At 37.7% G+C, this 57,671-nt stretch carries 56 protein-coding genes, 7 tRNA genes, 1 riboswitch and 1 other annotated feature (1 of these 65 running past the window's edge); of the genes, 51 read left to right on the forward strand and 12 right to left on the reverse strand.

Going from position 1 to position 57,671, the window contains the following annotated elements:
* The first annotated feature begins 54 nt into the window (after positions 1–54).
* From AC3EA5_RS03270 to AC3EA5_RS03300, 7 genes are all read left to right on the forward strand, one after another.
* A tRNA-Asp gene (locus AC3EA5_RS03270) sits at positions 55–130 on the forward strand.
* A 74-nt stretch (positions 131–204) separates the two neighbouring features.
* Positions 205–280 (forward strand) — tRNA-Phe (locus tag AC3EA5_RS03275).
* Between the two features lie 5 nt (positions 281–285).
* A tRNA-Gly gene (locus AC3EA5_RS03280) sits at positions 286–359 on the forward strand.
* A 10-nt stretch (positions 360–369) separates the two neighbouring features.
* Positions 370–446: transfer RNA gene (locus tag AC3EA5_RS03285), tRNA-Ile, on the forward strand.
* Between the two features lies 1 nt (position 447).
* A tRNA-Asn gene (locus AC3EA5_RS03290) sits at positions 448–522 on the forward strand.
* Between the two features lie 5 nt (positions 523–527).
* Positions 528–618: transfer RNA gene (locus AC3EA5_RS03295), tRNA-Ser, on the forward strand.
* A 7-nt stretch (positions 619–625) separates the two neighbouring features.
* Positions 626–697, forward strand: a tRNA-Glu gene (locus tag AC3EA5_RS03300).
* Positions 698–833: 136 nt separating this feature from the next.
* Here the strand turns inward: AC3EA5_RS03300 and AC3EA5_RS03305 are convergent.
* Positions 834–1,745 carry a 1,4-dihydroxy-2-naphthoate polyprenyltransferase gene (locus tag AC3EA5_RS03305; protein WP_488607052.1) on the reverse strand — a complete coding sequence of 304 codons (912 nt, stop codon included), beginning with the start codon at positions 1,743–1,745 and terminating at the stop codon, positions 834–836.
* A gap of 174 nt (positions 1,746–1,919) precedes the next feature.
* Between AC3EA5_RS03305 and AC3EA5_RS03310 the strand changes: the two genes are divergently transcribed.
* From AC3EA5_RS03310 to menC, 6 genes are read left to right on the forward strand one after another with little or no spacing between them, the layout of a single operon-like run.
* Positions 1,920–3,302 (forward strand): isochorismate synthase, encoded by a 1,383-nt coding sequence (locus AC3EA5_RS03310; protein ID WP_488607053.1) that lies wholly within the window; start codon positions 1,920–1,922, stop codon positions 3,300–3,302.
* Positions 3,295–5,016: a 2-succinyl-5-enolpyruvyl-6-hydroxy-3-cyclohexene-1-carboxylic-acid synthase gene (menD, locus tag AC3EA5_RS03315; RefSeq protein ID WP_488607054.1), complete on the forward strand. Its 1,722-nt coding sequence runs from the start codon at positions 3,295–3,297 to the stop codon at positions 5,014–5,016. The genes AC3EA5_RS03310 and menD overlap by 8 nt, the downstream gene beginning before the upstream one ends.
* The gene (gene menH, locus AC3EA5_RS03320) at positions 5,004–5,831 is read left to right on the forward strand and encodes a 2-succinyl-6-hydroxy-2,4-cyclohexadiene-1-carboxylate synthase (protein WP_488607055.1); all 828 of its coding nucleotides are present in this window, start codon (positions 5,004–5,006) and stop codon (positions 5,829–5,831) included. Before menD ends, menH begins: the two co-directional genes overlap by 13 nt.
* A gap of 12 nt (positions 5,832–5,843) precedes the next feature.
* On the forward strand, positions 5,844–6,662 hold the full coding sequence (menB, locus tag AC3EA5_RS03325; RefSeq protein ID WP_394188326.1) for a 1,4-dihydroxy-2-naphthoyl-CoA synthase: 819 nt from the start codon (positions 5,844–5,846) through the stop codon (positions 6,660–6,662).
* Positions 6,663–6,717: 55 nt separating this feature from the next.
* Positions 6,718–8,157 carry an o-succinylbenzoate--CoA ligase gene (locus tag AC3EA5_RS03330; RefSeq protein ID WP_488607056.1) on the forward strand — a complete coding sequence of 480 codons (1,440 nt, stop codon included), beginning with the start codon at positions 6,718–6,720 and terminating at the stop codon, positions 8,155–8,157.
* Positions 8,139–9,272: an o-succinylbenzoate synthase gene (gene menC, locus AC3EA5_RS03335; RefSeq protein WP_488607057.1), complete on the forward strand. Its 1,134-nt coding sequence runs from the start codon at positions 8,139–8,141 to the stop codon at positions 9,270–9,272. The genes AC3EA5_RS03330 and menC overlap by 19 nt, the downstream gene beginning before the upstream one ends.
* A 13-nt stretch (positions 9,273–9,285) precedes the next feature.
* On the opposite strand, the gene AC3EA5_RS03340 is transcribed toward menC, so the two are convergent.
* The 3 genes from AC3EA5_RS03340 to ytzI form a co-directional block, all read right to left on the reverse strand.
* Positions 9,286–10,296, reverse strand: coding sequence for a metal ABC transporter solute-binding protein, Zn/Mn family (locus tag AC3EA5_RS03340; RefSeq protein ID WP_488607058.1), 1,011 nt, complete (start codon positions 10,294–10,296; stop codon positions 9,286–9,288).
* Positions 10,297–10,401: 105 nt separating this feature from the next.
* On the reverse strand, positions 10,402–10,632 hold the full coding sequence (gene yidD / locus AC3EA5_RS03345; RefSeq protein WP_488607059.1) for a membrane protein insertion efficiency factor YidD: 231 nt from the start codon (positions 10,630–10,632) through the stop codon (positions 10,402–10,404).
* Entirely contained in the window at positions 10,629–10,778 is a 150-nt protein-coding gene (ytzI, locus tag AC3EA5_RS03350) for a YtzI protein (protein WP_488607060.1), read from the reverse strand. Before ytzI ends, yidD begins: the two co-directional genes overlap by 4 nt.
* A 99-nt stretch (positions 10,779–10,877) precedes the next feature.
* Here ytzI and AC3EA5_RS03355 point away from each other — a divergent pair, with 99 nt between their 5' ends.
* From AC3EA5_RS03355 to AC3EA5_RS03380, 6 genes are all read left to right on the forward strand, one after another.
* Complete coding sequence (locus tag AC3EA5_RS03355; RefSeq protein ID WP_394188332.1) at positions 10,878–11,327, forward strand: Dps family protein; 450 nt, start codon at positions 10,878–10,880, stop codon at positions 11,325–11,327.
* A 91-nt stretch (positions 11,328–11,418) separates the two neighbouring features.
* Complete coding sequence (locus tag AC3EA5_RS03360; RefSeq protein ID WP_394188333.1) at positions 11,419–11,601, forward strand: putative motility protein; 183 nt, start codon at positions 11,419–11,421, stop codon at positions 11,599–11,601.
* An 84-nt stretch (positions 11,602–11,685) separates the two neighbouring features.
* Entirely contained in the window at positions 11,686–12,018 is a 333-nt protein-coding gene (locus tag AC3EA5_RS03365; RefSeq protein ID WP_488607061.1) for a transposase, read from the forward strand.
* Positions 12,019–12,073: 55 nt separating this feature from the next.
* Positions 12,074–12,541, forward strand: a complete 468-nt coding sequence (locus tag AC3EA5_RS03370; protein WP_488607062.1) for an NUDIX domain-containing protein — start codon at positions 12,074–12,076, stop codon at positions 12,539–12,541.
* The gene (locus AC3EA5_RS03375; protein WP_488607063.1) at positions 12,525–13,319 is read left to right on the forward strand and encodes an alpha/beta hydrolase family protein; all 795 of its coding nucleotides are present in this window, start codon (positions 12,525–12,527) and stop codon (positions 13,317–13,319) included. Before AC3EA5_RS03370 ends, AC3EA5_RS03375 begins: the two co-directional genes overlap by 17 nt.
* Positions 13,316–13,765 carry a hypothetical protein gene (locus AC3EA5_RS03380; protein WP_488607064.1) on the forward strand — a complete coding sequence of 150 codons (450 nt, stop codon included), beginning with the start codon at positions 13,316–13,318 and terminating at the stop codon, positions 13,763–13,765. Before AC3EA5_RS03375 ends, AC3EA5_RS03380 begins: the two co-directional genes overlap by 4 nt.
* Before the next feature lie 163 nt (positions 13,766–13,928).
* Here AC3EA5_RS03380 and pckA read toward each other — a convergent pair whose 3' ends face one another.
* Positions 13,929–15,515: a phosphoenolpyruvate carboxykinase (ATP) gene (gene pckA / locus AC3EA5_RS03385; RefSeq protein ID WP_488607065.1), complete on the reverse strand. Its 1,587-nt coding sequence runs from the start codon at positions 15,513–15,515 to the stop codon at positions 13,929–13,931.
* Positions 15,516–15,710: 195 nt separating this feature from the next.
* Positions 15,711–15,834, forward strand: a riboswitch (SAM riboswitch).
* A 240-nt stretch (positions 15,835–16,074) separates the two neighbouring features.
* Here pckA and metK point away from each other — a divergent pair.
* On the forward strand, positions 16,075–17,271 hold the full coding sequence (gene metK, locus AC3EA5_RS03390; protein ID WP_488607066.1) for a methionine adenosyltransferase: 1,197 nt from the start codon (positions 16,075–16,077) through the stop codon (positions 17,269–17,271).
* Positions 17,272–17,318: 47 nt separating this feature from the next.
* Here the strand turns inward: metK and AC3EA5_RS03395 are convergent, their stop codons facing one another.
* Positions 17,319–17,834 carry a gamma carbonic anhydrase gene (locus AC3EA5_RS03395; RefSeq protein ID WP_488607067.1) on the reverse strand — a complete coding sequence of 172 codons (516 nt, stop codon included), beginning with the start codon at positions 17,832–17,834 and terminating at the stop codon, positions 17,319–17,321.
* Positions 17,835–17,994: 160 nt separating this feature from the next.
* On the opposite strand from AC3EA5_RS03395, the gene AC3EA5_RS03400 reads away from it, so the two are divergent.
* From AC3EA5_RS03400 to AC3EA5_RS03435, 8 genes are all read left to right on the forward strand, one after another.
* Positions 17,995–18,795 (forward strand): alpha/beta hydrolase, encoded by an 801-nt coding sequence (locus AC3EA5_RS03400; RefSeq protein WP_488607068.1) that lies wholly within the window; start codon positions 17,995–17,997, stop codon positions 18,793–18,795.
* A gap of 181 nt (positions 18,796–18,976) precedes the next feature.
* Positions 18,977–20,434, forward strand: coding sequence for an alanine/glycine:cation symporter family protein (locus AC3EA5_RS03405; protein WP_488607069.1), 1,458 nt, complete (start codon positions 18,977–18,979; stop codon positions 20,432–20,434).
* A 77-nt stretch (positions 20,435–20,511) separates the two neighbouring features.
* Positions 20,512–20,757: a hypothetical protein gene (locus AC3EA5_RS03410; protein WP_488607526.1), complete on the forward strand. Its 246-nt coding sequence runs from the start codon at positions 20,512–20,514 to the stop codon at positions 20,755–20,757.
* An 819-nt stretch (positions 20,758–21,576) separates the two neighbouring features.
* On the forward strand, positions 21,577–22,011 hold the full coding sequence (locus tag AC3EA5_RS03415) for a hypothetical protein (RefSeq protein WP_488607070.1): 435 nt from the start codon (positions 21,577–21,579) through the stop codon (positions 22,009–22,011).
* A 56-nt stretch (positions 22,012–22,067) separates the two neighbouring features.
* Positions 22,068–22,835, forward strand: a complete 768-nt coding sequence (locus AC3EA5_RS03420) for a hypothetical protein (protein ID WP_488607071.1) — start codon at positions 22,068–22,070, stop codon at positions 22,833–22,835.
* 71 nt (positions 22,836–22,906) lie between these two features.
* Positions 22,907–23,668, forward strand: a complete 762-nt coding sequence (locus AC3EA5_RS03425) for a hypothetical protein (protein ID WP_488607072.1) — start codon at positions 22,907–22,909, stop codon at positions 23,666–23,668.
* Positions 23,669–23,831: 163 nt separating this feature from the next.
* Entirely contained in the window at positions 23,832–25,148 is a 1,317-nt protein-coding gene (locus AC3EA5_RS03430; RefSeq protein WP_488607073.1) for an NAD-dependent malic enzyme, read from the forward strand.
* A gap of 83 nt (positions 25,149–25,231) precedes the next feature.
* Positions 25,232–26,806 (forward strand): amidohydrolase, encoded by a 1,575-nt coding sequence (locus tag AC3EA5_RS03435; RefSeq protein ID WP_488607074.1) that lies wholly within the window; start codon positions 25,232–25,234, stop codon positions 26,804–26,806.
* A 282-nt stretch (positions 26,807–27,088) separates the two neighbouring features.
* Here AC3EA5_RS03435 and AC3EA5_RS03440 read toward each other — a convergent pair whose 3' ends face one another.
* Both AC3EA5_RS03440 and AC3EA5_RS03445 read right to left on the reverse strand, forming a co-directional pair.
* Complete coding sequence (locus AC3EA5_RS03440; RefSeq protein WP_488607075.1) at positions 27,089–27,625, reverse strand: isoprenylcysteine carboxyl methyltransferase family protein; 537 nt, start codon at positions 27,623–27,625, stop codon at positions 27,089–27,091.
* The gene (locus AC3EA5_RS03445; RefSeq protein WP_488607076.1) at positions 27,616–28,695 is read right to left on the reverse strand and encodes a type III polyketide synthase; all 1,080 of its coding nucleotides are present in this window, start codon (positions 28,693–28,695) and stop codon (positions 27,616–27,618) included. The genes AC3EA5_RS03440 and AC3EA5_RS03445 overlap by 10 nt, the downstream gene beginning before the upstream one ends.
* Positions 28,696–28,971: 276 nt before the next feature.
* Here AC3EA5_RS03445 and hpaB point away from each other — a divergent pair, with 276 nt between their 5' ends.
* Positions 28,972–30,420, forward strand: coding sequence for a 4-hydroxyphenylacetate 3-monooxygenase, oxygenase component (gene hpaB, locus AC3EA5_RS03450; protein ID WP_488607077.1), 1,449 nt, complete (start codon positions 28,972–28,974; stop codon positions 30,418–30,420).
* A gap of 197 nt (positions 30,421–30,617) precedes the next feature.
* On the opposite strand, the gene mnmM is transcribed toward hpaB, so the two are convergent.
* A complete protein-coding gene (gene mnmM / locus AC3EA5_RS03455) occupies positions 30,618–31,181 on the reverse strand; it encodes a tRNA 5-(aminomethyl)-2-thiouridylate-methyltransferase MnmM (RefSeq protein ID WP_488607078.1) in 564 nt (187 codons plus the stop codon).
* Between the two features lie 155 nt (positions 31,182–31,336).
* On the opposite strand from mnmM, the gene AC3EA5_RS03460 reads away from it, so the two are divergent.
* The 7 genes from AC3EA5_RS03460 (at position 31,337) to leuS (ending at position 40,791) form a co-directional block, all read left to right on the forward strand.
* Positions 31,337–32,512: an MDR family MFS transporter gene (locus AC3EA5_RS03460; protein WP_488607079.1), complete on the forward strand. Its 1,176-nt coding sequence runs from the start codon at positions 31,337–31,339 to the stop codon at positions 32,510–32,512.
* A gap of 418 nt (positions 32,513–32,930) precedes the next feature.
* Entirely contained in the window at positions 32,931–34,274 is a 1,344-nt protein-coding gene (locus AC3EA5_RS03465) for a sigma-54 interaction domain-containing protein (protein WP_488607080.1), read from the forward strand.
* Positions 34,275–34,509: 235 nt separating this feature from the next.
* Positions 34,510–35,199: a CoA transferase subunit A gene (locus AC3EA5_RS03470; protein WP_394188354.1), complete on the forward strand. Its 690-nt coding sequence runs from the start codon at positions 34,510–34,512 to the stop codon at positions 35,197–35,199.
* Between the two features lie 18 nt (positions 35,200–35,217).
* Positions 35,218–35,874: a 3-oxoacid CoA-transferase subunit B gene (locus AC3EA5_RS03475; protein WP_394188355.1), complete on the forward strand. Its 657-nt coding sequence runs from the start codon at positions 35,218–35,220 to the stop codon at positions 35,872–35,874.
* Positions 35,875–35,898: 24 nt separating this feature from the next.
* Complete coding sequence (locus AC3EA5_RS03480; RefSeq protein ID WP_488607081.1) at positions 35,899–37,236, forward strand: GntP family permease; 1,338 nt, start codon at positions 35,899–35,901, stop codon at positions 37,234–37,236.
* A 51-nt stretch (positions 37,237–37,287) separates the two neighbouring features.
* Positions 37,288–38,055 (forward strand): 3-hydroxybutyrate dehydrogenase, encoded by a 768-nt coding sequence (locus AC3EA5_RS03485; protein ID WP_488607082.1) that lies wholly within the window; start codon positions 37,288–37,290, stop codon positions 38,053–38,055.
* 46 nt (positions 38,056–38,101) lie between these two features.
* Positions 38,102–38,322, forward strand: a binding site (T-box leader).
* A 54-nt stretch (positions 38,323–38,376) separates the two neighbouring features.
* The gene (gene leuS, locus AC3EA5_RS03490) at positions 38,377–40,791 is read left to right on the forward strand and encodes a leucine--tRNA ligase (protein WP_488607083.1); all 2,415 of its coding nucleotides are present in this window, start codon (positions 38,377–38,379) and stop codon (positions 40,789–40,791) included.
* Between the two features lie 735 nt (positions 40,792–41,526).
* On the opposite strand, the gene AC3EA5_RS03495 is transcribed toward leuS, so the two are convergent.
* Positions 41,527–42,813 carry a BaiN/RdsA family NAD(P)/FAD-dependent oxidoreductase gene (locus AC3EA5_RS03495; protein WP_488607084.1) on the reverse strand — a complete coding sequence of 429 codons (1,287 nt, stop codon included), beginning with the start codon at positions 42,811–42,813 and terminating at the stop codon, positions 41,527–41,529.
* Positions 42,814–42,924: 111 nt separating this feature from the next.
* Between AC3EA5_RS03495 and AC3EA5_RS03500 the strand changes: the two genes are divergently transcribed.
* Both AC3EA5_RS03500 and AC3EA5_RS03505 read left to right on the forward strand, forming a co-directional pair.
* Positions 42,925–44,523, forward strand: a complete 1,599-nt coding sequence (locus tag AC3EA5_RS03500; protein ID WP_488607085.1) for a putative polysaccharide biosynthesis protein — start codon at positions 42,925–42,927, stop codon at positions 44,521–44,523.
* Positions 44,524–44,535: 12 nt separating this feature from the next.
* On the forward strand, positions 44,536–45,249 hold the full coding sequence (locus tag AC3EA5_RS03505; protein ID WP_488607086.1) for a pseudouridine synthase: 714 nt from the start codon (positions 44,536–44,538) through the stop codon (positions 45,247–45,249).
* Positions 45,250–45,315: 66 nt separating this feature from the next.
* Here the strand turns inward: AC3EA5_RS03505 and AC3EA5_RS03510 are convergent, their stop codons facing one another.
* The gene (locus AC3EA5_RS03510; protein ID WP_394188363.1) at positions 45,316–45,537 is read right to left on the reverse strand and encodes a DeoR family transcriptional regulator; all 222 of its coding nucleotides are present in this window, start codon (positions 45,535–45,537) and stop codon (positions 45,316–45,318) included.
* 336 nt (positions 45,538–45,873) lie between these two features.
* Here AC3EA5_RS03510 and pepV point away from each other — a divergent pair, with 336 nt between their 5' ends.
* The 7 genes from pepV to AC3EA5_RS03545 all read left to right on the forward strand — a co-directional run bounded on the left by pepV (position 45,874) and on the right by AC3EA5_RS03545 (position 52,529).
* A complete protein-coding gene (pepV, locus tag AC3EA5_RS03515; RefSeq protein ID WP_488607087.1) occupies positions 45,874–47,262 on the forward strand; it encodes a dipeptidase PepV in 1,389 nt (462 codons plus the stop codon).
* Positions 47,263–47,385: 123 nt separating this feature from the next.
* Complete coding sequence (gene dat / locus AC3EA5_RS03520; protein ID WP_488607088.1) at positions 47,386–48,237, forward strand: D-amino-acid transaminase; 852 nt, start codon at positions 47,386–47,388, stop codon at positions 48,235–48,237.
* A gap of 99 nt (positions 48,238–48,336) precedes the next feature.
* On the forward strand, positions 48,337–48,885 hold the full coding sequence (thpR, locus tag AC3EA5_RS03525) for an RNA 2',3'-cyclic phosphodiesterase (RefSeq protein ID WP_488607089.1): 549 nt from the start codon (positions 48,337–48,339) through the stop codon (positions 48,883–48,885).
* 3 nt (positions 48,886–48,888) lie between these two features.
* Entirely contained in the window at positions 48,889–49,860 is a 972-nt protein-coding gene (locus AC3EA5_RS03530; protein WP_488607090.1) for a nuclease-related domain-containing protein, read from the forward strand.
* Positions 49,857–50,774, forward strand: a complete 918-nt coding sequence (locus AC3EA5_RS03535) for a diacylglycerol/lipid kinase family protein (RefSeq protein ID WP_488607091.1) — start codon at positions 49,857–49,859, stop codon at positions 50,772–50,774. Before AC3EA5_RS03530 ends, AC3EA5_RS03535 begins: the two co-directional genes overlap by 4 nt.
* A gap of 82 nt (positions 50,775–50,856) precedes the next feature.
* Positions 50,857–51,513 carry a tRNA (guanosine(46)-N7)-methyltransferase TrmB gene (gene trmB, locus AC3EA5_RS03540; protein ID WP_488607092.1) on the forward strand — a complete coding sequence of 219 codons (657 nt, stop codon included), beginning with the start codon at positions 50,857–50,859 and terminating at the stop codon, positions 51,511–51,513.
* A gap of 167 nt (positions 51,514–51,680) precedes the next feature.
* Entirely contained in the window at positions 51,681–52,529 is an 849-nt protein-coding gene (locus AC3EA5_RS03545) for a YtnP family quorum-quenching lactonase (protein WP_488607093.1), read from the forward strand.
* A gap of 50 nt (positions 52,530–52,579) precedes the next feature.
* Here AC3EA5_RS03545 and AC3EA5_RS03550 read toward each other — a convergent pair whose 3' ends face one another.
* On the reverse strand, positions 52,580–52,894 hold the full coding sequence (locus tag AC3EA5_RS03550) for a hypothetical protein (protein ID WP_394188371.1): 315 nt from the start codon (positions 52,892–52,894) through the stop codon (positions 52,580–52,582).
* A 167-nt stretch (positions 52,895–53,061) separates the two neighbouring features.
* Here AC3EA5_RS03550 and AC3EA5_RS03555 point away from each other — a divergent pair, with 167 nt between their 5' ends.
* From AC3EA5_RS03555 to ytpR, 6 genes are all read left to right on the forward strand, one after another.
* Positions 53,062–54,135, forward strand: coding sequence for a M42 family metallopeptidase (locus AC3EA5_RS03555; RefSeq protein WP_488607094.1), 1,074 nt, complete (start codon positions 53,062–53,064; stop codon positions 54,133–54,135).
* Between the two features lie 776 nt (positions 54,136–54,911).
* Positions 54,912–55,433: a DUF84 family protein gene (locus AC3EA5_RS03560; protein ID WP_488607095.1), complete on the forward strand. Its 522-nt coding sequence runs from the start codon at positions 54,912–54,914 to the stop codon at positions 55,431–55,433.
* Between the two features lie 72 nt (positions 55,434–55,505).
* On the forward strand, positions 55,506–56,024 hold the full coding sequence (locus tag AC3EA5_RS03565) for a hypothetical protein (RefSeq protein WP_488607096.1): 519 nt from the start codon (positions 55,506–55,508) through the stop codon (positions 56,022–56,024).
* A 14-nt stretch (positions 56,025–56,038) separates the two neighbouring features.
* Positions 56,039–56,350, forward strand: a complete 312-nt coding sequence (locus tag AC3EA5_RS03570) for a thioredoxin family protein (RefSeq protein ID WP_488607097.1) — start codon at positions 56,039–56,041, stop codon at positions 56,348–56,350.
* Between the two features lie 161 nt (positions 56,351–56,511).
* Positions 56,512–57,327 (forward strand): DUF1444 domain-containing protein, encoded by an 816-nt coding sequence (locus tag AC3EA5_RS03575; RefSeq protein WP_488607098.1) that lies wholly within the window; start codon positions 56,512–56,514, stop codon positions 57,325–57,327.
* Positions 57,324–57,671, forward strand: the 5' portion of a protein-coding gene (ytpR, locus tag AC3EA5_RS03580) for a YtpR family tRNA-binding protein (protein ID WP_488607099.1). Its footprint extends 258 nt past the window's final position; the window shows 348 of its 606 coding nt (coding positions 1–348); the start codon lies at positions 57,324–57,326; its stop codon lies off the right edge, out of view. The genes AC3EA5_RS03575 and ytpR overlap by 4 nt, the downstream gene beginning before the upstream one ends.

Consider the following 57,671-nt stretch of genomic DNA (forward strand, 5'->3'; position numbering starts at 1 on the left):
GTCGGGCTCATAACCCGAAGGTCGCAGGTTCAAATCCTGCCCCCGCAACCAACTGGTCCCGTGGTGTAGCGGTTAACATGCCTGCCTGTCACGCAGGAGATCGCGGGTTCGATTCCCGTCGGGACCGCCATTTTTTAAGAAATATCAGAATTGAAATAAGCAATGAGACTAACAAAGTTTCGAAGCTTAGTGCAATTCAATTGTGGCTCAGTAGCTCAGTCGGTAGAGCAAAGGACTGAAAATCCTTGTGTCGGCGGTTCGATTCCGTCCTGAGCCACCATATTTGCGGGTGTAGTTTAGTGGTAAAACCTCAGCCTTCCAAGCTGATGATGAGAGTTCGATTCTCTTCACCCGCTCCATTTTTTATGTGGGCCTATAGCTCAGCTGGTTAGAGCGCACGCCTGATAAGCGTGAGGTCGATGGTTCGAGTCCATTTAGGCCCACCATTCCGAAGTAGCTCAGTGGTAGAGCAACCGGCTGTTAACCGGTTGGTCGTAGGTTCGAGTCCTACCTTCGGAGCCAACTCTGGGGAAGTACTCAAGTGGCTGAAGAGGCGCCCCTGCTAAGGGTGTAGATCGGGCAACCGGTGCGAGGGTTCAAATCCCTCCTTCTCCGCCAGATGTTTGGCCCCTTGGTCAAGCGGTTAAGACACCGCCCTTTCACGGCGGTAACACGGGTTCGAATCCCGTAGGGGTCATTTAAGAAGATGCGCTATCATTAGATAGCGTGTTTTTTTATGGACTTTTTTATTGGATGCATTATGTGTTCAACTATTTCAATTTGGGCATACAAAAGGACTGCTTCGTTTATAACGACTAAGCAGTCCTTTGCATTTACATTAAATAGCCAATCAGTATCCCAACGCCTAATAGAAAACCAAAGATTGTATTGGTTAAAGCCGTATCTTTCATCGCTGGCATAACTTCTAATGGATGTTCGTACGTTCTGAAAGTTTTAATTGCGTGAATTGGTTTTTTTATGCTTAAAAGAACTAGTAAAGACCATGGTGTAATCATACCAAGTGCAACCATCACAATAATCCAAACGTAAGAAACGATAAATAATAATAGCAAAACAGTAATTGCATGCTGACGGCCAATTAAGATAGCCATCGTGCGTCTACCACTTTCTTTATCACCTACAATGTCTCTAATGTTATTTGATAACATAATTGCTGCAACGAGCAACATGCTAGGAATGGATAATAGCACTGCAAGCAGAGTAATCTGTTCCGTTTGAATATAAAAAGCAATTAACACAATCAACATGCCCATAAATACGCCGGAGAATAATTCTCCGAATGGTGTATATGCAATAGGGAAAGGTCCGCCTGTATAAAAGTAACCGATTGCCATTGAAACTGCCCCAACTACAGCTAAGAGCCAAGTTGTCTCTAAACAAATATAAATCCCGAGAAGTGCAGCAATTCCATAAAGCAGGAAGGCTAATTGTAATACTGTTTTAGGTGCTACTCCATTACGAACAATGGCTCCGCCAATCCCTACTGATTTTTCATTGTCTAACCCTCTTGCAAAGTCATAATACTCGTTAAACATATTGGTAGCCGCTTGAATTAATAAGCTTGCCACTAACATAGCTAAAAATAAAATCCAGTTAATAGGACTATATGATAAGGCAATCATGGTTCCAAGGAATACCGGTACAAATGATGCGGTTAAGGTATGTGGTCTTGTTAATTGCCACCATACGCGCCAACCGGTATCGGCTTTTAAATCGTGTGACATTTGTTTTTCGCTCCTTCTAGTGTTTTTACCTCTCTCATTGTACTTCATCCAATAGTTTATGGATAGATTGTTTGCTTAACGGGTGCTGAAATGGCGAGAAAGAGGTATGATAGAAGGTATGATATTCAAGGATAGTCACGAAAACGTGTAGTCCTATTTACGGAGGGAAAATGGATGAAACAGAAGTCTTTTACATCCACTAATTTGACGATTGAAGATGAAACTTCAACGTATTATTTTTATACAGAAACTATTGAAGTAAGTGGCTTATCCTCGATTGCCTTTTTTGAAGCAGGCGAGTCATATAAAGGTAACCGGTTTTATTGGCAGAATCGTGAAAAGACTTTTACGCTAGTAGGTCTCGGTCATGCTTATGTGATACAAAATTCGTTACAAGATCATCGTTTTGAAGATATAGATTCACAATGGAAAAAGTTATGTGCATCGATTGTTAATGAAGAGCATGAACTTCAACCAATATTGTTTGGTGGATTTTCTTTCGATCCATTAAATCAAATAGAGTCAGAGTGGGATTCGTTTCCTTCTGCATACTTTGCTGTACCATCATTTCAATTAGTTATAAGAGATGACCGGGTTTTTATTAGCATCCATTTAATTACGAAAGATCCAAACTCTCAGATTGCATTTGATCAATTACGTACACAACGAGATGACTTAATACATGCTGCACAAGTGAATGAATTAAAACCCTATGCGAAGCCGGTGGTTTCACACTTAACTGAACGTTTTAAAGAAACGTATTTAGATGCTGTTTCTCATGTAACTCGACTTATTGAAGCTAAGGAAGCGCAGAAAGTCGTGATAGCTCGTTCATTGGCATTACAATTTATCGAAGAAGTTAGTTCACCTTCAGCTATGTATCATGTTTCAAAAGAACAACCGGAAAGCTTTGTGTTTGGCTTAGAGCTTGAGGAACAATTATTCTTTGGAGCGACGCCTGAAAGGTTAGTGAAAGTAGAAAATCAAAAAGCACTGTCTACTTGTCTGGCCGGTTCTATAAAAAGAGGTCAAACGGCAACAGAAGATCAGCAGCTTGGAAATGAATTGCTTCAGGACGCGAAAAATCGTGAAGAGCATCAATATGTCGTGGATATGATTTCGCAGGTATTTGAAGAATACTGTGAAGAAGTGAAAGTACCTAAAAATCCTAAACTAATGAAAATTAGGGATATCCAACACTTATATACACCGGTTGAAGGAACCTTGAAAAAGGGACAAGGCTTATTACAACTTGTCCAAGACTTACATCCTACTCCAGCACTTGGTGGGGAGCCACGAAATGATGCAATGGCCATTATTCGTATGGTAGAACAAATGAATAGAGGGTATTATGCGGCTCCTATTGGATGGATTGATGCAAATGGTAATGGTGAATTCGCCGTCGCTATTCGATCAGCTTTATTAAATAAAGACCAAGCATACTTATATGCAGGTGGCGGGATTGTCGGTACGTCAGATCCAACTTCTGAATATGCAGAGACCTTGGTTAAATTTAGACCTATGTTACGCACTCTTGGAGGTAAGTTAAATGGATGATCATCGTGCAATTTTGACTGAATATGTGCACTCGATAGCACAAGCCTTCCTTGATGCTGGTGTTACGGAAGTGGTGATTAGTCCAGGTTCAAGATCCACTCCTTTAGCGTATGTGTTTAGCCATATGAAGGAATTTACAACGTATATGCAAATAGATGAGCGTTCAGCAGGATTTTTTGCCCTCGGATTAGCAAAAACGAAGAAAAATCCTATTCTATTACTATGTACATCTGGGACTGCGGCCGCGAATTATTTTCCAGCCATCGTTGAAGCTAATTATGCAAGAGTACCATTGATTGTGTTAACGGCAGATCGACCACATGAGTTACGTGAAGTTGGCGCACCTCAAGCAATCGATCAAATTCAGCTTTACGGAAATCATGTAAAATGGAGCGTAGACTTCCCACTAGCTGATTCAAGTAGTGAAACGATTCCTTTTGTGGAACGCCATACGGCAAGAGCAATTGCACAAGCAAAAGCTGCACCAATGGGTCCAATCCATATCAATATTCCGTTTAGAGAACCTTTACTACTTGATTTTGATTTCATCAAGAAGCCTTCAACATTTCAACAGTCATTTTCAGGGGATGTACAAGCTTCTGAAGAGGCTAAAAATTTCGTTGCCGAAAAAATTAATCAAGCTAAGAGTGGATTCATTATGGTTGGTGAACTGCCAAAAGAGTTTTCACACGAAGACTTTTGGACTTTTGCTAAAGTCTTGAAATGGCCGATACTAGCGGACCCACTTTCGCAATTAAGGTCAAATGTTCCAGAAGCATGTCAAGATTACTTAATTGATCAATATGACGCACTTCTAAAAAACGAAAATTTTGCGCAATCTATGATTCCAGAAGTCGTCATTCGCTTTGGTGCTCAACCCGTTTCAAAACCATTAACTCTATTTTTAAAAACCTACCAACCTAAGACATTCATTATCATTGATGAAAATCCTGTCTTTCGTGATTTCATAGGAGTTGTGACCCACCATATTCATTCCGTACCTAACGTTTTTTGGAATGAATCGTATGTGAATGAATCAAGTGATTATCTTAATAAATGGACACAAGCAAATGAAATGGCAACTAACCATGTAAATCAATACATAGCCAATCAAAAGGATGAGGGAGCATACGCAGGATTGTTGTTTCAACATTTAGAGGATTCAAGTGATTTGATCTGTGGTAGCAGTATGCCGATTCGAGATGTCGACACGTTTTTCAATAAAACATCAAAGGACATTGGCATTTATGCAAATCGTGGGACAAATGGAATTGATGGAGTTGTCTCGACAGCTTTAGGGATTCAGCAGTCATTAAAGAGATCTAGCACACTCCTTATTGGTGATATCTCCTTTTTACACGATGTGAATGGCTTGTTAGTGTCTCGTTTCCATAAGACTGATTTAACGATCGTGGTGATGAATAATGACGGAGGTGGAATCTTTTCATATCTACCCCAGTCATCTGAAGAACAATATTTCGAAAAGTTATTTGGGACACCAACAGGATTATCATTTGATTCCATTGCGCATATGTATGAAGCGGAATATTTCTTGATTGAATCAAAAGAGGCATTTCTGACAGCATTGAAAACTCCGAAACAAACGGATATTCGAATTATTGAAGTGAAGACGAATCGTCAAGAAAATGTTAGGGTACATCGACAATTGTGGAAAGCGATTTCTGAGGAGATTGACCAGTCATGGAACATTTAAGTGCGAATGTTAGAGGAATACAAATCAGTTATACGATGACAAATCCCGATGCAAACGAGTCTATTGTATTTTTGCATGGCTTTACAGGAAGTTGGAGATCTTGGGAACCAGTTGTTAAACTTCTACCAAAAGACATCAACTGTATCTCGATTGATTTAATGGGACATGGTTCAACAGAAGTAAGTTCAAATTCTGAACGCTATCGGATGAATGAGCAATTACTCGATTTAGAGGAGTTCTTTTCTGCGATTCAGTTATCTAGATTTTCATTAGTTGGGTATTCAATGGGTGGGCGTATTGCTTTAGCTTATGCATTAGGACATCCACAACAAGTTAAGAAATTAGTGTTGGAAAGTGCTTCACCCGGACTAAAGGCCAATGAAGAGCAACAGTTGAGACGACAAGCTGATGATCAATTAGCTGATCGGATTGAACAAGATGGACTCGAATCATTTATCGATTTTTGGAAGAACATATCTTTATTTGAATCTCAAAAGTCACTTTCGAATGAAAAGCAGCATGAAATTCGTTCCGAAAGGCTTGCACAATCTGCGGTAGGTCTCGCGAATAGTCTGAGAGGGATGGGGACTGGACAACAACCATCTTATTGGTCGAAACTAGATAAACTAGAAATGCCTGTGTATCTAGTGACTGGAGAATATGATACAAAGTTTACCGAGATTGCGGACGAAATGGTCAAAAAGTTAAAAGATGGATCCCATCTGCAAGTTTCGTCAGTTGGACATGCAATACATGTGGAAAATCCCGTTCAGTTTGCTACAATAATAATGGAGCAATTGATTGATGGAAATTAGAGGAGGAAGATTATGACACGTCAATGGGTAACAGAACGTACATATGAAGATATTAAATATGAAACATATAACGGGATCGCTAAAATTACGATTAACCGTCCGGAAGTTCGAAATGCTTTCCGTCCTAAAACGGTGAAGGAATTACTTGAAGCTTTCACGTATGCACGTGATGATTCAAAGGTTGGCGTTATTGTTTTAACAGGGGAAGGAGAAAAAGCCTTCTGCTCAGGTGGTGACCAATCGGTACGTGGTCATGGTGGATACGTAGGAGAAGACGAAATTCCACGTTTAAATGTTTTAGATTTACAACGTTTAATTCGTGTTATTCCTAAACCAGTAGTTGCAATGGTAGCAGGTTACGCCATTGGTGGCGGACATGTTCTTCATGTTGTTTGTGACTTAACAATTGCTGCTGATAACGCGATTTTCGGACAAACAGGTCCAAAGGTTGGATCATTTGATGCGGGTTATGGCTCTGGTTATTTAGCTCGTATTATTGGTCACAAAAAAGCGCGAGAAATTTGGTATTTATGTCGTCAGTATGATGCGCAAGCCGCACTTGATATGGGCTTAGTCAATACAGTTGTGCCTTACGCTCAGTTAGAAGACGAAACAGTTCAATGGTGTGAAGAAATGTTATCTATGTCTCCAACAGCTTTACGATTCTTAAAAGCTGCAATGAATGCAGATACAGATGGCTTAGCTGGACTTCAGCAAATGGCTGGAGACGCAACTCTTCTTTACTACACAACTGATGAAGCGAAAGAAGGCCGCGATGCCTTTAAGGAAAAACGTAAACCTGACTTTGGTCAGTTCCCACGATTCCCTTGATTTGAACTTCCAAAGCTGTCCTTTATGGGCAGCTTTTTGTAAAGGAGAAGATTTTTTGTATCCAAATTTAATTACTAAAAGAGCTTCCTTAACACCTCAAAAAACTGCCATTATTTTTGGTCAGGAGAGATGGACATTCAAAGATGTGGAAGTCGTAGCCCGTGAAATGGCAGGGAAACTTCGATCAGTAGGCATTGAACCAGGAATGAGAATTGCTTTGCTTTCATCTACGAACACAGACTTTTTGAAGGTCATATATGGCTGTATGTATGCAGGTTGTGAGATGGTCTTTTTAAATGAACGATTGAGCGAAGAAGAATTGAAGTATCAAGTGGAAGACTCAAATGCGGTTAAAATTTTAGTAGATGATAGCTACGCATCAAAATTAATAAGTAAATCTGTTTGTTTATTTTCAACTTTAAATCAAGCACCCATTGAACAAGTTACTTCTGCAAAAGAATGGGCACCAGATCGGACGATTTCTGTTATGTACACATCGGGGACTACTGGGTTTCCTAAAGGTGTTCGCCAAACAATGGAAAACCATTTTTCGAGTGCGACTGCTTCTGCATTCAATATGGGGGTTGACCCTAATGATGTATGGTTATGTACGATGCCGTTATTTCATATTAGTGGATTTTCGATCATCATGCGCTCACTAATCTATGGAATTGGCATTTCATTGTACGCCAAATTCGATGCTGTTAAAATAACGGATGAATTAATTGATGGCACAGTCACACATATGTCTGTAGTGTCCGTCATGCTTGAGCGGATTCTAACAGAATTAGAGCATCGAAATGAACTTGTTTCAACTAAGTTTAAAATCATGTTAGCTGGTGGTGGACCCATTCCGATTGCTTATTTGGAGCGAGCTCAAGCTAAAGGCATTGCCATTTTACAAACATACGGTATGACAGAAACAAGTTCGCAAACGTCAACTTTAGCTGCGGAAGATGCGAGGAGAAAAATCGGTTCTTCAGGGAAACCTCTTTTATTAAATGAAATAAAGATTGATGGTGCAACCTCACCTCATGAAATCGGTGAAATCCTTATTAAGGGTCCTCACGTAACGCCAGGGTATATCGGTCATTTTGCTAATCATCCTGCACAAAGAGATGGCTGGCTATATACTGGGGATGTCGGTTATCTTGATGAAGAAGGCTATTTGTACGTTGTTGATAGACGATCCGACTTAATTATTTCAGGTGGAGAAAATGTTTACCCTGCTGAAGTTGAGAATGCCATACTGAAACATTCCGATATTTTGGGTGCAGGGGTTTGTGGTCACAAAGACGAGCAATGGGGAGAGGTACCTGTCGCATTTATCGTAACGAATGCGCAAATTACTTTAGAGTCATTGCAGAAATTTTTATCAAACCATTTGGCGGCATATAAAATACCCAAGTTTATGTATGTAGTAGAAGAACTCCCAAGGAATGCCTCGAACAAATTGTTGAGAAGAGAGTTGAAAAAGTGGCTACTATCAAAATAATAAGTGCAAAGATGTTTCACGTAAAAGTACCATTAAAAAAACCCTTCACAACACATTTACAATCGGTCGAGGAGCGGGAAAGTATTCTTATTGAGCTGATGGATGCCGATGGAACGATCGGTGTAGGAGAATGTGTGGCTTTTACTTCTCCTTGGTATACAGAAGAAACAGTATCCACTACTTGGCATGCGATTGAACAATGGTTAATGCCTTTGGTCTTGAATGAAGCTCTTACGCATCCAAATGAATTAGATCATGCCATGTCTTCCGTCAAAGGAAATCGTATGGCGAAGGCATCTTTAAATCATGCTTTATGGGATATTTATTCCAAAAAAATGAATCAACCTTTGTGGAAATTAATTGGTGGAGTTAAAAGCGAAATTGAAGCTGGTGTCGTGATTCCAGAAAACAATTTCACTGATCTTATAAAAAAAGTAAATGAGGCAGCAACAGATGGATATAAGCGAGTTAAGTTGAAAATATCTACTACTTCAAATCCAACAGAATTGAAGGAATTGGTTATTCGATTTCCTAACTTGCAATTTTTCGCCGATGCAAATGGTGCGTTTTCAAAGGATTCAATACATATTCTTAAGCAGTATGATGAGGTTGGACTAACGCTTATCGAGCAGCCTTTTAGTGAAGATGAGAATCTCTTGTCAGCACAAGTTCAAGCGACGATGAAGACACCTTTTGCATTAGATGAAAGTATTACTAGCTATACAGATGCCAAGCAAATGAACAAAGAACAATCAGGGAAAATCATTGTGCTCAAACAAGGTCGAGTTGGAGGGTTAAGTGAGGCGTTAAAAATACACCAACTTGCGATGGAAGAGAACATTCCACTTTGGATCGGTGGAATGATTGAATTTGGTGTTTCAAAAGCATTTAATGCTACCTTTGCGTCATTACCGTCCATTAAGTATCCAGGTGACTTTAGTTCAGCCGACTATTTTTTTGAACAAGATTTAGCCACTCCACCCGTTCAAGTTCAAAATGGAATTTATTCTTTAACGAATGAACCGGGAGTAGGAGTTTTGTGGAACCACGAATTAATCGAACAGTTTTTAATTAAAAAACAAGTATGGAATGAAAAACCACGCAAAGGAACTTAATCCCTTTACGTGGTTATTTTAATGCTTCTTCTAGTGTCGTTAAATTTTTCTCCATTAATGTAAAATAGGTTTCATCGTTTTGAATATCTTCTTCAGTAAGGACGCTGAGATTATGAAGAATACCTGATTCAGCTCCAACCTCCGATTGAATCACTTTTGCTAAGTTTGACGAAACATTTTGTTCGAACAATATCGTTTTAATTTGTTTCTCTTTTGCTAGTTCTACAATTTCAGTTAATTCTTTTTGAGAAGGTTCATCTTGTGAATTCAATCCAGCAATTGCAACCTGCTCCAGTCCATATGCCCCTGCTAAATATCCAAACGCTGCATGTGAAACAAAAAATGTCTTGTTGGGTACATTGTTTGCCATTTCTTGAAATTTAGCATCTAAAGCTTCTAATTCTGTTTGCAATGCATCAAAGTTCTTTGTATAAGTTTCCTTGTTTGCAGGATCTTGTTCAATGAGTGAATCTTGAATCGATTTTGCTAACTTTATACTGATAGTGGGTGAAATCCACAAATGGGGATCAATGTCTCCATGATCATGATCATCATGATTTTCTACTGCTTCATTTTCATGTCCGTGTTCATCCTCATCTTCATGAGCATCTTCATCTGTGCCTTCATCTTCATGCGCTTGTTCTTGTACCAACTCTTCGTCAGAAACGGAATTAGAGGTAGCAATTAATTTTACTTGCTCATTCGCTAATGTTTTTTGGGCATTATCAACAAAGCCTTCAAGTCCCATGCCAATATAGAAAAATAAATCTGCATCTGCAAGATTCATCATATCCTTTTGCGTAGGGTCAAACGTATGTTCATTTGAACCAGTTGGGTAAATTGATTTTACTTGAACGAGGTTTCCACCAATTCGCTCTGTAAAGTATGTGAGAGGATAAACGGTTGTGTAAATGGTTAATTTATCTACGTCATTATTTTCTTGAGGAAGAGTTTCTTTTTGTCCGCATGCAGCGGTAAATAGGATAAGTATGCTAGTAAGTATTATAAACCATGCTTTTTTCATTAATTGATCTCCTTAATAGTAATCATTACGATTTGTTTTATAACCTTTATTAGCATACAAGAATCGTTCCAAAAAGACAAGAAAAAAGAAATGACTTTTTTCAAGTCATTTCTTCTTCGGCCATTCTTCAGGAACTGGATCATATCCACCTTCATGAAAAGGATGACAACTTAATATTCTTTTTGTGGCTAAGTAAATACCTTTAAGGGCACCATGTTTTTGAACTGCTTCAACTCCATAATGCGAACAAGTCGGATAGAATCGACAACTTGGGGGAGTTAAGGGAGAAATCACTTTTTGATAAAATCGAAATATGCCGATTACAATATATTTCATACGTTCTTATCATCCGTCATTGATTTTTGTGGTACTGGATCAATTGTGTGTTTATGTGAATATGCTTTCTTTGTTGATAAAAGGAAAATGAGCGTTATTCCAATGACAACAATGAACGCAACAACTAAAAGTAACCATAAAGTCATTTCTTTCACTCCATTTCTGTCTGTATGTTTATTGTAGTGACTTTAGTGGTAAATTAACAGTAGAAAAGCTTTAAATATAAAAGAGGAGAGTGTTTTTTTATGTCAGCAGCATTAAACAAAGAATTAAATAAGCAAGTAGCAACTTGGTCAGTTATGTATACGAAATTACATAATTTCCATTGGTATGTAAAAGGACCTCAATTTTTCACACTTCATGCTAAATTTGAAGAACTTTATAATGAAGCAACACTTCATATGGATGAAATTGCGGAAAGATTATTAACATTAGGTGGAAAACCTGTTGCGACTTTAGCGGAGCATCTTGAATTGTCTGATGTAAAAGAAGCTACTGGGAAAGAATCAACAGATCAAATGGTTAGTTCCGTTGTGAAGGATTTCGATACGATTATGAAATCATTGAAAAAAGGGATGGACGAAGCTGCTAAAGATGAAGATGATATGACGGAAGATTTATTAAATGCTGTCTATCAATCGATTGAAAAACATCAATGGATGCTAAATGCATTCTTAGGTGATACGAATAAATGAGTGAGTATAGACAAATTCCTTTTCAGAGGAATTTGTCTTTATTTTTTGTGAGAATGGACGATATTAGATTTGTAGGGAAGGAGGTATGTTTATGGAAATGAGCTCAATTATGGCAAGTCAATTGAGAGAACTACAGTCTACAGTTCAAATGAGCGTTATGAAAAATGCGCTTAATATGAGCTCGGCATCTGCAGTTGAAATGCTCCAAAACATGCCTGAGCAACCGACAGCTTCTCATCCTTATAAAGGAACAGTTGTCGATATTTCAGGCTAACCCAAAGCAAAAGACATGCCATCAATTTGATGTGCATGTTTTTTGTTTTATGTAACATCCTATCTAAAAGAAAGGATGTATGATATGGCGAAAATATATGTCTCCGTAACCCATCATCAATATTATTTCCATCCAGAAGATTCTCCATGGGAATATGAAATTGAAGGAAAGCCAGAAGTGATTACAATACTGGACGAATTATTTAATCAGAAACAAGAGTGGGAGTGGAAAAATTTCCTCCGTGCACATTTACCTTATATTCCTTATCATTTAGATCCAGAAAATGACGAAGTGGACTTACGATTGAAAAAGCTATATGCAGTCATTCATGAATATGGAACTGATGATGCGAAAGTGCTAATAGAATCAATGCCCTTTTATGCACCAAGGGAACAATCTATGAACGAAATTCGATAAATGTTGAATGCAATGCATGCCTTCGCTACACTTTAATGAAAGGGGTGTAGAAGGCATGTATTTTTTTAAAGATTTAAATGGATATGATGTGACTTTATCATTTGTTCCAGATACGTTTTCCATACCTGCGAAACATGTTCTGATACTTGCTAATAAAGAAGATAAGTGGTTAGTAACGAAACACCCAGAGCGAGGGATTGAGTTCCCTGGTGGAAAGGTCGAAGAAGGCGAGACATTAGTAGAAGCTGCAAAAAGAGAGACATATGAAGAAACCGGTGCTTCATTAACAGATGTGATTTGGTTTGCAGAATATACCGTTCATACAGAACCTCCATTTCGTAAAGTAGTATTTAGAGCGACCGTTGATCACATAGTGAAACTGAACGAACAGTTTGAAACAGATGGCTATAAATGGATGACTTTGACTGAATTTAATAAAGAGGAAAATCTAAGTTTTCATATGAGAGACGAAGGTATGAAAAAAATGTTGGAAAGAGTGATGCTGAATGAAAAAAAGCGGTGAAATCTTCTCTAAACAGCCTTACCCAAGTCCAAATCCGAGTATCCAACTAAGTGAAATTATTTATTGGTCCAATGGTTTACGAGTAAAAGGTTTACTTGCAGAGCCAAAAGGAAAAGGTAATTATGAAGGGATTCTATACTTACGTGGGGGAATTCAGCGAGTTGGCATGGTCCGACCTAGCCGAATCGCTCAATTTGCTGCGCAAGGCTTCGTCGTTTTCGCACCCTATTATAGAGGGAATCGTGGAGGAGAAGGCTTTGATGAGTTTGCAGGTGATGATCGATATGATGCCGTACACGCAGTAAATGTATTAAAACTTTTTCTAAAGGTACATAGAATACATATCTTTTCTTTTTCTAGGGGAGGAATCATGGCCCTATGGACAGCCATCTTACGTAATGATATTGCCTCTGTGGTTACGTGGGCCGGAGTTACAGATGCTGCCTTAACGTATGATGAACGTAAAGATATGAGACGAATGATGAAACGAGTTATTGGTGGTACTCCTACCAATCATCCCGAGCTTTATCATGCAAGAACACCATTGAATTTTATGGATGAGTTTACGTCCCGTGTACTAATTATTCATGGCTTGCAAGATCAGCATGTAAGTCTAGAACATGCAAAGAAGCTAGAAGCTAAACTATCGCAATCAAAGAATGAAGTGAAAACTTGGTATTTTGAAAAATATAAGCATCACTTCCCACCTGCAGTAAATAGACAAACAGTAAGAGATTTAACACAGTGGATGAGAAATACGAAAGGGGATTTGTCATGAAACATATTAAAATTCAATTAGAAACAACCCATTCTGAACACAAAACATCATTTCCAATTACGACGTCTTATTGGCAAGAACTTTGGGATACATACACCACCGATTTCAGTTCAGTAGAAATTCATTGTTGGAAAGTAGAGCCAAAACACATTGAGGAACTTGAGAAAATCGCTTCGCTAATTCAAGATCAAAATTTAATTATGGCTTATACCATAACCTTGAACGAAGAAAATCGAGAATTTTTGCGAAATAACTCCATTGATGAAAATGGGGGATTAAAATGGTTTACGTTGTTATTCTATAAGGAAACGACGCAAATGTTGGAAATTGGACAATATGGTTCTGAAATTAGTTTGTACGGGATTGATGAAAAGGAAGCGGAGACATTTAAAGCGATCTTTCCTGAAAATATCGAGTCAGAATATTTTAAAGAACATTTAATGTGACATAGAGTATCACACATTAGAAATGTATCTATCAAATTAATTTATTGTAGCTTAGCTATTTTGGAAAGGGAAGAGACGAACGGGATGAAGCTCGAGCTGTCTCCGAAGAAGTTTTGTCATATGAAAAAGAGCTTGCACAAGTTAATGTGCAAGCTCTTTTTGATTAAATAATTGGTCCACCTTTAGAAGAAATATCTTCTGAAACTGATCCGAATTTTTTGAAGTTTTCACGGAATTGATCAGCCAATTCTTTTGCTTTTTTATCGTAAGCATCTGGGTCTGCCCAAGCATCGCGTGGATTTAATACGTTTGTTGGAACGCCAGGGATTTCTGTTGGAATTGCTAAACCAAAAACTGAACCTTTGTTTGTTTCCACATCATCGAGTTTTCCTTCAAGTGCTGCACGAACCATAGCTCTTGTATAAGATAACTTCATGCGGCTACCAACGCCGTATTCTCCACCAGTCCAACCGGTATTAACTAAGAATACTTGTGAGTTATGCTCATCAATTTTCTTACCTAACATTTCTGCATAAACAGTTGCAGGTAGTGGTAAGAATGGAGAACCGTAACACGTTGAGAAAGCAGCTTGAGGTGAAGTGATTCCACGCTCAGTTCCTGCAAGTTTCGATGTGAAACCGCTTAGGAAGTGATACATCGCTTGCTCTTTCGTAAGTTTACTGATTGGAGGCAATACGCCAAATGCGTCAGCAGTTAAGAAAATAATTGTTTTTGGATGACCAGCTACAGATGGGTCTACAATATTATCAATTGCTTGAAGTGGGTACGCTGCACGTGTATTTTCAGTTAATGAGATATCATCGTAATCAGCAATTCTAGTTTCTGAGTCTATAACTACGTTCTCTAAAACAGAACCAAAACGAATTGCATCATAAATTTGAGGTTCATTTTCATGCGTTAAATTAATCGCTTTTGCATAACATCCGCCTTCAATATTGAAGACGCCATTGTCTGACCAACCATGCTCATCGTCACCGATTAATTTGCGATCAGCATCAGCTGATAATGTTGTTTTACCTGTACCTGATAATCCGAAGAACAAAGCAACGTCGCCTTTTTCTCCAACGTTAGCAGAACAGTGCATTGGAAGAATACCTTGTTCAGGTAATAAGTAATTCATGATCGAGAAGATCGATTTTTTCATTTCACCAGCATACTCAGTACCACCGATTAAAATAATGCGCTTCTCCATTGACACCATGATGAAAGTTTCTGAAGACGTACCATCTACTGCTGGATCTGCTTTAAAAGTCGGAGCAGATACAATCGTGAAATCTGCTTCGTGAGTAGTTAGCTCTTCTGCAGAAGGGCGAATAAATAATTGGTGAGCAAAAAGGTTATGCCAAGCATACTCGTTAATCACTTGTAAAGATAAGCGAGATTGTTTGTCTGCACCAGCAAAGCCTTTAAACACAAATAATTCTTCTTTAGTTTTTAGGTAATCGATTACTTTCTTATATAATGAGTCAAAAATTTCAGATGAGATGGGTTGATTAACAGGACCCCAGTCAATTTTGTCCTTTGAAATGTCTTCTTCAACCATGTACTTATCTTTAGGCGAACGACCTGTGTATTTTCCAGTCTCCGCTTTTACAGCACCTGTTGATGTTAAGACAGCTTCTCCGCGTGATGTTGCTTTCTCCACTAATTGTGGAACTGAAAGTTGAACGTGCACGTTTTGGCCATTTAACAATTCGTTCAGCTCGGTAATTGTGTTCACTGAATTCATGTATATGTACCTTCCTTTTTCAAGTATTCCCGATAAAATGGGGTAATTTTGATTCGAGAATTAGTATAACACATTCCGTTTAATAATCTACACTAATAGCCTGTATAAAATGTAGATATTTCTTGTCAAAATTTATGTGCATAAAATGTTTGACATTGTCGAAATTGTTTATTATGATGTAAAACTGAACGGATACTCTTATCCCGAGCTGGTGGAGGGGTCAGGCCCTATGAAACCCGGCAACCTGCGATTATATGATTTCATATAATTGGCGAAGGTGCTGAACCTGAAGCAAGGTGAATTCCTTGGATGATAAGAGTGAAAGGTGCCTACTAAATCATACCTTTCCTCATGTAATTGACGTGAGAGAGGGTTTTTTTTATGCTATCTCAGTAAATTGCATATAAATGGATGATTTAACACAGACATCTCCCTTTATCCTCGTGTAGAAGCCCGAAACGGCGAAAGGTTTTATTCAATCGAGTAAAGCTTGACATGGGAAATGAGTACCGTTTGAATTTTCCGAGAGAAATCTCGAAGGATATAGGAGGAATTAATAATGACAACTCGTCGATTATTTACATCAGAATCAGTAACAGAAGGGCATCCGGATAAGATTTGTGACCAAATCTCAGATGCAATATTAGATGCGATTTTAACAGAAGATCCAAATGCACGTGTGGCATGTGAAACAACAGTTACAACAGGATTAGTTCTTGTTGCTGGAGAAATCACAACGTCTGCATATGTTGATATTCAAAAAGTAGTTCGTGAAACCGTTCGTGAAATTGGTTATACTCGTGCAAAATATGGTTTTGACTCAGAAACATCAGCTGTTTTAACAGCAATCGATGAGCAGTCAGCTGATATCGCAATGGGTGTTGACCAAGCATTAGAAGCTCGTGAAGGTTCTATGTCAGATGATGATATTGAAGCAATCGGAGCTGGAGACCAAGGGTTAATGTTTGGGTTTGCTTGTAATGAAACGCCTGAATTAATGCCTCTTCCAATTAGTTTAGCTCACAAGTTAGCTCGTCGTTTAGCATTGGTTCGTAAAGAAGAAATTCTTTCTTACCTACGTCCAGATGGTAAAACACAAGTAACTGTAGAATATGATGAAAACAACAAACCATTGCGTATTGACACAATCGTTATTTCTACTCAACATCACCCAGAAGTAACGCTTGAACAAATCCAACGCAATCTGAAAGAACATGTTATTAATCCAGTTGTACCTGCAGAATTAATTGATGAAAACACAAAATACTTCATTAATCCAACTGGTCGCTTTGTTATTGGTGGACCACAAGGAGATGCAGGTTTAACAGGACGCAAAATTATCGTTGATACTTACGGTGGTTATGCTCGTCACGGTGGTGGAGCATTCTCTGGTAAGGATGCAACAAAAGTTGACCGTTCTGCAGCTTATGCAGCTCGTTATGTTGCTAAAAACATCGTAGCAGCAGGTCTTGCTGATCGCTGTGAAGTTCAATTAGCATATGCAATTGGTGTTGCTCAACCTGTATCGATTGCTATTGATACATTTGGAACGGGTACAGTTGAAGAGTCGAAAATGGTTGAAATGGTTCGCGAATTATTCGACCTACGCCCAGCTGGAATCATCAAAATGTTAGATCTTCGTCGTCCAATCTACAAACAAACTGCAGCATATGGACACTTTGGTCGTACAGACATAGATGTTCCTTGGGAGAAAACAGACAAAGCTGCTGCATTAAAAGAAAAAGCAGGCGTTTAATAGAAAAAAGCTGCTCCGGAAAAATTCGGAGCAGCTTTTTCATTCTATTAATCCTTTTGCATTGTTTTATAAATTTGTCCTTTTTCGGCATACTCTCGAACAATACGTTCCATATCCTTACGGTCTTCATCGTTTAAATCTCTGACTACTTTAGCGGGTCTCCCAAGAGCCAGTACACCCGGCGGAATCACTTTACCTGGTGGGACTAAACTGCCTGCGCCAATAAACGCCCCTTCTCCGATTACAGCTCCATCTAACACAATCGATCCCATACCAATTAAAGCACCTTGTTTCACCGTACAACTATGTAAAGTCACTTGATGACCGACAGTTACCTCATCTTCTAAAATTAATGGAAAAGCTGGACTCTGATGCAAGCAACATAAATCTTGAATGTTCACCTTATTACCGATAATCGTTTTATTCACATCTCCACGGATGACCGTATTGAACCATACCGTAGACTCTGGACCAATCGTGACATCCCCACTAATTGTCACAAAATCAGCTATATACACAGATGAATCAATTTCAGGAGTCTTTCCATTAAAAGGGTAAATCATTACATGACCTCATTTCTTCGTTTAGCTAAGTTTCATTATACTAAAAAAGAGGGAATCATAACTAGAATAGAGTGAAAGCCTTTTTTATCCATCCTCTAAATCAGTTGTGTAATGGTATAATAAAAGGATTAATAGCATTTAGTAAAAGGGGAAGATGTTCATGTGGAAATGGGAAGCAGAAGGTAAAGCAAAAGCTGTCATAGCTATTGTACATAGTGCATATGAGCATCATCGTCGTTACGCATGGACGATTGAACAATTTAGAAATTCGGGTTTTCATGTGGTGATGGGAGATCTCCCAGGTCACGGTGAAGATTCTTCATTAAATGAGGCACATGACGAAGATTTTGAGTTGTATTCTAAATACGTCAAACAACTAGTTGAAGTTTCCATGGCGGATTCCTTACCTGTATTTGTAATGGGACATGGAATGGGAGCGACTTTGGTTATGCATGCATTACAAACTCATTCGATTGAATGTGCAGGAGTCATTTTGACCTCACCATGGTTAAATTTGCGTATCCAGCCGTCTAAATTATCTGGTGCTCTAGCGAATATGGGCAAGCTAGCAGATCATATGAAGAGTACTCATGAAATTTCAATAAAAGAATTGACACGTAACTATGATGTATATGTACAAGAAAAAGACGATCCTCTTTTTACAAATAAAATTACATTAAAGTGGTATAGAGAGTTACAAAATTTAAAGAAAAATACGGTTAGTAGTGTTGAATCCATCTCCAATATCCCGGTTTTATTAATGACAGGTGAACGAGATAAAGTGACGGATCCAGTCTTTAGTGAAAACTGGCTGAGCAAGCAAAAATTATGTGAGTATCAATTTAAAGAATGGAAAAATGCTTATCATGATTTATTTCATGAACCAGAGCGTGAAAATGTTTATTATTACACGGAATCATTTATGCACAATGTTCTGCGTTCCATTGGGTACATTATTTAGGAGAATACACAAAAAGAAAGAGCACTTGACTGTGCTTTTTCTTTTTATCTTCATCTATTAAAAACTAGCTTAAAATAATATTTTTTCAGACTATTTCTATTTCTCGGCTTGTGTTCATACAATATCTATAATATAGTGAATTGTGTGACAATAATGTGAACTATACAAAGGGGGAGAACAGATGGAAGAGTTTATTGGTCAAGTAAACAATTTTTTATGGGGTCCGTGGATGATTTACGGATGTTTAGCAGTGGGACTTTTATTTTCAATTCTTACACGTTTTGTTCAAGTTCGTTTAGTGAAAGATATGGTTCAACAGATTTTTAAAGGTAAAGAGTCAGCAGCTGGGGTATCTTCATTCCAAGCATTAGCTATTGCTTTATCGGGTCGTGTTGGTACGGGTAATATTGCAGGTACAGCAACGGCGATCGCATTTGGTGGTCCTGGTGCCGTTTTCTGGATGTGGATGATTGCCTTCATTGGTGCAGCATCAGCATTTGTGGAATCAACACTTGCACAAATTTATAAAGTGAAAGATCAAGGGCAATACCGTGGTGGTCCAGCCTACTACATAGAAAAAGGAATTGGCGTGAAGTGGTATGCCATTCTATTCGCACTAGCTGCTTTATTAGCAATGTCGATCTTAATGCCAGGTATTCAATCGAATTCAATTGCAATCGGAATGGAAAATGCATTCGGATTAGAGCGTTGGATCACTGGTGCAGCAATCGTTGTCATTTTAGGTATCATTATCTTGGGTGGAGTTAAACGTATTGCACATGTTGCGCAATTAGTTGTTCCATTCATGGCAATTGCTTATATGTTAATGGCAATTGTTATTATCGGAATGAACATTACTGAATTACCAGGTGTCATTTCATTAATTTTCTCAAGTGCATTTGGTTTTGATTCTACTTTCGGTGGGATGATCGGTGCAGCAATTGCTTGGGGCGTTAAACGCGGAATTTACTCAAACGAAGCTGGTCAAGGTACTGGTCCTCACGCAGCAGCAGCTGCTGAAGTATCACATCCTGCAAAACAAGGTTTGGTTCAAGCATTCTCAGTATATATCGATACTTTACTAGTTTGTTCGGCAACAGCATTTATGATCCTATTTACAGGAATGTATAATGTTCAGTTAGATGATGGAGAAGGCGCATTTGTTGTAGAAAACTTACCAGACATTGAAGCGGGTCCTGGCTATACACAAGCTGCCATTGACCTTGCACTTCCTGGAACAGGAATTGGCGCTGGATTCGTTGCAATCGCACTATTCTTCTTCGCATTTACAACAATCATGGCTTACTACTATATGGCTGAAACAAATGTGGCTTACTTATTAAAAGGGAATGCTGAAAAAATCGGGATTTTTGTTCTGAAAATAGTAATCCTTGTTACAGCGTTCTTAGGAACAGTTCGTGAAGCTGGTCTTGCTTGGGCGCTAGGGGATGTCGGTTTAGGGTTGATGGTATGGTTAAACTTAATTGCCATCTTAATCATTGCCAAACCGGCACTTATTGCACTAAAAGACTATGAAGCACAGAAGAAAGAAGGCTTGGATCCTGTCTTTGACCCTACTAAACTAGGTATTAAAAATGCAGATTTCTGGGTTGAGTACAACGAAAACTTGAAAAAATAATACACATTCGCCCAACCTAAGTTGGGCGATGTTTTTTCTGTTATAGTTAAAGTTAAAAAGGGGTATGTTACGTGGAAATGGCTTTATCAGTCTTTATCATTGCAGTGGGAATTAGTGTTTTTATTATCATGAAGAAATTCTCTCATACGAACAAAACGTACTTAGTGAACTTTGCCATTGCGCTTCTATTAGGTTTACTAGTATTGCGCACACTTATGCTCGATCCAATTGACTGGATCGGATACTTAGCCATCGTATTTTGTGCACTCGGCTTCCTCGCACAATTAATTTTAGGATTTAAAAACTTAAAAACTTCAGAATAAAAAACCAACCGTTGCTGCGTGCAACGGTTGGTTTTTTATTTGGGTTGTTGTTTTATACCACTCCGCTTCCATTACTAATCATTCTCTTCGGGCAATAAAGTTCGTCAGATGATCTTTAACCATGACATTCTACTAAGATCTTTCAACATTATCCATCAAGTATTAATCTTATTTGGTATCTAGATATATTTAAGTTGTTACAGAAGTAGAGTTAGTTTTGATTATTTATTTTGTTTAAGTAGAACAATTAAATAAGAAATAAACTCATCAAAGCTCCTTTTTGATGTATACATAATTTATTTGTTTACGGTAATAATAAAAAGTTCTGCATATTTCAGTTATAAACACATATATTTTTGGAGAGAATGATTAAGTGGAAGGGAATGGAAAATAAAAATCCAAGCATTTTTTTTTTGCTTTTTAGTAAGAATTGAATATTTTTCCATTGTTTCGACTTTTCCTTACAAATAAAAAAACGAATTCGACAGAAGCTTACAGAACCTCCTATGTACTAATAAATTTATTTGATTTAAATTTAGATGGTAGGAAAAAAGGTTCAAGTAATTTTTACATGTGAATAAATAATTTTATTAAGTAGAACTTTTTATTCATTTAAATGTAATTATTTGAATATTTTTTATGAGTATTAAGTACTTTGTACTTTTACTATAAATTAATTTGGCCTGAGAGCCCCAAGGGAGAGGGAATATGAATCAACTATTCAAATCAGTTTATTAGTAAAAACATTTGTACCAGTATTTCGCTTCGATTGCTCTACTACGAAAAAATGTTTATAGCAATTGGAAGGGAGAGGAATTTATGAAAAAGCTTATTGGAATTATAATTGCCTCCTCTGTGCTGGTTAGTGCAGGATCGATTTATGCAAATGTTGATCCAGCAACCAAACTCTCAAATTGGTATGATCATTCATTTCAAAAGGAGAGCGAAAAATTAGGAGCAGAGACGGCAGTTGGTTTAGTTAAAACTGTAGGGCAGGTAAAAATTTTTTTGAGTGAATCAAGAGAATTACTTGAAACTTCAATCGTTAATTACACTGCTGACCGTGTAAAAGAGGTCGTTTCAGAAATTAATAAAATCAATAACGAAAATGAAAATCGTATTGAACAAACAGTTTCTGAATTAAAAAAAGAAAACTTCGATGATTATGCTAAAAATGCAAATATTGAAGTTCAGATCGAACAAGATATCGAAAATATCTTAGAAGACGTGTTAAATGAAACAAGCTCTAAATGAATTTCTCGAAACGGGTCAATTCATTAAAAAAAACCAACGACAAAGGGGACATTTAAATGTTAAAAACAGTTAAAGGTAAAGTAATCGCAGGTACAGTAACAGCAGTTTTGGTATCAGGGGCAGGCGTAGCGTTCGGAGCTTCGAATGCTGGTGATAAACTAGAAGCATGGTATGATGGTCAATTTGGAACGGCTTCTTCTAATATTGAAAGAGACGTTGCGGCTAACGTTAATAGCAGAATTAATGGTTTAGCAACTGAATACAACGGCTTAAAAACAGCTGCAGAAACAAGTATTAGTAATGATGGTACAAGTGCATATACTACAGCAAGTGGTAATATTGATACAAAGACTCAAGAGCATATCGAAGCAATTGCAGCACAACAATTGCATATCGAAGGCTATATGGATGATCAGTTTGCAAGATTATCATCATTTGCTGACGGGCTAATAAATCAAGCTGGAAATACGGCTTTGGGTTATGCAAATAGAGATTTAACTAGTTATACAGGAACTAAAGGTGAAGCTGCACGTGCAAGCCTAACTACAGAACTAGGAACAGATACTAGTGAAGCAGTTGGTGAATTACAACAAGCAATTTCTGATGCAAAAGGTGACCTTCAAGATCAGTTAGATTCACTAGAAGCTGCAACTACTGAAGACATTATTGCTGCTATTGATGCTAAAATTGAAGATCTACGTACAATTATCACACAAAAAAGAGATGATTTAGTTGCTGCTCAAAAAGTTCTTATTGACGCAAAAGCACTTGAGTTAGAGGAAGCTGCAAAAGCTGCTTTACAAGCTGAAGTTGACGGCATTTAATTAGTTATTTTCATACTAAATAAGGACCTCGTTTTTTAGAGGTCTTTATTCTTGTAACTGGAGGTATTGAATTGGATAGTAGAGCTGAAAAATATAAAAAGAAGCGCAAAACTAAGAAAAATATCGTTTTAATTGGTGCGGTCATTTTAACACTTGGTATCGGAAGTGGTATGAAAACGACATTTGCAGATGCTGATGTCAGTACAATGTTAATTAATTGGTTTAATAATAAACAATCCGATTCTATCAGAGAAATTGATACAGCAATAACAGCTGAAAAAGAAATCTTATTAGCCGATTTGAAAATACAACTAAAAGCTGAAATGGATGCTGCTGAAAGTGATCTTGATCAATTTACTGAGCAAATAAAATCGGAACGAATTGCTTCATTGAGAGAACATGCATCTACTTTAATCGCTAACATAGATATTGATAACAGCGAACAACAAGCCGCTATTACTGCGAATATCGATTCAATTGTTGAAAATGCAATTGCACAAATGAATGGTGCTGCGGCTACGGTTCCTGAGACGGTTGTAGTGCCTGTACCGGAATCACCAGTAAAAAGTGAACCAGTAGAAGTTCCTGAAACAAAGCCAGAGCCAATCAGTGAAACGGTTCCAGCTCCTGTAACTCCTACTCCAGAACCATCTCCAATAACGGATCCAATTATAGAACCTGTAACTGAATCAGAAACTGAAGAGGAAACAGAAATAGTTGAAGAGCCTACAACTGAATCAACTCCAGAGCCAATCTCCACACCACCAAATATAGTAGTTGAAGATGTTCAAGCAAATCGCGATTCGAGCTTGGAAGATGAGTTAACTGAATAAGTTTAGTTTTAAATGAGGGCTCTCTAATGAGGGTCTTTTTTTTTCGGATGTGATAATTAAATATTAATACAAATAAATACTACTAATAATCTCTCCAAAAATTTGCTATAATGGACGAATGACTTTTTCTAGCAAAGATGCGTAGGAAAAATAGGAGGATATTATGGCATTACAAGAAATTATTCGTACGTTAATCGTTGAAACACCGTCAAAACCAGGGAACTTTGCGAAAGTGGCAACAGCTATAGGGGTAGCGGGTGGAGATATAGGAGATATCACAATTATCAAGGATGGAACGTTATCTACGATTCGTGATATTAGTGTTAAGTGTGAAAATCTTGAACAGTTAGATCAAGTAATTGAAAATGTTCGAGCGATTAGTGAAGATGTTCATATACATGCAGTAACGGATGACGTTTTAAAAGCACATGAAGGCGGAAAAATTCACATGAAGAGTCGCATTGATGTCCGCTCTTTAGGGGATCTTCGTCGAATTTATACACCGGGCGTTGCGAGTGTGTGTTTAGACATTCAAGAAGACCCAGATAAAGCACGCTATTTTACAAGTATAGGTAACACAGTTGCCATCGTTACAGATGGAACGGCGATACTAGGGCTTGGTAATATTGGTCCTGTTGCCGGAATGCCTGTAATGGAAGGGAAAGCTGTTTTATTTGATCAATTTGCTGGGATTAGCGGAATTCCTATCTTACTAGATACGAGTGATATTGATTCAGTGGTTGAAACGATTAAGCATATTCATCAAGGATTTGGAGCCATCTTGCTTGAAGATATTGGTTCTCCACATTGCTTTGAAATCGAAGAGCGATTGAAGAAGGAATTGCCGATTCCAGTTATGCATGATGATCAGCATGGAACAGCGGTAGTAGCACTTGCTTCCGTATTATCGGCTTGTCGTGCAACTGGAGTGGACCCTAAAGGAGCTGTTATCGGCCAAATTGGTTTAGGTGCAGCAGGTTTGGCAATATGTCGTATGCTAATGGCTTATGGAGTCGACAATGTTTATGGTATCGATCGTCAGCAAGAAGCATTAGATCGACTTACTAGCTATGGTGGCCAAACACTATCTTCATTGGAAGAGATCATGGCGACTTGTGATATCGTAGTGGCTACAACTGGAGTAGCCGGTCTGATTAAACCGAGTATGGTTCGCCCAGGGCAAATTATTTTAGCGTTGTCGAATCCAAATCCTGAAATTACGCCTGAAGATGCATTAGCGGCAGGTGCTGCTTATGCTGCGGATGGTCGTCTTGTTAACAATGCAATCGGTTTCCCAGGTATTTTTAGAGGGGCACTGGACGCAGGGGCTAGCGAAATTACGTACCCAATGCTTGTAGCAGCGGCTCAAGCAATCTTCAATCATACAAAACCAGGGGATTTAATTCCGAATCCGTTAGATCCTTCTGTACACCAAGTAGTTGCTCGAGCAGTTGAATTAGCAGCTACAAAACAAAAGTAATGAAACAAACCGGTCTTTTCCATTGTGAAAAGATCGGTTTTTCATTTACACTGATACAAAATCAACTTTTGGATGTGAATAAAATGAAGCAACTTTTACATAATGCAAAATTCTATACAATGAAAAGTCCAGGCGACCGTGTTGAAGCGGTCTTAATTGAAGATGGCAGAATTCTTCAAATGGGCAAATATGAAAAACTGAAGAACGAAACTGCCAATCAATTAGATTTAAAAGGATTATTCGTCTATCCCGGATTCGTTGATAGTCATATTCACTTAATCGGACATGGCGATAAATTACGTTATATCGATTTGTCCCTTTTTGAATCTGCTGAGACTATGAAGGGACATTTGAAAAATCTGTTTGAACAGCGGAATCCGCAAGAATGGATTGTTGCTGAAGGATGGAATGAAAATAATTTTCCGGATAAAAAAATTCTTCATCGAACGGAATTAGACGTAATTACTACTTCACCACTCGTATTAAAACGCATTTGTCGCCATGCAATGATTGTGAATTCGAGAGCACTTGAAATCGCAGGAATTACTAAAGACACACCCGACCCAAGTGATGGCGTAATTGTTCGTGATGAATTCGGAGAACCTACAGGGTATTTAATGGACGGGGCACAGGCACTGATCTTAAAACAAATTCCTGAAGTCAGTGTTGATCAATTAAGGACTTCACTAGAAATGGCAGCTGAAGATTTACTATCTTTAGGATTCACAGGTGTTCATACGGAAGACATGAGTTACTACGGAAATTACTCAAAACCTCTTGAAGCATTCCAAAAAACATTCGGTGAACATAAAAAGTTCCGGATTCATTTGTTGAGACATCACTTAGTTTTTGATGAGATGATTCAAAATGCATCGTATAGTGAACCTTGGATTGAACCAGGTGCGATGAAAATATTTATTGATGGAGCGCTTGGTGGACGAACGGCTTTACTGACAAAACCTTATGCGGATGATAAATCCACACAAGGGGTCAACATTCACTCACAACAACAACTGAATGCATTGGTTGCGAAAGCTAGATCTCACGGAGAAGCTATTGCAGTTCATGCGATTGGTGATCTTGGAATGGAAATGATTGTGGAAGCTATCGAATTACATCCAGTACCAAAAGGAAAACGTGATCGACTGATTCACGCAAACGTGCTAAATGAAAATTTAGTGAGTAGAATTGAAAAATTGGATGTCGTGTTAGATATCCAGCCGAGTTTTGTAACTTCTGATTTTCCGTGGGTGAGGGAAAGACTAGGCGAAGAACGATTGACTTGGGCATACGCTTGGAGAAAATTAATCGATCGAGGGATTGTGTGTAGTGGTGGTTCAGATTCACCGATTGAAACGGTTGATCCAAGACTTGGCATGTATGCGGCAGTGGCAAGGAGAAATCCGGGGGAGACACACGACGGCTATTTACCTGAAGAAAAGTTAACTCGTTTTGAAGCCATTTCTTTATACACAACTGGAAGTGCTTACGCTATCGGAAAAGAATTGTCTCGTGGGAAAATCGATGTCAATTACGATGCAGACTTCACCATCTTTGACCGAGACTTGTTTGAAGGAACAGAAGAACAACTTTTAGAAGCAAATGTTGTAAAAACGATTGTAGCTGGGGAAGTTATGTTTTCTGAAAATAACTTGTAGTATAAAAAAACGAGTAGCACGATATGTTACTCTAGGTGATTCGGACGATTTATCGTCCGGATCTTTTTATCATTTCACTATTAATCATAATAATTTCAAGGAGTTCAGCGGAGACTCCAGAGGGAAAAGCGAAGTGGCAAAATTAACTCGGACGAATTTTTCAATCTATTTCGGCTCAAGTCTGCGGAAAGTGTCCGTCCGATACGCAAATTCATAAATAAAATAATGGACCATCTCTCCGTCACTAAATGACTTTGAGACAGTCCTTTTTTTCATTACCATCTAGAAAACTTCCTTATAATTCGTACCTTCACAAAGTGCTGCTTCTTCGATTGGAATTCGAACAGATAACATGTAAAGATTTAATAAGGTAAACACAAGGGCGGTAATAAACGCATTAAACATTAATGGAAGGACTAACAGTTCAAGAGCAACAACCGTGTAATTAGGATGTCTCATATATTGAAAAGGTCCTTTTTTAACGACTGAAGCTCCAGGAAGAATCATGATTTTTGTGTTCCAAAATCGTCCTAATGAAGAAAGTATCCAGATTCTCATTAATTGTGTGACTGCAAAGACAGTGAAAAGTGGCAATAAAAATATAGATAGCCCTCGATTTAATAATGTGAATTCGAGCAATAAACTAATAAAAAAACCTACATGCAAGGCAACCATAAATGGATAATGACGTTTGCCAACTTCATACCCACCTTGAGATTTAATCCAATCTTCGTTTCGCTTCGCTATAAATAATTCAATAACTCGTTGAATGATGACAAATCCGAAAATGATGAGAAAAACAATTAAGTTTATGTCCATTTTAATAGCACCAATTCGCCACTGAATCCTGGACCCAATGCAGTTAATAATCCAATATCTCCACTACTTTTCTTTTGCTTCATAAATTCTTCTAACACATATAAAACAGTCGGGGAAGACATATTGCCGTGATTCTTTAACACTTCTCTTGAGATATTTGTTTTATTCGAATCTAAACCCAATGCTTTTTCATAAGCTGCTAAAACTTTTTTTCCACCCGGGTGTGCAATGAAGTGATCAATTTGTTCAGCAGTGATTTGATGCTCGGTTAAGAATTCTGTGACAAAGGGTTCTAGCCATTTTTCAATAATAGACGGAATGCTTTTCGAAAAGACCACATGCAGACCATCATTTTTCATATTCCAACCCATGACGTCTTCTGAATTTGCCATTGTTTTAGAAGAGGTAGCGACAAAACTTGGTAAAGGCTCACTTGAAGAGACCTCCACTTCATCTCCGCAAACTAAGGCGCAGGCAACTCCATCCGCAAATAAAGAAGCACCTATCAAATTGCTTTTCGTGTAGTCATTCGGTTGAAAGGTGAGGCTACAGAGCTCTACACAAAGAATAAGTACTTTAGCTTTTGGATAGGCAAGACAATATTCAAATGCGCGGCTCAAGCCCGATGCTCCTCCTGCACAACCTAAACCCCAAATCGGTATTCGTTTGACGTAATCCGAAAATGGCAATTGGTTTAAAATGCGTGCATCAATGCTGGGAGTTGAAAAACCAGTACTGGAAATGAAAAAAATCCCGTCAATCTCTGAAGGATGAATTGGTTGTTTTAAGAAAGTGGAATTGTTCAAGCAAGCATGAACTGCTAATGAGCCATAAGAAGTGGCTAACTCGATATATAGACGATTTCGTTCTTCTAAATCATGTGGCTGTTCGAACCACTCCATCGGTACACAAAACTGCCTTGATTCGATTTCACCGTTTTCAAAAACTTTTAACATCCGGTCTAAGTCTGCGTAGTGATCGGTAAATAAATTTTTTAATAATGTAGCTGCGTCATTTTGAGAGTATGAGTAGGGTGGCATATATGAACTAATTGAATGGATTTGAGGCATACATATTCTCCTTATATGGTTCAATAATAGTTTCATCTTTTCCATATAAAAGAAAATATATTCAAATAAGAGACTGTTAAATAGGGGCCGAACAAAAACAGGTGGAGAGAAAAGATTGATATTTCTTCATCTGTTTTGATTTGTCGTACGTTTTTTGGAAACACCACTATGATGTGAGGATCCCTCTAATGACTAAAAGACTGTCATAAATTAACACAGCTTTGAAAAATGATGAATATAATAGTTTATTTTATGCTGACCAATGGGAGTGAAATAATGGGAGCAATTAATGGGAAGGAATTAATCGACCGTTTGAATCAATTGGGAAGCGAAATATGGTTCGATGGAGAGAAAGTAACAGGGAAGATTTCAGAGCATCCTGCATTCAAGGGGATTCTTGAAACAAAAGCATCTTTGTATAACTTGCAATTTGATTCCAGTCTTTCAAATGAAATGGTGTTTATTTCACCTAATTCCAATAAACCAATAGGACTTTCATATTTACAACCTAGAACTAAAGAGGATTTAGTAAAGAGAAGAACAATGATGGAGCATTGGGCAAGATTGACCAAGGGAATGATGGGTCGGAGTCCAGATTATATAAACTCTGTTTTAATGGCTTTTGCTTCATCTGCTTCATATTTAAAGGGAAGAGAAAAGTGTTTTCCAGAGAACATTCAGTCTATTTATGAATTAGCCATGAATAAAGATTTAACATTCACTCACACATTTGTTACCCCTCAAGTGAACCGGTCCTCCTTTAATTTTTATTCCTCAAAGGAACCAATTTCGGCAAAAGTAATCGATCAGAACGAACACGGGTTAGTCATAAAAGGTGCTCGTCTACTAGCTACTCAAGGAGGCTTAACGGACGAAGTCTTAGTTTTTAGCACCCCCAATTTTTTCTTAGATGAGGATGAAGCATATGCTTTCTCAATCCCTTCAAATACGCCAGGGTTAAAGTTTATTTGTAGGGAATCTTTTGTTGGTGGCGATTCAGTCTTTAATTATCCGCTTAGCTCGAGATTCGAAGAAATGGATTCTCTTGTTGTCTTTGATAATGTGTTGGTCCCGTGGAACCGTGTATTCTATTATGGAAATATAGAAGTATCGGCCAACTTCCTGATAAAAACCTCTTTTCATTGTTTTGCATTGCATCAAACCATAAACAGACAAATTGTGAAATCTGAATTCATGTTAGGGCTTGCTCAACTTCTTGTGAAGACCATTGATGTATGCGAGTATCAGCACATTCAAGAAAAGCTATCAGAATTTATCATTGGGCTGGAAACAATGAAAGCACTTCTTGAGAAATCTGAGCATCACAGTAAATTAGATGAATTTGGAACGATGCGTCCACATCTACCTCCTCTTCAAATTGCTAGTAATATTTTCCCTAGAATTTATCCTCGATATTGTGAAATCATCCAATTAATCGGTGCAAGCGGTATGGTAACTTTGCCCACTGAAAAAGCAATTAATTCTTCAATCGGCTCTGATATTCACCAATATCTCCAAGGCTCAAACATAACTGCCGAAGAGCGTTTAAAGATTTTCCGATTGGCATGGGATTTAACGATGAGTTCATTTGGCACTAGACAAATTCAATACGAACGGTACTTTTTTGGAGATCCCATACGGTTATCAAGTGTCCTATATAATACTTATCCAAAGGATCAATACGTAAAAAACGTCTATGAATTTCTTGATATCAAATATGAATAAAATTGTTCAATGCTGAGAATGGATATACATTTGAAAGAGAGCTATTCATATTTTTCTATTCATCATACATGTTCTCTACTCGTCCTTTTCATAGTATTATCGGATTGCCTGTTTCCGGAAAGTGTCTGCACAATGGGATTTAAATTTTTCAGCCTAATAAAATCTAATGGAATCTAGTTAGTCTAGTCCATTAGATTTTAAATTTGTTTAGTTTTTTCTAATGCTAATATAAACGGTGCATGATTTACTTGATTTATAAATTCATATTTTAATACTTGAATGGAGGATTGAGGCAGTTCACTTACATACTGGAGTAGGGCATCACGTTCGATATCTCCACCTTCGTGTCCATGGTACACAACGATAACAATGATTCCACCAACTTTTAGTAAATTGAGACAAGCTTCAATTGCCATGACAGTAGTACCAGGTTTAGTAATGGTGGAATGATTTGCACCAGGTAAATACCCGAGATTGAAGACAGCGGCTGAAATTTCTTGATTTACATATTTGGGTATGTGTTCATGTCCGTCTAGAATTACGGATGATTGATTACTAAATTCTACAAGTTTTTGCTTTGTTGAATCAATCGCAGATTGCTGTATGTCAAAAGCGTAGACATGTCCATTTTCCCCAACTAGTTTAGCGAGGAAGAGGGTATCATGCCCATTTCCTGCCGTCCCATCAATTACAATGTCACCTTCTGAAATAGCTCTTTGTAATAAAGTTTTTGAGTAGGAAAGAACTCGTTCTAAAATCATTCGGTTTTCACTCCTTTAAAAAGAAGTTTACCATGATTTCATTGACTAGCTAATGTCTATTAATTTCGGAATAATCTTTGTATTTAAGACATCTTGTTGTCCTTCATTAAATAGAATACAATTATTTTGGATTTCGAAATAATGGAGGAAGAAAGATGCCAAAAAGTGTTTGGCTGCTAATCATTGGAATGCTTGTAAATGTTACAGGTAATTCATTTTTATGGCCTTTGAATACAATATATTTGCATGATCATTTAGGGAAAAGTTTATCGGTCGCGGGCTTAGTATTAATGGCTAACGCAGGAGCGGGTATCATCGGTAATTTACTCGGTGGTTATTTATTCGACAAAATTGGTGGTTACAAATCAATCATGCTAGGAATCACCATAACAATTATTGGATTAACCGGTCTGACGATCTGGCACGGTTGGCCACATTATGTGTGGTTTCTTACCATTATGGGTTTTAGTGGGGGAATTGTCTTCCCAAGTATGTATGCGATGGTAGGTACTGCTTGGCCAGAGGGCGGACGAAAAGCATTTAATGCTATTTACCTTGCACAAAACTTAGGTGTTGCAATTGGGCCAGCGGTTGCTGGTGTTATAGCCGATTATAGTTTTGACTATATTTTTGTTGCTAATCTAGGCATGTATGTAGTGTTCTTCTTTATTGCATTAATAGGTTATCGTAAATTTAATATAGCACCTGATAGACATACTTCAGTTATTAATGAAGGGAAAAAGATTAAAAACAAAGCACCATTTTACGCTTTGTTAATTGTTACAAGTGGCTATCTAATTTGTTGGTTAGTTTACGTACAGTGGCAATCGACCATTGCAACATATACGCAAGAATTAGGTATTACACTGAAACAATATAGTCTGTTATGGACAATCAACGGGTTACTAATTTTAGCTGCACAACCTGTCATACAGCCGATTGTGAAGCGTTTAGAACATCGAATAAAAGCTCAATTGGTTTTGGGAATTGTTATTATGATGATTTCGTTTGTTGTAGTAGGCTTCGCAGATGCATTTTCAATGTTTGTCACATCAATGGTTATTCTAACTATTGGTGAGATGTTTGTTTGGCCAGCTGTGCCAACATTAGCTAGTCAATTGGCGCCAAAAGGACGAGAAGGTTTCTATCAAGGGATTGTTAATAGTACAGCCACTGTTGGAAGGATGCTAGGACCATTTTTCGGGGGCGTCCTAGTAGACCTATATGGAATGACTGCTATGTTCTTAATATTAACATCATTCATGGCATTAGCCATCATTCCAAGTCTTTTATATGATCGACCACTATTAAAAATGGAGAAAATAGACTAGATATCCACTCGGACGTTAAGTACGAGTTAATTCGGTGCTAGCCTGTGGAATGCGAAGCTGATTTTGTCGATTATCATCTGTCCTATTCTATCTTAAATTTTAATCTTTAGAGGCTGGGACATAAGTAGAAATACCTTTAAATGAGAAAAAATCTACATTAATAAATTGCTACTCTATGAATTGATTGAAGTGGAGGGGCGACTCCTGGGGAAACAGCACGAGTGAGAGACTACAGGCTCGAGCCGTGCCCCCGGAAAGCGTCCCCGCAACGGAAATCAATTTAGCATAAGAGATAAAATATCAAAATTTCTCAGTGAGAAATTTTGATATTTTTTGTTTTGTCCAAGCCTCCTTTTGCATATTTTCAGATACTTTGGGAAAATAGAATAGAACGAATCGTGAGGTAGGGTGAATCAAAATGAAATCTGTTTTTCAACAATTACCGGAATCTGTACTGACTCAAATTCTTGAAAATGCTTTTCAGTGGTTTGTGGTGGTTGATAAAGAATGCCGTATTCTCTATATCAATGAAGATTATTGCCGTTTCTTAGAAGTTCCTAGGGACAAAGCCATTGGTCAACCGGTTGATCAAGTCATTGAAAATACTCAAATGCATGAAGTAGTTAAGTCAGGAAAAGCACATGTGGCTTCGCCGCACTATATTAAAGGCACATACATGCTAGCTAACCGTGTGCCATTAATTGTAGACGGAGAGATTGTTGGAGCTTTCGGGAGCGTGGTTTTCCGAGATATGACAGATTGGAAAAAGCTAAGTTCTCATGTTCGTACGACAATGGATAAAATCACGATAAATTCCAATGATTCTAATCAAAAATCATATCGATTAGAAGATATTAAAGGAAGTTCACAAGCGATTCGCTCGATAAAAGAAACGATTCAAATGATTGCCCCAAGTGATTTATCCGTTTTAGTAGAAGGAGAAAGTGGAACCGGTAAGGAACTATTTGCTCAAAGTATCCACGAACGTTCGGAACGATCTGACTTGCCGTTTGTCAAAATTAATTGTGCCGCGATTCCATCTGAACTACTTGAGGCAGAAATTTTTGGTTCTTTTTCAGAGTCAAAAAATCAATATCGCAAAGGCCGTTTTGAGCAAGCTGACAATGGCACGCTTTTTATTGACGAAATAGGAGCAATGCCACTTACGATTCAAGCCAAACTACTTCGAGCTATTCAAGAGGGAGAAATTGAGCCGTTGGGTGCTCAACAAAGTATTCGGGTAAATGTACGAATTTTAGCTGCAACAAATAAGCCATTAGAAACGCTGATCGAGCAAGGGAAGTTTAGGGAAGATTTGTATTACCGTATTCAAGCCATTACTCTACGTATTCCCCCGTTGCGTGAGCGAATGGAAGATTTTACGGAACTTGCAAATACTTTTTTACAGCAATACATATTAAAAGCTGGGAAACGTAGACTTGTATTAGCCAGTCAAACGAGAGATTATTTACAAGCCTATCATTGGCCAGGGAATGTTCGAGAATTACAAAATGTTATTCAAGCTGCAGTTTATTTAGCAGATAATGAAACCATTGAACCATCTGCTTTACCAGATACGCTCAAACAACATCGAGCGAATCAATTTAATGAATCTAATAATCTGCAAGATGCAATTGAGCAACTAGAACGGTCCATGATTCAAGAAGCATTGGGTATCGAAGATGATAAAAAAGTGGTGGCTAAGCGTCTTGGGTTAAGCAGATCGACACTTTACGAAAAAATAAAAAAATATAACTTATGACCTATTTCCGATAATTCGGACTTAATTCCGATAATCCGGACTATTAAAATAGGTGAAATAACCAAAGATAAAAACTATACTGCTATAAAATCCGAAATTTCGGACGGATATAGGGCAAAACCGGACAAAATGTTGTCACAACTGCTATTGCGTGAATATTAAGGTTCTGTTTTAATAGCTAGTGAAAGCGCTTTTATACAAAAATTCAAACGATTTCTTGTAAGGAGGAAAACCCATGAAGCCAATCTATTCTTCTGCAGAAGAGGCTGTACAACAAATTCAAGATGGAGCCACATTAATGGTCGGTGGTTTCGGACTTGTAGGAATACCAGAGACGTTAATTTTAGCTTTAGTTGAAAAAGGAGTTAAAGATTTAACGGTTATTTCAAATAATTGTGGCGTTGACGAATGGGGTCTTGGACTTTTATTGAAAAATAAACAAATAAAAAAGATGATTGGTTCATATGTTGGTGAAAACAAAGAATTCGAGCGCCAAGTATTATCTGGCGAAATCGAAGTGGAATTGACACCTCAAGGAACTTTAGCAGAAAAAATCCGTGCTGGCGGAGCAGGGATTCCAGCATTCTTTACACCTGCAGGGGTTGGGACAACCGTTGCTGAAGGCAAAGAAATTCGTGTGTATGATGGAAAAGAGTACGTTCTTGAAGAAGCTTTACGTGCTGATTTTGCACTTGTTCGTGCAGCGAAAGCTGACAAGTTTGGAAACTTAGTCTATAACAAAACGGCGCAAAACTTTAATCCGATGATGGCTGCTGCAGGTAAATTTACGATTGCAGAAGTAGAAGAAATTGTTGAAACGGGAGATATTGATCCTAATACCGTTCAAACACCTAGCATCTATGTGCAGGGGATTCTACAAGCGAAACAAGAAAAACGGATAGAGCGACTAACGACGCGTTCATAGAATAGGAGGAGACAAGCTATGGGAACAGTAAATGTCAGAGAACGTATAGCAATTCGAGCAGAACAAGAGATCGAAGATGGAAACTATGTCAACTTAGGTATCGGAATGCCAACATTGGTTGCGAATTACATTTCACCTAATAAGACTGTAGTTCTTCAATCAGAAAATGGTCTATTAGGTATTGGACCATATCCTACTGAAGATGAAGTGGATCCAGATTTGATTAACGCAGGTAAAGAAACAGTTACAACGATTCCAGGGTCAGCCTTTTTCACAAGTGCAGAATCTTTTGGCATGATTCGTGGTGGGCATGTGGATGTTGCCATTCTAGGTGGTATGGAAGTATCCGAAAATGGTGACCTTGCCAACTGGATGATTCCAGGGAAAATGATTAAAGGTATGGGTGGAGCTATGGATTTAGTTCACGGTGCCAAAAAAATCATCGTAATCATGGATCATGTTGCAAAAGACGGTTCACCAAAAATTAAAAAGCAATGCGATTTACCGTTAACAGGTAAGGGTGTGGTTAACAAAATTATTACGGAACGTGCACTAATTGAAGTAACACCTAATGGTTTAGTTTTGAAGGAAGTTTTCGAGGGATTCACTGTTCAGGACGTCATTGATTCTACAGAAGCTTCTTTAAATGTTGATGATGTAAAAGAAAACGTCTAATAAAATTTCGGGGGAAATTTATTCATGGATACTAGTGTTGTATTGAGCATGATCGGACTTATTGGTGGACTTGCTTTACTAATCTTTTTAACACTTAAAGGTGTTAACATTCTTATTGGCGGACCTATTTCTGCTTTATTCGTAGCTGTAATGAGTGGATTGCCTTTATTCCCTCAGTTAGTTGAAGAGGGTGCGGCAAACTTTGTTACTAGTTATATGACTGGTTTTACATCATTCATTTTGGCTTGGTACTTAATGTTCTTACTTGGAGCTGTTTTCGGTAAAGTAATGGAAGATAGTGGAGCTGCAGATTCAGTAGCTAAATGGTTTGTTGGCAAATTAGGTATGAAGTACACAGTTCTTGCACTTGTACTAGCTTGTGCTGTTTTGACTTACGGTGGAGTTAGTTTATTCGTTGTAGCATTCTCGGTTTATCCGATGGCTATTTCATTATTTAAACAAGCAGATTTACCACGACGTTTTATTTCAGCTACATTAGCTTTAGGTTCTGTAACGTTCACAATGACATCAGCAGGTTCTCCAGAAATTCAAAACTGGATTCCCATCCCATTCTTGGGTACAAACCAGTTTGCTGGTTGGGAAGTTAGTTTAATCGTTGCTGCATTCATGGCTGTGTTTGGTTACTGGTGGTTAAAGAAAATTATCAACAAAGCTGTTAATAAAGGTGAACGTTTTATCGATCGTGAAACGGATCCAACATTTGACGTTACACGACCATTACCAAATCCTTTCTTAGCAATGATTCCATTATTAGTCGTACTTGTTATTTCATTCATCTTCCATGATTCATTAAAGCAATCCGCTTTAATTGTTGCTTTACTAGGCGGTATTATTGCCACATTTATCGTTAGTTGGAAATACTTTAAAGCTCCTTGGGAAGCAGTATCTGCTGGTACAATCGGTGCGATTATCGCAATCGGTAATACAGCGGCAGTTGTTGGTTTCGGTGGAGTTGCTAAATCGGTACCAGCATTCCAAGTAGCGGTTGATGCAATGACAAACATTCCTGGTTCTCCGTTAATTGGAGCGGCGGTAGCAGTATCTGTTATTGCAGGTATGACCGGTTCAGCTTCTGGTGGTCAAGCAATTGCATTACCACTATTAGCTCCTGGATATATGGATGCAGGTGTTAACCCTGAAGCGTTACACCGTGTTGTAGCGATTTCATCTGGTGCACTGGATTCACTTCCACACAATGGATATGTTGTTACGACAATTCACTCTATCTGTGGTGAGAAATATAGTGCAGCTTACTGGGCTGTAGCGGCAACAACAGTTGTAACACCAGTGATCGGTGTTATTATTGCCATCGTACTATTCTCATTCGGCTTTGGACTTTAATTAATCAAATTCAGCCGCCTCGTGCGGCTGATTTTTTTGGAGGGACATATAATGGTAAACGACAAAGTTTTATTTATAACAGGTGCTGCACAAGGAATTGGTTTTGAAATTGCACGTGAATTTTCTAAAGCAGGTGCAAAGGTTGTCTTAACAGACTTGAATGAAGAAAAAGTGAAAGAAGCTGCTGCATCTCTAAGTTCTGACGCGATTGGTTTAAAATGCGATGTTACAAAAGAAGAAGATATTATTCAATCAATTGATGCAACAATTGCTCATTTTGGTCGACTAGATATTTTAATCAACAATGCTGGGATGCAACATGTTGCCATGCTTGAGGATTTCCCGACTGAACGTTTTGAATTACTCATTAAGATCATGTTAACAGCTCCATTTATTGCCACGAAAAATGTTCTTCCACATATGCGAAAACAAGGTTTTGGACGAATTATTAATATGGCTTCAATTAATGGATTAGTTGGATTTGCAGGTAAAGCAGCTTATAATTCTGCTAAACATGGTGTCATTGGCCTAACAAAAGTAGCTGCGCTAGAAACAGCAGCGGATGGAATTACGGTCAATGCCGTTTGTCCGGGGTACGTAGATACGCCACTTGTTCGCAATCAGCTTCAAGATTTAGCGACTACGCGTAAAGTTCCACTTGAGTCTGTTTTAGAGGAAGTTATCTATCCGTTAGTTCCTCAGAAACGATTATTAGATGTAAAAGAAATTGCTGACTTGACTCTATTCTTATCGAGTGAACAGGCAAAAGGAATGACGGGGCAAGCTGTCGTCTTAGATGGTGGATATACTGTTCAATAAATTCTTGTGCTTTTTCCATACTTCGATTACAATGAAAAAACAATAGTGTTTGACCGTGAAGAGGAATAGTAAATAATTTTGTGTTTGTAGAGAGCTGACGGTTGGTGAAAGTCAGTATCACAATTTATCGAACTCGCCTTGGAGTCAGCATTGGTGAAGGAATAGTAACCGGTGCCGTTTTCCGCGTTAAGGAAACAAGTTGAGCAATTGTATGATTGCTAATTTGGGTGGTACCGCGGGAGTATGCGTATAACTCTCGTCCCTTAGTCTTTTTTGACTATTGGGACGAGAGTTTTTTTATTTTCAAAAGGAGGAAAACACATGAACTTTAATCATCAACAGATCGAACAAAAATGGCAAGCTTATTGGGAGCAAAATCATACTTTTAAGACAGGGGAAGACGCATCTAAACCGAAGTTTTACGCATTAGATATGTTCCCTTTTCCTTCAGGTGCAGGGTTACATGTAGGACATCCAGAAGGCTATACCGCAACCGATATTTTAAGCCGATTTAAACGCATGCAAGGATACAATGTATTACATCCGATGGGTTGGGATGCATTCGGATTACCTGCAGAGCAATATGCTTTAGATACAGGAAATGACCCTGCTGAATTTACAGCGAAAAACATTGCAACATTTAAACGTCAAATTCAAGAACTTGGATTTTCGTATGACTGGGACCGTGAAATCAATACAACGGATCCGTCCTACTACAAATGGACGCAATGGATTTTTCTTCAGCTTCATAAAAAGGGATTAGCTTACGTTGACGAAGTAGCTGTAAACTGGTGCCCGGCTTTAGGGACTGTTTTGGCGAATGAAGAAGTAATTGACGGGAAATCTGAGCGTGGAGGACATCCAGTAGAAAGACGCCCAATGAAACAGTGGATGTTGAAAATCACAGCTTATGCAGATCGTTTAATTGAAGATTTGGATGACTTGGATTGGCCGGATAGCATTAAAGATATGCAAAGAAACTGGGTTGGACGTTCTGAAGGTGCAGAATTAACATTTAACATTGCCGATACAGATCATTCATTCAAAGTCTTTACAACGCGTCCTGATACAATTTTTGGAGCTACTTACGCAGTTCTTGCACCAGAGCATGCATTAGTGAAAGAGATTACGACTTCTGAGAATAAAGAAGCAGTTTCTAAATACATCGATTCAGTTAAATTGAAAAGTGATCTAGAGAGAACGGATCTTGCAAAACACAAAACTGGTGAATTTACAGGTGCATACGCAGTAAATCCGGTTAATGGTGAAAAGATGCCAATCTGGATTGCTGATTATGTTCTTGCAACGTATGGTACGGGAGCAATCATGGCGGTACCAGCACATGATGAGCGTGATTATGAATTTGCTACGCAATTTAATTTACCAATCGTTGAAGTGGTCGAAGGTGGCAATATTCAAAAAGAAGCTTACGCTGGTGAAGGTCCACACATCAATTCGGACTTCTTGAATGGATTGGAAAAAACAGAAGCGATTGAAAAAGCAATTGCTTGGTTTGAAGAAAACGGTACAGGTGAAAAGAAAGTAACATATCGTTTGCGTGACTGGTTATTTAGTCGTCAACGTTATTGGGGTGAACCGATTCCAGTGATTCACTGGGAAGATGGCTCAATAACTGCTGTTGAAGAATCTGAACTTCCTTTAATTCTACCGAAAGCAACAGATATCAAACCGAGTGGAACTGGTGAATCACCACTTGCAAAAATTGATGAATGGGTAAATGTTGTCGATCCGAAAACAGGTATGAAGGGTCGTCGTGAAACGAATACAATGCCAAACTGGGCAGGAAGCTGCTGGTATTACTTGCGTTATATCGATCCTAAGAATGATCAAGCAATTGCAGATCCAGAATTGATTAAACAATGGTTACCTGTGGATATCTATATCGGAGGAGCAGAGCATGCTGTGCTTCACTTGTTATATGCTCGTTTCTGGCACAAAGTGTTGTACGATATCGGGGTAGTTCATACAAAAGAACCTTTCCAAAAACTATTTAACCAAGGCATGATTTTAGGTGAAAATAACGAAAAAATGTCTAAATCAAAAGGGAATGTCGTGAACCCAGATGATATCGTAGCAAGTCATGGTGCAGATACATTACGTCTATACGAAATGTTTATGGGACCACTAGATGCATCAATCGCATGGTCTGAAAATGGCTTAGATGGCGCTCGTCGCTTTTTAGATCGCATTTGGCGTTTGTTTATGAATGAAGACGGTACTGTTAGCAATAAAATCGTCGATTCTAATGACGGAACGCTAGAAAAAGTCTATCATCAAACTGTTAAAAAAGTGACAGAGGACTATGAAGGAATCCGCTTTAACACAGCCATTTCTCAAATGATGGTATTCATAAATGAAGCCTATAAAGCGAAATCAGTACCAATGGAATATGCAAAAGGATTTGTTCAAATACTAGCACCAGTAGCCCCTCATTTATCTGAAGAATTGTGGGAAAAATTTGGTGGGACTGAAACAATTTCATATGTGGAATGGCCGGTATATGATGAATCTAAATTAGTTGAAAATGAAATCGAAATGGTGATTCAAGTTAACGGTAAGGTTCGAACGAAGATTGTCGTTAGCAAAGATCTTACAAAAGACGAACTTGAAAAAGCTGTTTTGGCTGATGAAAAAGTAAAAGAAATTCTTGAAGGTAAAGAAATGAAAAAACTAATCGCCATTCCAGGCAAATTAGTTAACATGGTCATTGTGTAATGGAAGCGATTCATGTCGTTGTCATCATTGTAATAGCAGCATTTTCATGGAAGCTCTTTAGTATCCTGCGTCAAGAGGAAATATCTAAAGGCGGTAAAAGAATGGCTATTAGTTTATATGTCTTTACTCTGATTTCATTAGCAGTTGCGCTATATTTTGGTTAAATATTGAAGAATCCTCTTGTCTCATGAAAATTGAGATAAGAGGATTTTTTTGACTTTAAATTAGTGAATGATCGCTCAGTTAAAGATTTCGCAATCTTGGTTAGAATTTTAGCGTCCTCAGTTAGAAAAATAGCATTCTTGGTTAGAATTATCTCCATCTCAGTTGTAATTGTCCTCAAAGTCCGTCGTTGAAGAAGGTTATCTTACAGGAAAGGCTGCGAAAGTGAAGCGTGCAGCCCCAATTAGTCCTGCCCGCTCCGCTTGGTAGGTATTTCTGTGAGTGAATATAGTCGCTCAGTTAAAGATATCGCAATCTTGGTTAGAATTTTAGCGTTCTCAGTTCGAAAATACACATTCTTGGTTAGAATTATCGCCATCTCAGTCGTAATTGTCCTCAAGTTTGATCGTTGAAGTAGGTTATCTAACAGGAAAGGCTGCGAAAGTGAAGCGTGCAGCCCAAATTAGCCCTGCCCGCTTCGCTTAGCAGGTGTTTCTGTGAGTGAATATAGTCGCTTAGTAGAAAACCCGTCAAAGTGAATACGCCACTTTAACGGGTTCAAATGTTATCCTTTTAATAATTTACTGGTACATAAGGAAAAGTTTTAGCATGTTGAGCTGCACTCATGCCAGCAATTTTTCCCGTTACCAAGGCGGCAGTTATATTGTATCCACCTGTGTAGCCATGAATGTCTAAGATTTCTCCGCAGAAATAAAGACCATTTTTTTTCTTTGACGCCATCGTTTTTGGTTCGATTTCTTTTACTGAAACACCACCACCGGTAACAAAAGCTTTTTCAATTGGCTGGGTACCGTTCACTTCCATTGTAAATGAATTAAGTAATAAAGCTAAACTACGCACTTTTTCATTCGGTAATGTCGCTCCAATATCATTTCCGTCGATTCCTGCACGTTGTAGTAAGAATAATAACCAGCGTTCAGGTGCGACACCTTTCCAAACATTTTTGATTGCTTTTTTAGGTTCGTCCTTCATCATTTTAACGAGCATTTGAAAAGCAGATTCATTATTTTCCGCAGGTAGCGAATCGATGACCATTTGTACTGGTTTTTCTCCATTTTTCATACGTTCTTTCACTACGTATTGACTACAACGAAGAATAGCCGGTCCACTTAAACCGAAATGTGTGAACAACATGTCCATTTGATGTGTCACAAGGATTTTTCCTTTATTATTTAAAACGGACACAGCCACATCACGTAAAGCTAATCCTTGAAGTTCTTTCGATCGGATGAATTTCTCATCTGAAAGGAGGGGAACTTCCGTTGGATACAAAGTTGTTACTGTATGACCAGCTTGTTTAGCCCATGGATATCCGTCCCCAGTGGAACCAGTTTGGGGAACTGCTTTACCGCCGACAGCAAGTACTACGGCTCGACTTAAAATTTCTTCGCCACTTTTAAGTCGAACACCCGTTATCTTTTCGTCGTCCATTAAAAGTTTCGCAACAGTTCTTTCGAATAAAACCTCTACCTTTAATTTGTCTAGTTGACGAATAAGGGTATCAACAACATCCTGTGCTCTGTTCGAGACGGGAAACATACGTCCGTGATCTTCCTCTTTTAATTCAACACCTAAGCCTTCAAAAAAAGTAATAATGTCTTCGTTATTAAAAACAGAGAAGGGGCTATATAAAAATCGACCGTTACCAGGAATATGCTTAACGATTTCTTCTTGAGATAAACGATTTGTTACATTACAGCGACCGCCACCTGAAATAGCGAGCTTTTTACCGAGTTTTGTTCCTTTTTCGAGTAATAACACTTTTTTACCTATTTCGCCTGCAGCAATTGCAGCCATCAATCCAGAGGGTCCGCCTCCAACAATAATTACATCGTACATGTGTCCACACACTTTCTTTTCTTTTTCTTTATTATAAACCATTTGTGGTTTTGATGTCTGAGGAGTAAAATACCATGTAGATTGTAAAATTTAGAAGTCAGGAAGTAACTCATGTCAAATAATTTATTTAAAGGAACAGCCATTTTAACACTTGGTTTGTTTCTCTCAAAAATACTCGGTGTAATTTACATCATTCCATTCTATGCAATGGTCGGAGAAGATAACATTGGTCTCTATCAATATGCTTATATTCCATATAATTTGATGCTGGCAGTGGCTATTTCAGGAGCACCATTAGCTTTTTCCAGATTTGTATCTAAATATAATACGCTTGGGGACTTTCACACCGGACGTAATTTATTGAGATCTGGATTGCTAACAATGATGGTCACAGGCTTTTTATCATTCCTTTTCTTATATTTCTTTGCAGAGCCTTTAGCTGCATTATCTATTGATAAGGATGAAGAAATTTACTCGGTCACTGATGTTAAAGAAGCAATTCAATGGGTTAGTTTTGCTTTAATTGTTGTTCCTTTTATGAGCTTATTAAGAGGATTCTTCCAAGGGTATAGCTATATGATGCCCACAGCTGTATCACAATTAATCGAACAAATTGTTCGTATCATTTTCTTACTTGGTGGAGCCTTTGTAGTTATTAATTTAATGGATGGATCACCAAAGCTTGCTATTCAAGTGGCTGTATTATCCGCATTTGTCGGTGCAATCGGCGGGTTAGTTGTCCTTTATTATTATTGGAAACGTAAGAAACCAGAATACGATCACTTGTTAACAACTTCGACAACATCACATGATGTGAGTTTAAAAGATATGTATAAAGAAATTCTTGTCTATGCAGTGCCTGTTGTTTTCTTAGGGGTTGCTAATCCATTATTTCAATTTGTAGATTTATTAACGTTTAATCGTGCAATGGATTCCGCGTTAGATTTTGATTACTTAGGAGTTTTAAACCTTACAGCTCACAAGTTAGTTATGATTCCGGTTATGCTTGCCACTGGATTTTCTATGGCACTTATTCCATTAGTAACAAAATATTTCACGATGAATGAACACGAACAGTTATCACAAACATTGGATAAAACGTTCCAAGTACTATATTTCTTAACTTTACCAGCAGTAGTAGGAATGACGGTTCTCGCAAATGAGTTATATCATTTCTTTTATGAACCAAGCAAGATCGGTTCAGATATTCTTGCACATTATTTACCCGTAGCCATCTTGTTTAGTTTATTCCCAGTGACTGCAGCAATTCTACAAGGAATTAATCAGCAAAAATGGATTATCTTGAATTTATTGGTCGGTTTATTAATTAAATTAGCAATAAACATTCCATTGATTAATCTATGGGAAACAAATGGTGCAATAGCCGCAACCATTATTGGGTATAGTGTAGCTATTTTCATGAATTTTGCCGTACTTGTTACTACTCAAAACTATCGATCTAAACTATTAGTAAGAAGAATCATACTAATTACTGCTATCAATGTTTTAATGCTATTTGCAGCAGCACTAACTAGAATGTTTTTAATCCAATTCATGCCGGCTGATTCAAAACTTTCAGCCTTACTCATTATTTTGATTGTAGGGGTAGTAGGTGGTCTCGTATATGGAGCAATTAGTATACGTCTAGGAATTGCACAAAAACTATTTGGTGAACGTTTAACGAAGTATACAAGGAAATTTGGTTTTTAAGGTGGGACATTAATGCGGCTAGATAAACTTTTATCCAATATGGGATATGGTTCTAGGAAAGAAATAAAAATAATTGTAAAATCTAAGGCAGTAGAAGTTAATGGGAAAGTCGCAAAAGATGTATCGATGCATGTAGATAGTGAAAAGGATGACATTCTCATCTCAGGAGAGAAGGTAATTTACACCGAGTTTATTTATTTAATGATGAATAAACCGCCTGGCGTCATTTCAGCTACAGAAGATAAAAAGGATCAAACGGTAATTGATTTACTTGAGCCGATCGATCAGCATTTTCAACCGTTTCCAGTTGGAAGATTAGATAAGGATACAGAAGGCTTACTTCTTATTACAAACGATGGTCACTTAACTCATCAGTTGTTGTCTCCAAAAAAACATGTGCCAAAATTATATTTTGCTGAAATTGATGGAATGGTAACTGAAGAGGATATCTTGGAGTTTAAGGAAGGCGTCATCCTTGAAGATGGTTATTTAACAAAGCCTGGTGATCTTACTATCCTGCGTAGTGGTGAAACCTCAGAAATAGAATTAATCATTACTGAAGGTAAATTTCATCAAGTGAAAAGAATGTTTGAAGCAGTTGGAAAGCGAGTGACATACTTAAAGCGCTTGAAGATGGGGTCACTTGAATTAGATTCAACACTAGAACTGGGTCAATATAGATCATTAACTGATAAAGAGTTAGAAGAACTTAAGCCAAAAGAATAAATAACCACAAAAACACAGCTTACACTCAAAATAATGAGTGCAAGCTGTGTTTTTTATACAGGATTTCTAAGATGTCATTCTTACTCGCTTACTCGTCGTTGTCCATCTGCCTCGACTTGGGCTGCTAATTAAGTCATTAAAGGCTAACACGTTCAAATCTCTTTGAACGGTGCGAGGAGTGATGCCGAATTCATCGACTAGATCTTGTGTCGTGACAATTCCATGATCTCGAATGTACATATACACATCTTTAATTCGATTGAGCATCCGATCAGTAGTTGGTTTCATTTGTAGAACCACTCCTTCATCTTATGTTCTCTTGGCAAAGACTAGCGGACGACATGAAGTTTCTAATAGAAACAGGTGTTTAAGTAACTTGTCTTAGACATCCCCTATTCTATATTGTTCGTCAAATGGTTATCTGACAATTCAATTATAACGGATTATCATTATTTTCTCTATAAATATCTCTAAATTTAACGAAATCTTTACATAAACATTACCATTATGAACGAACGATACTATCAAATTTGTTATTATCATTCGCTTTATTGAATTTCCACTATTATTTTTTAGAGAAAAGTGTAGAATAGCTTTAAGTAATATGGAGGGTGGTTTTTTCGAATGGATTGGATGAAAGAAGCACAAAATCGACAAGATGAATTAATTTTAGACTTACAACAACTCATACAAATACCAAGTGTGTTAGATGAGTCATTAGCTAATGAAGATTATCCATTTGGACCTGAACCATATCGGGCTTTAAAATGGTTACTTGATAAAGGTGAAAAAGAAGGAATGATCGTTAAAGATGTAGACCATATGGCTGGACATATCGAAATGGGTGAAGGAGAAGAAATTCTTGGCATTTTGGGTCATGTAGATGTTGTTCCTGCAGGGAATGGATGGACCTACCCACCATTTGAAGGAACAGTAGTAGGGAATAAACTATTTGGTCGTGGATCAATTGATGATAAAGGTCCAACAATGGCTGCATGGATGGCTATGAAAATGGTGAAGGATGCCGGGATCCAATTAGACAAACGTGTACGGTTAATCATTGGGACGGATGAAGAAAGTGGATTCCGTTGTGTGGAGCGATACTTCCAAAAAGAAGCCATGCCAACCATTGGCTTTGCTCCGGATGCTGATTTTCCAATTATTAATGCTGAAAAAGGTATCTCAACTCTCCGTTTTTCATTCCAGACCGATAACACGAACGAGGATATTCAATCGTTTGCATCTGGGAAGCGAACGAATATGGTACCAGATTTTGCAGAAGCCGTTTTCATACATGATGATCCAAACATAGGGAAGACATTTGAGCAGTTTCTGCTTACCAATAAAGTCACGGGATCTGTCATTCCTAAACATAACGAGTGGCACTTTACGCTAGAAGGTAAATCAGCACATGCCATGGAACCTAATGATGGCGTGAATGCCGCGATATATCTTGCAAAATTCCTTGCAAAATATGTAACATCAACGGGTTCAAAGAAATTTATCGATTTTCTAGTAAATACTTTTTGGAATGATTCGAGAGGACATGCCATTGGATTAGCATTTACCGACGAAATGTCTGGTGATACTACGCTAAATGCAGGTGTCATCGCTTTTGATGGGAAAACGGGTACTGTTGATGTTAGCTTACGCTATTCGGTAAGTTATTCATTTGAAGAGAAATTGACGCAATGCCAAACAGCTGTTAATGAACAAGGAATCGCAGTAGATGTACTGTCCAACTCAAAACCTCATTACGTAGATGAGTCGGAAGAGTTAATTCAAAGCTTAAAGAAAGTATATGAACGTCAAACGGGTGAACCCGCAACGTTGCTAGCTATTGGTGGCGGAACATATGCAAGAGTGTTAGAAAAAGGTGTAGCATTTGGGATGTTATTCCCTGGAGAAAAAGATGTTGCTCATCAACTTGATGAATTTGTAGATATTCAAAACCTCATAAAATCTGCAGCGATTTATGCGGATGCAATTTGTGAATTAGCTGCTAAAAAATGAAGCTTTGATACACGGTAGAACGTAGAATCTATTTCGTTCGTAAAATTATAGAAACTACATTTTTTATTGGAATTAACAAAATAACCTCAAAAAATAGAGTAATACACGAAAGAAGGATTTAGCATGTCAATCATTTTATGGAACAACCAATTAATAAATGAAGAAGAAATCAATATTTCAAAAGAAGATCGTGGCTATCAATTTGGTGACGGGATTTATGAAGTCATTCGTGTTTATGATGGTTCCATGTATACAGCAAAAGAACATATTGATCGGTTATATGAAAGTGCGGACAAAATTAGACTGATCATTCCGCATACAAAAGATGTTTTCCACAAAATGATGTATGACTTGATTGAAGCAAATGAGGTTGTTACGGGTCAGGTGTATGTTCAGGTAACTCGTGGAGTATCTGCTAGACAACATCAATTTCCTTCACCAGCAGTGGAATGTGTCATTACGGCTTATACAAAAGAAGTAGCGCGTCCTGTTACACAAATGGCAAATGGTGTTTCAGCTAAAACAGTGGAAGATGTACGGTGGTTACGCTGTGATATTAAGAGTTTAAATCTACTTGGAAATGTACTCGCTAAACAGGAAGCGCATGATGAAGGTTGTTTTGAAGCTGTATTACATCGAGGAGATGTAATTACAGAAGGGTCATCTTCTAATATGTATGGCATACGTGGCGGCGTCCTTTATACGCATCCAGCAACAAATTACATATTAAATGGTATTACCAGACGAGTGATTCTAGAATGCTGCGAAGAAATTGGATTACCAGTGGTAGAAGAAGCGATGTCATTAACGAATTTATATGACCATGAAGAATTTTTCATGTCTTCAACGACAGCTGAAATATTACCGATCATTATGATTGATCAAAAACCAATAGGAACTGGTTTACCGGGAAGTTGGACTACCAAATTACAAGCTGCATTTGAAGCGAAAATTAATAAAGCAGTTCTTGCTTAAAAAGGCATCCCTCTTTTGGTAGAGGGATGTTTTTATATACTGTTTTTTTATTGTAAGCTACTGTAAACTAATGGTACTAAGACTGGTGGTGACAAGCTCATGAATCAGCATTATTTTGTTGGAATATCAGTGCCAAAACAACTGACGAATTCATTAATAAAAACAGCGCATGAAATGGAATTAAAGAAAACACATAAAATAGTGGTGACTTCAGAAGATATGCACATTACTCTGATGTATTTAGGGGCAGTTAATCCTCATCAAATGAATGAACTTATCAAATATATGGAAAGTGCATCAAAATGTCATAACCCGTTTGAGATTCATTCTACATCTGTGCGGGTATTTGGCAATGAAGAAATGCCACGAGTAGTTTACGCAAATATTGAAGAAAAGCAGGAGTTACATTCATTACAAACAGATTTATCAATAGGTGCTACTGAAACAGGACTCCTGTTAGATAAAAAACCTTTTGTACCTCATATCACGTTAGCGAAAAAATGGAGCGGTTTCGGACAGATGCAATCCATTATTTCGTTTAATGATCCAATTTCTTTTACTGTCGAAAAGTTTTCATTATTTGAGATTCGTCCAAACCAAAGTCCAAAATACAAACCGATTGCCACTTTTCAACTAGGAGATAGATAAATTATGGCGCAACTCGTAAAACTTCAAGATTATATATCACGTTATCAACGAGATTTGAAGAGATACCCAACCCAATTTGTGAGACTAAAAAAAATTCAGTGGGAACGCATGAAGACTGAATGGGAAACCGGTGCGGAAGTTCCGCACTGGGAACACGAGGAAGAAGTTGAGACGTTCGAAAAAAAGGGTTGGTTCAAGCGAATATTCGATAAGAAGAAAGAACAGGAATTAGCTTGGGAAGAAAATTCATTAGATCTAGAAACACAAGATGAGGAAGAAGATGACAGTGGTTTTCATTTTGAACCTAATATTGTGTATACCCCTCAAAATTTAGAAGATTTAAAACGTATGTATATGGATCAACTTTTCCATTTTCAATTAAAGTGGGCAAGCTCAACTCTTTTGGAAAAATCCCATGTAGATCCTAAGTTTTTACGCGACAGCCTATTACGACAATTAACTCAAAAACTACCTGATAATTATTTACTATTTTACTATCCGATTTTACAATTAAAAAATGCTCCTTTAGAGTTGGATATTTTGTTATTAACACCTACTGAAGCTTTATGCATTAAAGTGTTAGAGGAAGAAAACATGGCAGCGTTCATTGGAAGCGGTGATCGCTTTTGGGTAAAAAAAGTTGGGAAAACTGAGAAGAAAATTTTGAATCCAACCATTGGTCTAAATCGGATGGAAACGATACTAACCCAAATATTTAAGCGAGAAGAAATTGAATTGCCAATAAGAAAAATAATTGTTTCTCGAAACGGCTATATCGATTTTCCAGGTTCAACTTATGGATTTCAGTTTGTAGACAAACGGAAGTTTCCTGAGTGGTTAACGCAACTGAAAAGTACAAATTCGCCAATGAAACATATGCAACTAAAAGCAGCTCAAGCGGTATTGGGGATGGTTCAAACCACATCTTACCATCGTGTTGGCTGGGAAGTAGATGTTGAGGAAGATCCATCATGAAAGTAACTTTTATTATTAATCCCCTTGCTGGAAACGGCAAGGCGGAACGAAAATGGCAAACTTTTAAAGAAGGATTAGACTTTCCGTATGAATTTTTCCTGACTAGGGCTGCAAAAGATGCAACTGCAATTGCTTCAGATGTCTATAAAGCTTATGAGAAGAACCATTTAATCATTGCTTTCGGTGGAGATGGTACCGTTCATGAAGTAATCGAAGGGTTATTGGATTCTGATTTTTCGATTGTAGGAGTTGTTGGAGCGGGTTCCGGAAATGATTTCGGTCGCGGTTATGTTGCTTTTAAAACACCAGTTGAAATTAATGAATATGTTAGGTCAGAGAATAACCATCAAATGATGGATATTGGTATCATTCAAAATGAGCACCAGCCATATTATTTCGTTAACAATGCAGGATTAGGGTTTGATGCTTTTGTGGCGTTTAAAGTGAATCAATCTCCTTTTAAGAAATGGTTAAACCAATTTGGACTTGGTAAATTAACGTATACATATTTTGTGATCTATACATTACTTACGTTTAAGAGATTCAATCTTTCAATTTCTACAAAATCAGATCAACTAGAATTTAAAAATGTGTGGTTTGCTACTGTAAGCAATCAGCCTTATTTTGGTGGTGGAATGAAAATCTCCCCAGCATCTAATCCTAGTGACGGTTTGTTAGAGTTAACAGTTGTTCATGATCTATCAAGATTAAAATTATTAGTGGTGTTTGCTACTGTATTTTTTGGAAAACACACGAACTTTAAAGAGGTTCATCAAATGCAAGCTCCTTCATTCAAATTATCGACAGATACATCAGTCTACCGTCATACGGATGGAGAATTTGCTGGTTTAACAGAACCATTTATTGTAGATGAATTTAATGTACAACAAGGGAAGTGGCGGCTAGTAAAATAATTCTCAACTTGACGAAATTGACTAGATTCGTAATAATGGATTGTCATATATAAATGTAATAACGAAAGTAGGAAAGTATCAAATGAGATTACGTCATAAACCATGGGCAGAAGATTTTATTGCAGCTCATCCAGAAATAGTCATTGCAAACCCAGAAGAACATAAAGGCAAATGGCACGAAGTATTTGGGAACGATCATCCCCTTCATATAGAAGTAGGTACAGGAAAAGGACAATTTGTTACGGGGATGGCACTAGCCAATCCTGACATTAATTATATCGGTATCGAGTTGTATGATAGTGTTATAGTTTGTGCAGTTGAAACAATCTTAGAAGCAGGGGACATTCCAAACTTAAGATTATTAAAAGTAAATGGTGCAGACTTGCATAAGTTTTTCCAAAAGAACGACGTGAAACAAGTTTATTTAAATTTCTCTGACCCTTGGCCTAAAACTCGTCATGCAAAAAGAAGATTAACACATGAAGAATTCTTAAAACTTTATGAATCGATTTTAGTAGATTTTGGTGAAATTCACTTTAAAACTGACAATCGTGGTTTGTTTGAATTTTCACTTCTAAGCATGTCCTCATACGGCATGTTGCTTAAAGATGTGTCATTAGATCTTCATGCTAATCCCCCTGAAGGCAATGTAATGACTGAGTATGAAGAAAAGTTTTCTGCCAAAGGGCAACCGATTTACCGTTTAGAATCACGATTTGTTAAAAAGGAAAGTCTCTGATTTCAGAGGCTTTTTTTGTTATACTGATTAGCAAGTAAGATTAAGGATATTAGTAAAAGAGGCAGGAATCACTACTTGCAAGCTGAATTTATTTGTACAGACAAAGTCCTTCAAATATTAATTCGAAACAAAAAAACACGAAATTTAAAAAAGGTGGAATCGCACATATGGATCAATATACATTTCATCAAATGAAACTAACTTGGCTAGAAGGTGGCTTTACGAACTTAGATGGCGGAGCGATGTTCGGGGTAGTCCCAAAGCCGCTATGGTCAAAAAAGTACCCTGTTAATGAATTAAACCAAATAGACCTTAGTACCGATCCAATTCTCATCCAGTATAAAGGCAAAAACGTGTTGATAGATTCAGGAGTTGGATTTAATAAGATGACTGAGAGACAGTTAAGAAATAATGGAGTCACAATGCAATCGCATTTAGAAGATTCATTAGCAGAGATTGGTTTACTTACAGAGGATATTCATTTTGTTTTAATGACACATATGCATGCTGATCATGCGTCTGGTCTAACAAAATTTGAAAACGAGCAGTTAATGCCCACGTTTCCTAATGCAGAAATTATGATGTCTGCAATCGAGTGGGAAGAAGTTCGTCATCCGAATATTCGATCGAGAAATACATATTGGAAAGAAAATTGGGAGCCCATTCAACATCAAGTTAAAACGTTTGTTGAAGAAGTCGAAGTAATACCAGGAATCAAAATGATCCATACAGGTGGTCATAGTGCAGGGCATAGTATTATCAAACTTACTCAAAATGATGAAACCTTAATTCATATGGCGGATATTATGCCGACACATGCTCATCAAAACCCTTTATGGGTGCTGGCTTTTGATGATTACCCCATGTCCTCTATTTATGCAAAAGAAAAAATTATGGCAGAAGCACTTGCCAATGGTCATGGTTTTATTTTCTATCATGATGCTTTTTATCGTTTAATAAAATGGGATGTAACAGGCAAAGAAATTATTGAAAAATTAGAGCGTACTAATAGTTAAAAATAATGGATATAAATAAAAGCGATCCCTAAAAAGGGGATCGCTTTTCATTACATTTTGATTAATTCTACAATCGTTCCTGTTCGAGCATCTGCGAAAAATTCAAATTGCTCCATCTCGCCTTCGCTAACTCGTGAAATTCCCCCTCGATACACATCAGTGGAAATTCCTTGGCGATTGAAACCTTCAGTCTTCATATAAATCCAAGAACCGTCGATCGGTCCTTCTTTCTTAAATGACTGTTTCACCCCGTGAAGTACAAGTTCTGCTGGTTTCAACGGTTCAATACGTTTTGCAACTTCGCGGATTAATAAACCCGCAGCAATTCCGGTGGTGAATCCTATGAATAAGTCACGTGTTTTCAATTGACCAGCCCCCTATGCAAATTGTAGTAACAGTTTACCATAAGATACGCTAAATCACTCTGTAAAAGAATGCGGTAAATAATTCGGAAAGCGAAAGATGGGGGTGGAAATACTTTGTCAAGTCGACTACAATATTAAAGAATGTACATAATGAGGAGGATATAAAAGTGAATACAGAAACCCTTCAATTATTTAAAACACTAACAGAACTTCCGGGGGCTCCTGGAAATGAGCATGCAATGAGAAAGTTTATGAAAAGTGAACTTGAAAAATATTCGGATGAAATCATTCAAGATCGCCTTGGCGGAATTTTCGGCGTAAAAAAAGGCGATGACCAAGGACCGAGAATTATGGTGGCAGGTCATATGGATGAAGTTGGATTTATGGTGACACAAATTACGGAGAACGGAATGATTCGTTTTCAACCTCTTGGTGGCTGGTGGAGTCAAGTTTTATTAGCACAAAGAGTTGAGATTATTACTGACAATGGACCAGTAGTTGGTGTAATAGGTTCTATTCCTCCACACTTGCTAAGTGATGAAATGCGTAATAAACCAATGGATATTAAAAATATGTTAATTGATATTGGTGCAGATGATCTATCAGATGCGAAGAAAATCGGTATTCGTCCAGGACAACAAATTGTACCGGTATGTTCGTTTACCCCAATGGCGAATGAGAAGAAAATTTTAGCCAAGGCATGGGACAACCGTTATGGATGTGGACTTGCGATTGAATTATTAAAAGAGTTAAAAGATGAAACTTTACCAAACACTTTATATTCCGGAGCGAATGTAATGGAGGAGGTAGGTCTTCGTGGCGCACAAGCGGCAGCAACCATGATTAATCCAGATTTATTCTTCGCTTTAGATGCTAGTCCAGCTAACGATATGTCTGGATCGAAAACTGAATTTGGTCAACTTGGAAAAGGTACACTATTACGTATTTTTGATAAATCCATGATTACTCACCGTGGGATGCGAGAGTTTGTATTAGATACTGCTGAATCTAACAATATTCCTTATCAGTACTTCATTTCTCAAGGTGGAACAGATGCAGGTAGAGTTCATATGTCTAATGAAGGTGTTCCAAGTGCAGTAGTTGGTATATGTTCAAGATATATTCATACATCTGGTTCAATCATTCATACAGACGATTATGCTGCAGCAAAAGAGCTAATTATTAAATTGGTTAAATCTGCGGATCGTACAACATTAGAAACCATTCATCAAAATGTTTAAAAAAGGAGCCTGAAAGGGCTCCTTTTAAACTGTAAATAAAAGAATAAGGGTATCATCATAAAATAATTTTTAACTTTAATCCTTTACTGAAGTAGAAGGTGGAAGGCTCTTTCTTTCGCTTTCCGCGGACGAAACGCCAGCTTCCTCGGCTGTTAAAAATCTATGCTCCTGCGGTTACTCGTCGCAAACGAATTGTTCACAATTCGTTGCCTGTGGGGTCTAGCGTATTTCGTTTTTCCGCAGGAGTCTTCAGAAATAGCCGTCCACTTTCTACTAAAATGTATTGTTAACAGAGCTATACAAAAATGATTGTTTAAGTTTAAACACCTAGCGTATGATTGTAGCGCAAGGCGGCGACTCCTGTGGGACTAGCACGTACTGAAAGCCCCGCAGGAACGGAGTGACGAGGAGATTGAAGGCGTGCCCCACGGAAAGCGTCCGCATGGAGCGGAAATCAACTTTGTTAGAGTTTTATTATTAGATTATTTATTATGAAATTGACTCAAGTATATATTTATTGGGATTTCTGTTGATTGGAATGGAGGCGGCGACTCCGAGAGGATTAGCAAGAGCTTTAGACCCTGGACTGAGCCTCGCGAAGGAAGCGGCTTTTAGATGAACACAGACTAGGAACGCCACATCGTGTGGCAACGTCTGTGAAACCAACATCCTTTTGGCCTCCTCCGGAAAGCGACCGTCGAAATGGAAATCAACCTTTTTTACATATCTCAGTTCCATAGTTTCTCACAAATTGTATGCAGAGGAGAGGCAAATAGTTGAAAATAGGCATTGGCACGAAAAACCCAGCGAAAACATCAGCAGTTAAACGATTATGCGATATACACATTCATAATGCTATTATTTCCGAATATAAAGCACATTCTCTTGTTTCAGAACAACCTTTAAGCGACGAGGAAACATTACTTGGCGCAAAAAACAGAGCAGCACATGTCCTCGAACTCTCCGATGTGCAGCTTGCATTTGGACTTGAAGGTGGAGTGAAAGAAGTAAACGGTCAAATGTACATATGTAATTGGGGAGCATTAGCTCTAAGAGATGGCACTTTTTTTGTAGCGGGTGGAGCGCAAATTCCATTGCCGCAAGAAGTAGCAAAATCTATTCGGGAGGGTTTAGAACTTGGCCCAGTTATGGATGCGTATACCAACCGAAGTGGAATTAGTCACTCCGAAGGAGCAGTAGGCGTTTTTACAAATGGTTTATTAAATCGACAAGAAATGTTTGAACATATACTTATTATGTTGATTGGACAATATAAGCGGTCACAATCCACCATTTGATACGCTTGAGTTGCAACCATTACCGAACAATATTAAAATGTAAGTACTGCGTAATTGAATGGAGGAAAGAAAATGAATCGAAGTTGGTTGCGGGTTTTAATCGCACCTCTCGTCATGATCAGTTTAGTTGGATGTTCAGCATCTGTTGAAAATCAAACAGAGGATGGCATTCAAGAAGCTAAAAAAGTATTCCAAGGTGAATCCATTAAGCCAAATGAACAAGTAGAATCCGTTCAATTCTATGTTCCAGGTGGCTTTGCTATAAAAGAGGAATCCGATGAATCAAATATTGTTCTTTCGGATGATCAAGACTCATTTGTGCTATTTATTAATCCAAACGAAAAAGAAAATAGTCAATTATTTTATGATTTATTGCTTGCTGAAAAGAAAGACATGATTTTAGCAGAGCAAACGTTTGAACAAAACGGTCGATTTGGTTTTGTTGCGTTATTACCATCTGGAGAAGAGCATTATGAAATTATTGTAAGTAGTGGTGGTTATAAATTATCAACGATATCAGATGAAAATAAAATCGCTGATAATATGCAGCAGATGATGGAAATTATTCGTTCCGTTAAAGTTGAAAAATAAGGGAGGTTTGATGAATGAAGAATTTAGAGTCAGTGGAACAATTTAATGAGTTAAAAGAATCTTCAACTGTTGTGTTCTTATTTACAGCTGACTGGTGTCCGGATTGTCATTTCATCGATCCATTTATGCCAGAAATAGAACAAACTTTTAACAACCTAACATTCATTTCAGTTAACCGTGATCAGTTCATCGACATATGTGCCGAGAATGAAATTTACGGAATTCCTAGTTTTTTAGCTTATAGAGATGGTGTGGAAGTTGGAAGGTTTGTCAGTAAAGAACGTAAAACGAAACTAGAAATAGAAGAATTCTTAAATAGAATCTAAAAATTAAATGGATATAACTATTATTATTTGTTGTAAATGATATGAACCGCAATAGTCAAATCTATTACGGAATCGCTTGTCATATGTAATAGATCCAATAAATAATGAACGGTTCCGCCACATTGGTGTGAGCCGTTTACTTTTGTAGAGGATGTGAAAGTATGAATTCAGAGCAATTGGTAAATCGTTTAAAAGAAAAGTTAGCTGATCCAAACTTTAATTGGCAATTCGATAAAAAAACAGATCGAATCCGGTTAGACCATTCTGTATTAAATAAAGGAATGGATATTTCTTTACCGGAAATCTTAGCTAAGTATGAAGTGAAAAAAGAACAAGCGATTGATGAAGTTGTGTATACGATTAGCCAGACATTTTCTGCTATGGAGATGGAAGCTAAGGGACTTATTCAATCGAATCATTCAATTTTCCCGGTTATTAGATCAACGTCATTCCCAATAAAATCGAATGATGGTGAAGTATTTATTACTTCTGAACATACAGCGGAGACAAGAATTTATTATGCCTTAGATTTAGGGAATACTTATCGGTTGATTGACCAAAAGGTGTTAAATGAATTAAACCTGTCCGAATCCCTTGTTAAAGAAACTGCTCGTTTCCAAGTTAGAAAATTAGCTATCAAATTAAAAGAAGATCATGTAGCAGGTAATGTTTTTTATTTCTTAAATGTAAATGATGGTTATGATGCTAGCCGTATTTTAAATGAATCATTCTTAAAAGAAATGGAAGCGAAAATTGAAGGGGACATGACTTTATCTGTCCCTCATCAAGACGTATTGATAATTGGCGATATTCGAAATGATGTAGGATATGATGTTCTTGCACAGATGACAATGCATTTCTTTACTGTCGGAACGGTTCCTGTTACATCTTTATCGTTTCTTTATGAAAACGGGGAGTTAGAGCCTATATTTATCATGGCTAAAAATCGAGTTGAAAAGGAGAAAGAAAATAAATGAATATGTTTTATAACACACAAGGAATTGGTGACGTTTTACTCGTCCAATTAACTATGGATTCATTCGAAAATATCGAATCTGAAACAAAAGGTGACATTACTTTAATAAAGGATGCACAATCAGGAAAAGTAGGAGCATTTAATTTATTTCAAGCAAGCAATTATGTAAGTATTGCTGATAAAGGTTCAGTAGAAATAACGGAAGATCTTGTTGCTAAGGTACAAGAGGCGTTAAATAAAAACGGTGTGGATTTAGTTTTAGAAATCGATTTGTCGCCGAAATTTGTTGTTGGACATGTTACTTCGAAAGAAAAACATCCAAATGCAGACAAATTAAACGTATGC

The organism is Paenisporosarcina sp. (assembly GCF_057785155.1).

What these genes read in the sequence shown, in the direction of transcription:
- AC3EA5_RS03530 (WP_488607090.1), top strand. Translation starts at nt 48,889, where the DNA reads ATGGCGCAACTCGTAAAACTTCAAGATTATATATCACGTTATCAACGA.
- AC3EA5_RS03360 (WP_394188333.1), top strand. Translation starts at nt 11,419, where the DNA reads ATGGAAATGAGCTCAATTATGGCAAGTCAATTGAGAGAACTACAGTCT.
- AC3EA5_RS03415 (WP_488607070.1), top strand. Translation starts at nt 21,577, where the DNA reads ATGAAAAAGCTTATTGGAATTATAATTGCCTCCTCTGTGCTGGTTAGT.
- AC3EA5_RS03420 (WP_488607071.1), top strand. Translation starts at nt 22,068, where the DNA reads ATGTTAAAAACAGTTAAAGGTAAAGTAATCGCAGGTACAGTAACAGCA.
- AC3EA5_RS03480 (WP_488607081.1), top strand. Translation starts at nt 35,899, where the DNA reads ATGGATACTAGTGTTGTATTGAGCATGATCGGACTTATTGGTGGACTT.
- AC3EA5_RS03500 (WP_488607085.1), top strand. Translation starts at nt 42,925, where the DNA reads ATGTCAAATAATTTATTTAAAGGAACAGCCATTTTAACACTTGGTTTG.
- AC3EA5_RS03340 (WP_488607058.1), bottom strand. Translation starts at nt 10,296, where the DNA reads ATGAAAAAAGCATGGTTTATAATACTTACTAGCATACTTATCCTATTT.
- menB (WP_394188326.1), top strand. Translation starts at nt 5,844, where the DNA reads ATGACACGTCAATGGGTAACAGAACGTACATATGAAGATATTAAATAT.
- AC3EA5_RS03310 (WP_488607053.1), top strand. Translation starts at nt 1,920, where the DNA reads ATGAAACAGAAGTCTTTTACATCCACTAATTTGACGATTGAAGATGAA.
- AC3EA5_RS03355 (WP_394188332.1), top strand. Translation starts at nt 10,878, where the DNA reads ATGTCAGCAGCATTAAACAAAGAATTAAATAAGCAAGTAGCAACTTGG.
- pepV (WP_488607087.1), top strand. Translation starts at nt 45,874, where the DNA reads ATGGATTGGATGAAAGAAGCACAAAATCGACAAGATGAATTAATTTTA.
- menH (WP_488607055.1), top strand. Translation starts at nt 5,004, where the DNA reads ATGGAACATTTAAGTGCGAATGTTAGAGGAATACAAATCAGTTATACG.
- AC3EA5_RS03460 (WP_488607079.1), top strand. Translation starts at nt 31,337, where the DNA reads ATGCCAAAAAGTGTTTGGCTGCTAATCATTGGAATGCTTGTAAATGTT.
- ytzI (WP_488607060.1), bottom strand. Translation starts at nt 10,778, where the DNA reads ATGACTTTATGGTTACTTTTAGTTGTTGCGTTCATTGTTGTCATTGGA.
- leuS (WP_488607083.1), top strand. Translation starts at nt 38,377, where the DNA reads ATGAACTTTAATCATCAACAGATCGAACAAAAATGGCAAGCTTATTGG.
- AC3EA5_RS03485 (WP_488607082.1), top strand. Translation starts at nt 37,288, where the DNA reads ATGGTAAACGACAAAGTTTTATTTATAACAGGTGCTGCACAAGGAATT.
- trmB (WP_488607092.1), top strand. Translation starts at nt 50,857, where the DNA reads ATGAGATTACGTCATAAACCATGGGCAGAAGATTTTATTGCAGCTCAT.
- AC3EA5_RS03380 (WP_488607064.1), top strand. Translation starts at nt 13,316, where the DNA reads ATGAAACATATTAAAATTCAATTAGAAACAACCCATTCTGAACACAAA.
- AC3EA5_RS03465 (WP_488607080.1), top strand. Translation starts at nt 32,931, where the DNA reads ATGAAATCTGTTTTTCAACAATTACCGGAATCTGTACTGACTCAAATT.
- AC3EA5_RS03370 (WP_488607062.1), top strand. Translation starts at nt 12,074, where the DNA reads ATGTATTTTTTTAAAGATTTAAATGGATATGATGTGACTTTATCATTT.
- mnmM (WP_488607078.1), bottom strand. Translation starts at nt 31,181, where the DNA reads ATGATTTTAGAACGAGTTCTTTCCTACTCAAAAACTTTATTACAAAGA.
- AC3EA5_RS03470 (WP_394188354.1), top strand. Translation starts at nt 34,510, where the DNA reads ATGAAGCCAATCTATTCTTCTGCAGAAGAGGCTGTACAACAAATTCAA.
- AC3EA5_RS03410 (WP_488607526.1), top strand. Translation starts at nt 20,512, where the DNA reads ATGGCTTTATCAGTCTTTATCATTGCAGTGGGAATTAGTGTTTTTATT.
- AC3EA5_RS03475 (WP_394188355.1), top strand. Translation starts at nt 35,218, where the DNA reads ATGGGAACAGTAAATGTCAGAGAACGTATAGCAATTCGAGCAGAACAA.
- dat (WP_488607088.1), top strand. Translation starts at nt 47,386, where the DNA reads ATGTCAATCATTTTATGGAACAACCAATTAATAAATGAAGAAGAAATC.
- AC3EA5_RS03495 (WP_488607084.1), bottom strand. Translation starts at nt 42,813, where the DNA reads ATGTACGATGTAATTATTGTTGGAGGCGGACCCTCTGGATTGATGGCT.
- AC3EA5_RS03565 (WP_488607096.1), top strand. Translation starts at nt 55,506, where the DNA reads ATGAATCGAAGTTGGTTGCGGGTTTTAATCGCACCTCTCGTCATGATC.
- AC3EA5_RS03400 (WP_488607068.1), top strand. Translation starts at nt 17,995, where the DNA reads ATGTGGAAATGGGAAGCAGAAGGTAAAGCAAAAGCTGTCATAGCTATT.
- AC3EA5_RS03435 (WP_488607074.1), top strand. Translation starts at nt 25,232, where the DNA reads ATGAAGCAACTTTTACATAATGCAAAATTCTATACAATGAAAAGTCCA.
- yidD (WP_488607059.1), bottom strand. Translation starts at nt 10,632, where the DNA reads ATGAAATATATTGTAATCGGCATATTTCGATTTTATCAAAAAGTGATT.
- AC3EA5_RS03445 (WP_488607076.1), bottom strand. Translation starts at nt 28,695, where the DNA reads ATGCCTCAAATCCATTCAATTAGTTCATATATGCCACCCTACTCATAC.
- AC3EA5_RS03305 (WP_488607052.1), bottom strand. Translation starts at nt 1,745, where the DNA reads ATGTCACACGATTTAAAAGCCGATACCGGTTGGCGCGTATGGTGGCAA.
- hpaB (WP_488607077.1), top strand. Translation starts at nt 28,972, where the DNA reads ATGGGAGCAATTAATGGGAAGGAATTAATCGACCGTTTGAATCAATTG.
- AC3EA5_RS03430 (WP_488607073.1), top strand. Translation starts at nt 23,832, where the DNA reads ATGGCATTACAAGAAATTATTCGTACGTTAATCGTTGAAACACCGTCA.
- AC3EA5_RS03405 (WP_488607069.1), top strand. Translation starts at nt 18,977, where the DNA reads ATGGAAGAGTTTATTGGTCAAGTAAACAATTTTTTATGGGGTCCGTGG.
- pckA (WP_488607065.1), bottom strand. Translation starts at nt 15,515, where the DNA reads ATGAATTCAGTGAACACAATTACCGAGCTGAACGAATTGTTAAATGGC.
- menD (WP_488607054.1), top strand. Translation starts at nt 3,295, where the DNA reads ATGGATGATCATCGTGCAATTTTGACTGAATATGTGCACTCGATAGCA.
- AC3EA5_RS03505 (WP_488607086.1), top strand. Translation starts at nt 44,536, where the DNA reads ATGCGGCTAGATAAACTTTTATCCAATATGGGATATGGTTCTAGGAAA.
- AC3EA5_RS03535 (WP_488607091.1), top strand. Translation starts at nt 49,857, where the DNA reads ATGAAAGTAACTTTTATTATTAATCCCCTTGCTGGAAACGGCAAGGCG.
- metK (WP_488607066.1), top strand. Translation starts at nt 16,075, where the DNA reads ATGACAACTCGTCGATTATTTACATCAGAATCAGTAACAGAAGGGCAT.
- thpR (WP_488607089.1), top strand. Translation starts at nt 48,337, where the DNA reads ATGAATCAGCATTATTTTGTTGGAATATCAGTGCCAAAACAACTGACG.
- AC3EA5_RS03375 (WP_488607063.1), top strand. Translation starts at nt 12,525, where the DNA reads ATGAAAAAAAGCGGTGAAATCTTCTCTAAACAGCCTTACCCAAGTCCA.
- AC3EA5_RS03510 (WP_394188363.1), bottom strand. Translation starts at nt 45,537, where the DNA reads ATGAAACCAACTACTGATCGGATGCTCAATCGAATTAAAGATGTGTAT.
- AC3EA5_RS03440 (WP_488607075.1), bottom strand. Translation starts at nt 27,625, where the DNA reads ATGGACATAAACTTAATTGTTTTTCTCATCATTTTCGGATTTGTCATC.
- AC3EA5_RS03570 (WP_488607097.1), top strand. Translation starts at nt 56,039, where the DNA reads ATGAAGAATTTAGAGTCAGTGGAACAATTTAATGAGTTAAAAGAATCT.
- AC3EA5_RS03365 (WP_488607061.1), top strand. Translation starts at nt 11,686, where the DNA reads ATGGCGAAAATATATGTCTCCGTAACCCATCATCAATATTATTTCCAT.
- AC3EA5_RS03575 (WP_488607098.1), top strand. Translation starts at nt 56,512, where the DNA reads ATGAATTCAGAGCAATTGGTAAATCGTTTAAAAGAAAAGTTAGCTGAT.
- AC3EA5_RS03545 (WP_488607093.1), top strand. Translation starts at nt 51,681, where the DNA reads ATGGATCAATATACATTTCATCAAATGAAACTAACTTGGCTAGAAGGT.
- AC3EA5_RS03395 (WP_488607067.1), bottom strand. Translation starts at nt 17,834, where the DNA reads ATGATTTACCCTTTTAATGGAAAGACTCCTGAAATTGATTCATCTGTG.